The organism is Streptomyces sp. GbtcB7, assembly GCF_019091445.1.
GTDB lineage: Bacteria > Actinomycetota > Actinomycetes > Streptomycetales > Streptomycetaceae > Streptomyces > Streptomyces mirabilis.
The window spans coordinates 56,803-112,719 of sequence record NZ_JAGXJM010000033.1 but is presented as its reverse complement, the minus strand read 5'-3'; the positions used below and the strand labels follow the sequence as shown (position 1 = coordinate 112,719).

Annotated in this window: 51 protein-coding genes and 10 pseudogenes (1 of these 61 only partly in view); 32 read left to right on the top strand and 29 right to left on the bottom strand. The window is 68.1% G+C overall.

What is annotated here, in order from left to right:
• Positions 1-9: 9 nt before the first annotated feature.
• From KVT44_RS41010 to KVT44_RS41000, 3 genes are all read left to right on the top strand, one after another.
• The gene (locus KVT44_RS41010) at positions 10-1,002 is read left to right on the top strand and encodes an ISL3 family transposase (protein ID WP_217572989.1); all 993 of its coding nucleotides are present in this window, start codon (positions 10-12) and stop codon (positions 1,000-1,002) included.
• A gap of 93 nt (positions 1,003-1,095) precedes the next feature.
• Positions 1,096-1,887, top strand: coding sequence for a class I SAM-dependent methyltransferase (locus KVT44_RS41005; RefSeq protein ID WP_217572945.1), 792 nt, complete (start codon positions 1,096-1,098; stop codon positions 1,885-1,887).
• Between the two features lie 384 nt (positions 1,888-2,271).
• Positions 2,272-2,766 (top strand): hypothetical protein, encoded by a 495-nt coding sequence (locus KVT44_RS41000; protein WP_217572944.1) that lies wholly within the window; start codon positions 2,272-2,274, stop codon positions 2,764-2,766.
• 86 nt (positions 2,767-2,852) lie between these two features.
• Here KVT44_RS41000 and KVT44_RS40995 read toward each other — a convergent pair whose 3' ends face one another.
• The 4 genes from KVT44_RS40995 to KVT44_RS40980 form a co-directional block, all read right to left on the bottom strand.
• The gene (locus KVT44_RS40995) at positions 2,853-3,716 is read right to left on the bottom strand and encodes a cyclopropane-fatty-acyl-phospholipid synthase family protein (protein ID WP_217572943.1); all 864 of its coding nucleotides are present in this window, start codon (positions 3,714-3,716) and stop codon (positions 2,853-2,855) included.
• A gap of 98 nt (positions 3,717-3,814) precedes the next feature.
• Positions 3,815-4,645, bottom strand: coding sequence for an oxidoreductase (locus KVT44_RS40990; RefSeq protein WP_217572942.1), 831 nt, complete (start codon positions 4,643-4,645; stop codon positions 3,815-3,817).
• Between the two features lie 14 nt (positions 4,646-4,659).
• Positions 4,660-5,535, bottom strand: coding sequence for an NmrA family NAD(P)-binding protein (locus KVT44_RS40985; protein ID WP_217572941.1), 876 nt, complete (start codon positions 5,533-5,535; stop codon positions 4,660-4,662).
• Positions 5,536-5,687: 152 nt separating this feature from the next.
• Positions 5,688-7,109 carry an MFS transporter gene (locus KVT44_RS40980; RefSeq protein ID WP_217572940.1) on the bottom strand — a complete coding sequence of 474 codons (1,422 nt, stop codon included), beginning with the start codon at positions 7,107-7,109 and terminating at the stop codon, positions 5,688-5,690.
• Positions 7,110-7,218: 109 nt separating this feature from the next.
• On the opposite strand from KVT44_RS40980, the gene KVT44_RS40975 reads away from it, so the two are divergent.
• Positions 7,219-7,845 (top strand): TetR/AcrR family transcriptional regulator, encoded by a 627-nt coding sequence (locus tag KVT44_RS40975; protein ID WP_217572939.1) that lies wholly within the window; start codon positions 7,219-7,221, stop codon positions 7,843-7,845.
• A 37-nt stretch (positions 7,846-7,882) separates the two neighbouring features.
• On the opposite strand, the gene KVT44_RS40970 is transcribed toward KVT44_RS40975, so the two are convergent.
• Complete coding sequence (locus KVT44_RS40970) at positions 7,883-8,524, bottom strand: TetR/AcrR family transcriptional regulator (RefSeq protein WP_217572938.1); 642 nt, start codon at positions 8,522-8,524, stop codon at positions 7,883-7,885.
• A 232-nt stretch (positions 8,525-8,756) separates the two neighbouring features.
• On the opposite strand from KVT44_RS40970, the gene KVT44_RS40965 reads away from it, so the two are divergent.
• The 3 genes from KVT44_RS40965 (at position 8,757) to KVT44_RS40955 (ending at position 12,390) form a co-directional block, all read left to right on the top strand.
• Complete coding sequence (locus KVT44_RS40965; RefSeq protein ID WP_217572937.1) at positions 8,757-10,094, top strand: MFS transporter; 1,338 nt, start codon at positions 8,757-8,759, stop codon at positions 10,092-10,094.
• Positions 10,091-11,656, top strand: a complete 1,566-nt coding sequence (locus KVT44_RS40960) for an MFS transporter (RefSeq protein ID WP_217572935.1) — start codon at positions 10,091-10,093, stop codon at positions 11,654-11,656. Before KVT44_RS40965 ends, KVT44_RS40960 begins: the two co-directional genes overlap by 4 nt.
• A 248-nt stretch (positions 11,657-11,904) precedes the next feature.
• A complete protein-coding gene (locus KVT44_RS40955) occupies positions 11,905-12,390 on the top strand; it encodes a DUF2269 family protein (RefSeq protein ID WP_217572933.1) in 486 nt (161 codons plus the stop codon).
• A gap of 382 nt (positions 12,391-12,772) precedes the next feature.
• On the opposite strand, the gene KVT44_RS40950 is transcribed toward KVT44_RS40955, so the two are convergent.
• The 3 genes from KVT44_RS40950 to KVT44_RS40940 form a co-directional block, all read right to left on the bottom strand.
• Positions 12,773-13,192 carry a hypothetical protein gene (locus tag KVT44_RS40950; RefSeq protein WP_217572931.1) on the bottom strand — a complete coding sequence of 140 codons (420 nt, stop codon included), beginning with the start codon at positions 13,190-13,192 and terminating at the stop codon, positions 12,773-12,775.
• 99 nt (positions 13,193-13,291) lie between these two features.
• Positions 13,292-15,115: an RICIN domain-containing protein gene (locus tag KVT44_RS40945; RefSeq protein ID WP_217572929.1), complete on the bottom strand. Its 1,824-nt coding sequence runs from the start codon at positions 15,113-15,115 to the stop codon at positions 13,292-13,294.
• Positions 15,116-15,158: 43 nt separating this feature from the next.
• Positions 15,159-17,849 carry a cellulosome protein gene (locus KVT44_RS40940; protein ID WP_217572927.1) on the bottom strand — a complete coding sequence of 897 codons (2,691 nt, stop codon included), beginning with the start codon at positions 17,847-17,849 and terminating at the stop codon, positions 15,159-15,161.
• 311 nt (positions 17,850-18,160) lie between these two features.
• On the opposite strand from KVT44_RS40940, the gene KVT44_RS40935 reads away from it, so the two are divergent.
• From KVT44_RS40935 to KVT44_RS40915, 5 genes are all read left to right on the top strand, one after another.
• A complete protein-coding gene (locus KVT44_RS40935) occupies positions 18,161-19,201 on the top strand; it encodes a LacI family DNA-binding transcriptional regulator (RefSeq protein ID WP_099918426.1) in 1,041 nt (346 codons plus the stop codon).
• 117 nt (positions 19,202-19,318) lie between these two features.
• Complete coding sequence (locus KVT44_RS40930; protein ID WP_217572925.1) at positions 19,319-20,560, top strand: extracellular solute-binding protein; 1,242 nt, start codon at positions 19,319-19,321, stop codon at positions 20,558-20,560.
• A gap of 20 nt (positions 20,561-20,580) precedes the next feature.
• Positions 20,581-21,564, top strand: a complete 984-nt coding sequence (locus tag KVT44_RS40925) for a carbohydrate ABC transporter permease (protein WP_217572923.1) — start codon at positions 20,581-20,583, stop codon at positions 21,562-21,564.
• On the top strand, positions 21,561-22,412 hold the full coding sequence (locus KVT44_RS40920; protein WP_217572921.1) for a carbohydrate ABC transporter permease: 852 nt from the start codon (positions 21,561-21,563) through the stop codon (positions 22,410-22,412). The genes KVT44_RS40925 and KVT44_RS40920 overlap by 4 nt, the downstream gene beginning before the upstream one ends.
• Positions 22,413-22,462: 50 nt before the next feature.
• Positions 22,463-24,217, top strand: a complete 1,755-nt coding sequence (locus KVT44_RS40915; protein WP_217572919.1) for an amylo-alpha-1,6-glucosidase — start codon at positions 22,463-22,465, stop codon at positions 24,215-24,217.
• Between the two features lie 58 nt (positions 24,218-24,275).
• Here the strand turns inward: KVT44_RS40915 and KVT44_RS58845 are convergent, their stop codons facing one another.
• Together KVT44_RS58845 and KVT44_RS60745 are read right to left on the bottom strand one after the other, a co-directional pair.
• Positions 24,276-24,515, bottom strand: a complete 240-nt coding sequence (locus KVT44_RS58845) for a terpene synthase family protein (RefSeq protein ID WP_254650589.1) — start codon at positions 24,513-24,515, stop codon at positions 24,276-24,278.
• Between the two features lie 71 nt (positions 24,516-24,586).
• Positions 24,587-24,754: pseudogene (locus tag KVT44_RS60745) on the bottom strand (terpene cyclase); the annotation flags it as partial.
• On the opposite strand from KVT44_RS60745, the gene KVT44_RS60740 reads away from it, so the two are divergent.
• Positions 24,704-25,018 (top strand): hypothetical protein, encoded by a 315-nt coding sequence (locus KVT44_RS60740; protein WP_308314248.1) that lies wholly within the window; start codon positions 24,704-24,706, stop codon positions 25,016-25,018. The pseudogene KVT44_RS60745 and the gene KVT44_RS60740 overlap by 51 nt on opposite strands.
• A 361-nt stretch (positions 25,019-25,379) precedes the next feature.
• Positions 25,380-25,541 (top strand): hypothetical protein, encoded by a 162-nt coding sequence (locus tag KVT44_RS40905; RefSeq protein WP_217572917.1) that lies wholly within the window; start codon positions 25,380-25,382, stop codon positions 25,539-25,541.
• Between the two features lie 48 nt (positions 25,542-25,589).
• Here the strand turns inward: KVT44_RS40905 and KVT44_RS58835 are convergent.
• Positions 25,590-25,844, bottom strand: a pseudogene (locus KVT44_RS58835) (DUF6233 domain-containing protein); the annotation flags it as partial.
• A gap of 194 nt (positions 25,845-26,038) precedes the next feature.
• On the opposite strand from KVT44_RS58835, the pseudogene KVT44_RS40900 reads away from it, so the two are divergent.
• From KVT44_RS40900 to KVT44_RS40880, 5 genes and pseudogenes are all read left to right on the top strand, one after another.
• Positions 26,039-26,344 (top strand): annotated as a pseudogene (locus KVT44_RS40900) (XRE family transcriptional regulator); the annotation flags it as partial.
• Positions 26,345-26,483: 139 nt separating this feature from the next.
• The gene (locus KVT44_RS40895) at positions 26,484-26,990 is read left to right on the top strand and encodes a hypothetical protein (protein ID WP_217572916.1); all 507 of its coding nucleotides are present in this window, start codon (positions 26,484-26,486) and stop codon (positions 26,988-26,990) included.
• 457 nt (positions 26,991-27,447) lie between these two features.
• Positions 27,448-27,678 (top strand): hypothetical protein, encoded by a 231-nt coding sequence (locus KVT44_RS40890; RefSeq protein ID WP_217572914.1) that lies wholly within the window; start codon positions 27,448-27,450, stop codon positions 27,676-27,678.
• Positions 27,679-27,850: 172 nt separating this feature from the next.
• Positions 27,851-28,291, top strand: a complete 441-nt coding sequence (locus KVT44_RS40885; protein ID WP_217572912.1) for a hypothetical protein — start codon at positions 27,851-27,853, stop codon at positions 28,289-28,291.
• 247 nt (positions 28,292-28,538) lie between these two features.
• A pseudogene (locus tag KVT44_RS40880) lies at positions 28,539-28,667 on the top strand (dipeptidase); the annotation flags it as partial.
• A 132-nt stretch (positions 28,668-28,799) separates the two neighbouring features.
• Here KVT44_RS40880 and KVT44_RS40875 read toward each other — a convergent pair.
• A complete protein-coding gene (locus tag KVT44_RS40875; RefSeq protein WP_217572987.1) occupies positions 28,800-29,348 on the bottom strand; it encodes a GNAT family N-acetyltransferase in 549 nt (182 codons plus the stop codon).
• 251 nt (positions 29,349-29,599) lie between these two features.
• Here KVT44_RS40875 and KVT44_RS40870 point away from each other — a divergent pair, with 251 nt between their 5' ends.
• A complete protein-coding gene (locus tag KVT44_RS40870) occupies positions 29,600-29,923 on the top strand; it encodes a RacP protein (RefSeq protein ID WP_254650606.1) in 324 nt (107 codons plus the stop codon).
• An 82-nt stretch (positions 29,924-30,005) separates the two neighbouring features.
• On the top strand, positions 30,006-30,692 hold the full coding sequence (locus KVT44_RS40865; protein ID WP_254650611.1) for a hypothetical protein: 687 nt from the start codon (positions 30,006-30,008) through the stop codon (positions 30,690-30,692).
• 63 nt (positions 30,693-30,755) lie between these two features.
• Here KVT44_RS40865 and KVT44_RS40860 read toward each other — a convergent pair whose 3' ends face one another.
• Both KVT44_RS40860 and KVT44_RS58830 read right to left on the bottom strand, forming a co-directional pair.
• The gene (locus KVT44_RS40860) at positions 30,756-31,148 is read right to left on the bottom strand and encodes a hypothetical protein (RefSeq protein WP_217572907.1); all 393 of its coding nucleotides are present in this window, start codon (positions 31,146-31,148) and stop codon (positions 30,756-30,758) included.
• Positions 31,149-31,206: 58 nt separating this feature from the next.
• Positions 31,207-31,347 (bottom strand): annotated as a pseudogene (locus KVT44_RS58830) (hypothetical protein); the annotation flags it as partial.
• 480 nt (positions 31,348-31,827) lie between these two features.
• Between KVT44_RS58830 and KVT44_RS40855 the strand changes: the two are divergent.
• A complete protein-coding gene (locus KVT44_RS40855; protein ID WP_217572905.1) occupies positions 31,828-32,787 on the top strand; it encodes a LysR family transcriptional regulator in 960 nt (319 codons plus the stop codon).
• A gap of 38 nt (positions 32,788-32,825) precedes the next feature.
• On the opposite strand, the gene KVT44_RS40850 is transcribed toward KVT44_RS40855, so the two are convergent.
• Positions 32,826-34,259, bottom strand: coding sequence for an aminopeptidase P family protein (locus tag KVT44_RS40850; protein WP_217572903.1), 1,434 nt, complete (start codon positions 34,257-34,259; stop codon positions 32,826-32,828).
• 425 nt (positions 34,260-34,684) lie between these two features.
• Here KVT44_RS40850 and KVT44_RS40845 point away from each other — a divergent pair, with 425 nt between their 5' ends.
• Positions 34,685-36,514, top strand: coding sequence for a collagenase (locus KVT44_RS40845; RefSeq protein ID WP_308314245.1), 1,830 nt, complete (start codon positions 34,685-34,687; stop codon positions 36,512-36,514).
• Positions 36,515-36,764: 250 nt separating this feature from the next.
• Here KVT44_RS40845 and KVT44_RS58825 read toward each other — a convergent pair whose 3' ends face one another.
• The 3 genes and pseudogenes from KVT44_RS58825 to KVT44_RS58815 all read right to left on the bottom strand — a co-directional run.
• A complete protein-coding gene (locus tag KVT44_RS58825) occupies positions 36,765-37,031 on the bottom strand; it encodes a transposase (RefSeq protein ID WP_254650588.1) in 267 nt (88 codons plus the stop codon).
• Positions 37,028-37,330: a transposase family protein gene (locus tag KVT44_RS58820; protein ID WP_254650587.1), complete on the bottom strand. Its 303-nt coding sequence runs from the start codon at positions 37,328-37,330 to the stop codon at positions 37,028-37,030. Before KVT44_RS58820 ends, KVT44_RS58825 begins: the two co-directional genes overlap by 4 nt.
• 155 nt (positions 37,331-37,485) lie before the next feature.
• A pseudogene (locus KVT44_RS58815) lies at positions 37,486-37,728 on the bottom strand (transposase family protein); the annotation flags it as partial.
• Between the two features lie 113 nt (positions 37,729-37,841).
• Between KVT44_RS58815 and KVT44_RS40835 the strand changes: the two are divergent.
• On the top strand, positions 37,842-38,501 hold the full coding sequence (locus KVT44_RS40835) for an MSMEG_1061 family FMN-dependent PPOX-type flavoprotein (protein WP_099918412.1): 660 nt from the start codon (positions 37,842-37,844) through the stop codon (positions 38,499-38,501).
• Between the two features lie 124 nt (positions 38,502-38,625).
• On the opposite strand, the gene KVT44_RS40830 is transcribed toward KVT44_RS40835, so the two are convergent.
• The gene (locus KVT44_RS40830) at positions 38,626-40,083 is read right to left on the bottom strand and encodes a PLP-dependent aminotransferase family protein (protein WP_308314244.1); all 1,458 of its coding nucleotides are present in this window, start codon (positions 40,081-40,083) and stop codon (positions 38,626-38,628) included.
• 46 nt (positions 40,084-40,129) lie between these two features.
• Between KVT44_RS40830 and KVT44_RS40825 the strand changes: the two genes are divergently transcribed.
• The 3 genes and pseudogenes from KVT44_RS40825 to KVT44_RS40815 form a co-directional block, all read left to right on the top strand.
• Entirely contained in the window at positions 40,130-41,071 is a 942-nt protein-coding gene (locus tag KVT44_RS40825; RefSeq protein ID WP_217572897.1) for an aldo/keto reductase, read from the top strand.
• Positions 41,072-41,374: 303 nt separating this feature from the next.
• Entirely contained in the window at positions 41,375-41,659 is a 285-nt protein-coding gene (locus KVT44_RS40820) for a hypothetical protein (protein ID WP_217572895.1), read from the top strand.
• A 70-nt stretch (positions 41,660-41,729) separates the two neighbouring features.
• Positions 41,730-42,067 (top strand): annotated as a pseudogene (locus tag KVT44_RS40815) (fructosamine kinase family protein); the annotation flags it as partial.
• 69 nt (positions 42,068-42,136) lie between these two features.
• Here the strand turns inward: KVT44_RS40815 and KVT44_RS40810 are convergent.
• Both KVT44_RS40810 and KVT44_RS40805 read right to left on the bottom strand, forming a co-directional pair.
• Positions 42,137-42,965, bottom strand: a protein-coding gene (locus KVT44_RS40810; RefSeq protein ID WP_217572982.1) for an IS5 family transposase whose coding sequence is annotated in 2 segments (ribosomal slippage) — positions 42,137-42,613 and positions 42,615-42,965 — 828 coding nt in all. Because the reading frame shifts where the segments join, the coding sequence is not laid out codon by codon here.
• 36 nt (positions 42,966-43,001) lie between these two features.
• Entirely contained in the window at positions 43,002-43,586 is a 585-nt protein-coding gene (locus KVT44_RS40805) for a DinB family protein (RefSeq protein ID WP_217572893.1), read from the bottom strand.
• Between the two features lie 5 nt (positions 43,587-43,591).
• Between KVT44_RS40805 and KVT44_RS60250 the strand changes: the two genes are divergently transcribed.
• Positions 43,592-43,720 (top strand): hypothetical protein, encoded by a 129-nt coding sequence (locus KVT44_RS60250; RefSeq protein WP_302832171.1) that lies wholly within the window; start codon positions 43,592-43,594, stop codon positions 43,718-43,720.
• Positions 43,721-43,913: 193 nt separating this feature from the next.
• Here the strand turns inward: KVT44_RS60250 and KVT44_RS40800 are convergent.
• Positions 43,914-44,435: pseudogene (locus KVT44_RS40800) on the bottom strand (hypothetical protein); the annotation flags it as partial.
• Positions 44,436-44,709: 274 nt separating this feature from the next.
• Positions 44,710-45,561 carry a helix-turn-helix transcriptional regulator gene (locus KVT44_RS40795; RefSeq protein ID WP_217572981.1) on the bottom strand — a complete coding sequence of 284 codons (852 nt, stop codon included), beginning with the start codon at positions 45,559-45,561 and terminating at the stop codon, positions 44,710-44,712.
• 170 nt (positions 45,562-45,731) lie between these two features.
• Between KVT44_RS40795 and KVT44_RS40790 the strand changes: the two genes are divergently transcribed.
• On the top strand, positions 45,732-46,601 hold the full coding sequence (locus KVT44_RS40790) for an SDR family NAD(P)-dependent oxidoreductase (protein ID WP_217572892.1): 870 nt from the start codon (positions 45,732-45,734) through the stop codon (positions 46,599-46,601).
• Between the two features lie 154 nt (positions 46,602-46,755).
• On the opposite strand, the pseudogene KVT44_RS58810 reads toward KVT44_RS40790, so the two are convergent.
• Positions 46,756-47,578: pseudogene (locus KVT44_RS58810) on the bottom strand (IS256 family transposase).
• Positions 47,473-48,051 (bottom strand): transposase, encoded by a 579-nt coding sequence (locus KVT44_RS40775; protein ID WP_217572889.1) that lies wholly within the window; start codon positions 48,049-48,051, stop codon positions 47,473-47,475. Before KVT44_RS40775 ends, KVT44_RS58810 begins: the two are co-directional and overlap by 106 nt.
• 822 nt (positions 48,052-48,873) lie before the next feature.
• Here KVT44_RS40775 and KVT44_RS40770 point away from each other — a divergent pair.
• From KVT44_RS40770 to KVT44_RS40760, 3 genes and pseudogenes are all read left to right on the top strand, one after another.
• Complete coding sequence (locus KVT44_RS40770) at positions 48,874-50,472, top strand: diguanylate cyclase (RefSeq protein WP_217572888.1); 1,599 nt, start codon at positions 48,874-48,876, stop codon at positions 50,470-50,472.
• Positions 50,473-51,145: 673 nt separating this feature from the next.
• A pseudogene (locus tag KVT44_RS40765) lies at positions 51,146-52,137 on the top strand (RNA-guided endonuclease InsQ/TnpB family protein).
• A gap of 378 nt (positions 52,138-52,515) precedes the next feature.
• Entirely contained in the window at positions 52,516-53,064 is a 549-nt protein-coding gene (locus KVT44_RS40760; RefSeq protein ID WP_217572887.1) for a putative immunity protein, read from the top strand.
• A 35-nt stretch (positions 53,065-53,099) separates the two neighbouring features.
• On the opposite strand, the gene KVT44_RS40755 is transcribed toward KVT44_RS40760, so the two are convergent.
• From KVT44_RS40755 to KVT44_RS40740, 4 genes are all read right to left on the bottom strand, one after another.
• The gene (locus KVT44_RS40755) at positions 53,100-53,933 is read right to left on the bottom strand and encodes a transposase family protein (protein WP_217572886.1); all 834 of its coding nucleotides are present in this window, start codon (positions 53,931-53,933) and stop codon (positions 53,100-53,102) included.
• Between the two features lie 72 nt (positions 53,934-54,005).
• Positions 54,006-54,524, bottom strand: coding sequence for a hypothetical protein (locus KVT44_RS40750; RefSeq protein WP_308314243.1), 519 nt, complete (start codon positions 54,522-54,524; stop codon positions 54,006-54,008).
• A 4-nt stretch (positions 54,525-54,528) separates the two neighbouring features.
• Positions 54,529-55,260 carry a phosphotransferase gene (locus KVT44_RS40745; protein ID WP_217572884.1) on the bottom strand — a complete coding sequence of 244 codons (732 nt, stop codon included), beginning with the start codon at positions 55,258-55,260 and terminating at the stop codon, positions 54,529-54,531.
• 285 nt (positions 55,261-55,545) lie between these two features.
• A protein-coding gene (locus tag KVT44_RS40740) for an SRPBCC family protein (RefSeq protein ID WP_217572882.1) crosses the window boundary here: on the bottom strand, positions 55,546-55,917 show its 3' portion. The gene runs 93 nt beyond the window's last position; only the last 372 of its 465 coding nucleotides appear in the window; its start codon lies off the right edge, out of view; the stop codon is at positions 55,546-55,548.

The following is a 55,917-nucleotide window of genomic DNA, read 5'->3' as shown; positions in this document are numbered from 1 at the left end:
GATTACGGGCTGCGGCCGGGGCGGCGGTGGCCGATCAGGGCCCGCACGGTCGTCCAGGCGGCCCGCGACTATGCGCTCTCCTGGCCGGTCGTTGCGGCGGCGTTCACCAGTCACGCCCGGGCGGTGCTGCCGGCCCAGCCCGAGCCGGTGCAGGCGCTCGGTATCGACGAGATCCGCCGAGGCCGGCCGAGATGGATCCCCGACGAGGCCACCGGGATCTGGCAGACCGCCGTGGACCGTTGGCACGTCGGCTTCGTCGACCTGTCCGGCAAGCAGGGCCTGCTCGGGCGGGCCGAAGGCCGCACCGCCCAGGCGGTCATCGACTGGCTGGCCGACCGCGACCAAGCCTGGCGCGACGCAGTCCAGTACGTCGCGATCGACATGTGCACGATCTTCAAGTCGGCGATCCGCCGGGTCCTGCCGCAGGCCACCCTGGTCGTGGACCACTTCCACCTGGTGCAGCTGGCGAACCAGACCCTCACCGAGGTCCGCCGCCGGGTCACCGTGACCCACCACGGCCGGCGCGGCCGCAAGGGCAACCGCGAGTGGGAACTGCGCAACCGGCTCACCCGCTCCGCCGCCCGGATGCGCGGCGAGCACGTCGACGCTCTCCTCGACGAGCTGTCCAACCTGCCCAGGGTGATCGGCGCGCCGATCACCGTTGCGTGGAACACCAAGGAAGACCTCCTGGACCTGCTTGCCACCGCCCGGACCCGCCCAGACCGGGAACAGGTCCGCGATCTGCTGTACCGGTTCTACCGCCGATGCGCCGACGCCGACCTTCCCGAACTGCAGCGCCTAGCCACAACCGTCGAGACATGGTGGCCAGAGATCCTTGCGTTCCTGCACACTGGGATCACCAACGTCGGCTCCGAAGGCACCAACCGGGTCATCAAGACCATCGCCCGCGACGCCTACGGCTTCCGCAACCCCGGCAACCAGCGCTTACGCACCCGCTGTGCGACCACCCGTCGAGCGCGTGGACACCTCGATGCCCGCTAATTTCGTTGAGCCCGCACCCTGCAATCGTGTTGGCTAGCGGCACCGAACTGTCAGTACCGCAGGCGTCCGCTTGGCTGTAGCAGGGAGTTAAACGTGCAGGACATTGTTGTCGACCCCGTTGCCCACAATCGGGCAGCCTGGGACAAGTATGTCCAAGAGGGCAACGAGTGGTCGAGGCCGGTGAGTGCTGAGGATGTCGAGCGCGCCCGCACGGGCGACTGGTCGATTGTTCTCATCGGGCGTGAGCCAGTCGACCGCTCCTGGCTGCCGACGGACCTGACCGGCAAGGACGTGTTGTGCCTGGCCTCCGGCGGTGGCCAGCAGGGTCCGATCCTCGCCGCCGCAGGGGCGCGGGTCACCGTATTCGACAACTCACCCCGCCAGCTCGGCCAGGACCAGATGGTGGCGGCGCGCGACGGACTCGAGCTGCGCACCGTCCTAGGCGACATGCGCGACCTCAGCGCCTTCGGCGACGCAACATTCGACGTCGTATTCCATCCGGTCTCTAACCTATTCGTACCAGACTTGGCACCGGTGTGGCGTGAGTGCTTCCGCGTCCTGCGACCGGGCGGAACTCTGCTCGTGGGCTTCCTCAACCCTGATGTGTACTTGTTCGACCACGAGGCGCTCGACGAGCGCGGCGAGCTGATCGTCGTGCACAAGCTGCCCTACAGCGATGTCACGCAGTACTCCGCCGAGGAACGCGCCACGAAGTTCGGCGCGGATGCCGCTCTTGAATACAGCCACACCCTCACCGACCAGATCGGCGGGCAACTCGCCGCGGGGTTCGTCCTCGCCCGGTTCGCGGAAGCGCCGCACCAATCCAACGCATCCGCTCAATACATGTCGAACTATTTTGCGACGCTGGCGGTCAAGCCGGGCTGACCCAGCCGTGGGGTCGGCCGAGACGACCGTGTCTCCGAATGGCCAAGTGGAGCGCTGTGCCAGCCCGACCCCCACTAACTCCGCTGAGCCAGTTTGCGACGTGGACGGTGAAGTCGGCCCCGCGCCGCGGGCCGCGGCGGCCGACCCGGTTCTGAAGCCGGTCGAAGGCCACGCCGCGGAGCCGTCGTTGAGGACGGCGACGAGCTCACCGTCGAGGACGGCGTCCGGCAGGCCGGCGGCAGCGGCCGCGACATCGGAGAATGGGCCGGACAGACCGGTGCCATGCCGGCTCCACACCCGTCGGGTCGCGGTGTGGATCTCGCAGCTCCAGCCCCCACTTCGGTTATGCGCTGTTGAGCTGTCCACGGACTATCGTCCACCGTCATGTCAATGACGGGTTGGCGGGTGCACTTGCCCCACCGAGACCTGGCCTGGCCGCGCGAAGGGACCTCGTTCATACGGGAGTTCAGTGCCCTGATCGCCGGTCTCGATCTGCGACTGGACGACCTGGGCGTGTCCGAGGGCCAGCCCTTCCTGATCAGTCCGGCGGGCCAGTACGACGTGGCGTTGAACCGCTACTTCCCGGTGTGGCCGGCGTCGTCACCGTGGAACACGCAGGCCGCGCATGCCCGGGATCGGCGCACCTTCTTCGACGTCCTGTGGTTCGCGCGAGATCGGTGTGACTGGCGTGAGGCGACCGTGGACGATCGGGCGGCATACGAGTGGTGGCGTCGTCGCGATGACGATGGGCCCCGTGTGGAGGACGCCGGCTGGGACCGGGAGGTCTCCACGGTCACTGCTCGTCGCCCTGTCACTACCTGCGGCGTGGGCATTCGTGGGTGGGACAGCCGGCCCAAGACCGTCCCTCGCACTGAGTAGATCCGTTCGTCCTTGAGCCGGAGACGGCTCAAGGACGAACGGACGATGGCGCGGTAGACATCGATCCAGGTGCGGTCTTCGTGAGATCAGCGGAGACGGCAGATCATCTCGGTCGGAGCAAGGAGACCTTGCTCGATGTTCTGGAGCACCTTTGCGACCTTGGTCGATGCGTCGGTGCCCATCGCCACGCTGATCGGGGACGGAGGCGTGCCCCCGCCCGCAGGGTTGTGCGGCGTGCTGTTCCGGTGGTGCGCACCGCCCGCGTCACGAAGCGACTGGACGGCTTGAGAGCGGTGATCGTGCTCGGCGACGATGTCGAACCCGGCTTTGCGCAGCAGCGACCGGTATTCCTGGGGGCGGGCCAGGAAGCTGTGTTCGGGCTGCGAGGCCCACGGGAGTGGGTAGCTGACGAGGGTGGGATCGCCGAGGAGCATGACGTCGTACACGATGAAGAGGCCGTTGTCGGTCAGGACGCGGCTGATCTCGGTGAACAGGCGGGCCTTGTCCTCGATGTTCATGCCAACGTGCAGCATCCAGGCCCGGTCGAAGCTCGCCTGGGGAAAGGGCAGTGCGGTCACGTCCCCCTGCTGGAAGCGGGCCCGGTCGGCGAGGCCCACACGATCGGTGAGCCGGCGCGCGACGTCGACGTACTCCTCGGTGAGGTCCACGCCGGTGACATCGGCGCCTGCGTGCTGGGCCAGATGGCGGGCCGGACCGCCCAGGCCGCTTCCCACGTCAAGGACACGCAGCCCCGCTCTCAGCTCCAGGTGTTCGGCCAGCTCTCGCGTCGCCGCATGGCCGCCGATATGGAACTCGTCCACGCCATGAAGGTCGTCGGTGGTGAGCGTCGTATGCCCCGGGTAGAGGCGGTCGAGCGCTTCGTCGATCTTCCGGCGCAGGTCGCCTTGCCGGTAATGGCGTGCTACGGCGGACGGCTGCTGTGCGGTCACGGGAACGTCCTTCCGGTCATGGGGGATCGAAGCGCGGGCCAAGGTCCTGAGGGGCTGCGGATCGTGGTGGCGAAGAAGGCGGATTCAGGGGTGTTGTCCTAGTCGTGATCGGTGGCGAGGGCGACGTGCCGCCAGGCGTCCATCTCCTTGCGGAAGGTGTCCAGCTTGGAGTCGAAGGCTTGCAGGGTGTCGGCTCCGAGCGGGAGGCGCAGGGGCGGCTCGGCGACGGCGGCCATCTGGACAATGGCGCGCGCGGCCTTGACCGGGTCGCCGGGCTGGGCGTGGTTCAGGCTCGCGGCGGCCGCACGCATCGCGCCGACGGTGGGCGCGTAGTCGTCGATCGTGTCGGGGCCGGTGTGCAGGCTGGCGGGGTCGAGGAAGTCGGTGCGGAAGAAGCCCGGTTCCACGAGCGTCACGTGGATGCCGAGGGGGGCCAGTTCGGTGTGGAGGGTCTCGGTGAAGCCTTCGACGGCGAACTTCGTGGAGGCGTAGATGCCCCAGCCCGGCGCGGTGGCGAAGCCCACGATGGAGCTGATGTTGATCACGTGGCCGGAGTGCTGGCGCCGCAGTACCGGCAGTACGGCGCGTTGGACGGCGAGCGGGCCGAACACGTTGGTCTCGAACACCGCGCGGACCGCGGCGTCGTCGGACTCTTCGACGGCGGCGAGCAGTCCGGTGCCGGCGTTGTTGACCAGGACGTCGATCCGGCCGAACCGCTCGACCGCCGCGTCGACGGCCGCTTGGATGCTCTGGTGGTCGGTCACGTCCAGCGGCACGGTGAGCAGCGCGTCGCCGACGTCGGGAAACTGCTCGCGGACGGTTTCGGCCTTCCGCGCGGTCGCGACCACCTGGTGGCCGGCGGCGAGGGCGGCACGGGTGATCTCCAGGCCGAAGCCCCGGGACGATCCAGTGATGAACCAAACGCTCATTGTGTACTCCGTGTTCAGGCAGTGGGCAGGTCGAAGGCCGCGCGGTTCTGGGCGACGAAGGTCTCGACGTCGAGGGGATCGCTGCCGCCGATCGTCTTCACCAGGTCGTTGGTGCCGGCGAAGACGCCGTTGCGGTAGTCGACGGCCACGGCGAGCAGGTGCTGGATCAGATGGTCAGGCGCGCCGCGCCCGTGCAGGATGGCGGCGAATTCGTCGAGTTCGATGGGGACGTAGGTGACTTCACGGTCCAGCGCCCGCGACATCTTCTCGGCGATCTCGTAGTGGTTGAGCTCCTCGGCTCCGTACAGCGGGTAGATCTGGCCGGCGTGCGGGGCGGGGTCTTCCAGGATGGCCGCGATCACCTTCGCCTGGTCGCTTTCCGCGATGGGGGCGTGGCGTCCGTCGGCGAACGGCAGGCGCAGTTCGCCGGTTCCGTCCGCCCAGGTGTCGATCAGCCACTGGGCGAAGAAGGTCGGGCGGATGTGGGTGACGGGGACCGGGGCGTGATCCAGGACGCGTTCGGCGACCCAGTGCTGACGTGCCGCGTTGCTGGCGGTGTTGCGGCGGGCGGAGACCTGCGACATGTTCACGATCGCCTGGACGCCGTTCTCCTCCGCCGCCTGGGCCACGTTCGCGGTGGCGTCCATCAGGCCGGGGCGGATCGGATAGGTGAAGTACAGGGCATCGATCCCCTTGGTCGCCTGGGCCAGGGAGTCCAGGTCGAGGACGTCGCCTTCCACAATGTCCGCTCCGAGGGCGGCAAGCCGCTCGGCGCGCCCGTCGAGGCCGCGGACGAGTGCGCGGACGCGGTGCCCGCGCTGGAGCAGGAGTTCGGTGGTGTGGCCGCCGGTTTTGCCGGTGGCCCCGATCACGAGGAGGTTGCGTTCCATGATGGTGATCTCCGTTTCTTGAGAGGGAGCTGGTGGGAACTCCAGCGTCAGTCCTTCGAGCGGGTGTCGCAGGAGATGAGTGCGAGGCGGTGCGAGGCCCGTCGCGGGAGGCCGCGGTTGCCGGCCCGCCTCGAGTGACCATGGCCGTGTGGTCAGGGTGTGTGGCCGGGCCGGAGGGCGAGCAGCGCGGCGGCGGCGGCGATTCCGGCGCCGGCCTGGACGGACCAGGCATGGTCGAACCCGGTGGTCGTGGCCTGGGGGGCGAGGGCGACAAGCAGGGCCACGCCCACGGCGCTGCCGATCTGCCGGCTCATGTTGAGTACGGCGCTGCCGGTGGCGGCGCGTTCGGGCGCGAGGGTGCCGGCGGCGGCGAACAGCGGCGCCTGGGTCAGACCGCCGGCCAGGCCGACCAGGATCAGGCCCGGGAACATGCCGCCCCAGTAGTCAGGGGTGGTGTGCACGGTCGCGATCCAGTAGCCGGCGGCGAGTGCCATGGCCAGCGTGCCGGTCACGGCGGGGGCGGTGCGTCCGAAGCGGCGCTGGATGGGGCCGGCGTTCATCGCGAAGGCGATCGAGGTCAGGGGGGCCGGGGCGATGGAGACGCCGGCGCGCAGCGGGCTGAAGTGCCAGACCTCCTGCATGAACAGGGCGGTGCTGAGCAGGACGATGGCGAAGCCGGCGGAGAACAGGAACAGGGCCACGGTGGCGGCGGTGAACGGCCTGCCGGCGAACAACTGCTTCTCGATCACCGGCGCCTTGGCGCGGAGGGTGCGCTCGACGGTCGCGGCAGCGGCCAGGGCGGCTGCCGCGAACAGGGCCACGGTGCGGATGTCCGTCCAGCCCCACCCCGGCCCCCGGACGGTGGCGAGCACCAGCAGGCTCACGGCCAGCAACAGTGCGAGGGCGGAAGCCGCGTCCGGTACAGCGGCACCCTTGGGCTGACGCACCTCGGGCAGCAGCAGCGCGCCGGCGACGAGGGTGGCGATGCCGACGGGAACGTTGATCAGGAAGATCCACCGCCAGTCGAGGGTGACGAGCAGACCGCCGACGGGCGGGCCCGCCGAGGCCGCGATCGCGCCCACGCCCGCCCACAGGCCGACCACCAGGGTGTGCTGGCGCTTGGGGAAGCTCGGGTAGAGCAGGCCGAGCGAGGTCGGCACGATCATCGCCGCGCCGACGGCCTGGAGAGCCCGGGCGCCGACCAGCACGCCGAGGCTGGGTGCGGCGGCCGCGATGGCGGAAGTGAGGGTGAAGAGTGCCACTCCGGAGAGCAGCATCTTCTTGCGCCCCCAGTGATCCGCGATCCGGCCCGCGGGCACGAGCAGGGCGGCGAAGACGATCGCGTAGGCCGACAGAACCCACGACACGCTCGCGACGCCCGTGCCCGGGAACGACTGCCCGATCCCGTCGAGGGCGACGTTGACGACGAAGAAGTCGAGCTGTGCCATGAAGGCGACGGCCCCCAGCACCGCCATGATGCTCCAGCGGCGCGGGTGACCCGCCTCGGTGGCGGCCGGGGCCGGGCCGGTTCGCGGTGTCGTCGCGACGGCCTGCAGTGAAGCCTGTGTGGACATTCCGTCCGCCTCCCCAGAGGAATGGGCTTGACAGCCCTTTTTGGTCTGCCTCCAGGAGACACCTCGCGGAATGGGTTGTCAAGCCCTTTTTTGCGGTACGATGGCCACCATGACCACCACCAGCGAAGCGCCGGGTCGGAAGCTGACCGCCAAGGGCCTGGCCACACGCGAACGAATCGTCAGGGCGGCCGCCGAGCTGATCTACGAACACGGTGCGCAGAACACCAACAACGAGCAGATCCGGGAGGCCGCCGGGGTCAGCGGCTCGCAGTTGACCCGCCACTTCCCCACCAAGGAGTCCCTGGTGCGCGCGGTGCTCGCCTGGCAGGCCGACAGCATCGTCGCCCGCCACCAGGCGCCCGAGTTGGGTGAACTGGACAGCTTCGCCGCCCTGTACCGGTGGGCCGACATGTACGTCGCATCGCAGGACATGCTGCGCGGCGGCTGCACGTTCGGCTCGCTGGCCGCTGAGGTCGTCAAGACCGAGCCCTCCCATCGGGACGCGGTGGCAGACGGCTTCGAGCGGTGGCAGGAGCTGTTCAAGCGCGGCCTGAGCAAGATGCGCGAGCGCGGCGAGTTGCGGCCGGAGGCCGACCCGGCCGCGCTCGCCCACCTGCTCGCCGCCGCATTCCAGGGAGGAGCACTGCTGGACCAGGCAGCTGGCGAGTCCACACCCCTGCGTGACGCGCTGTACGGGGCCCTGGCCTACATCGAGTCGTTCGCCGCGGAACGCTGACCATACTGCGGAGTGCGGACCCTCGAGCGAGCAGCGTTCAGGGAGTGTCGGAGACGACTGGGCGGGGCGTCCGCTGGGACCGGGACTGCGTCGTGAGCGGGAGTCCTTCGAATGCGTGATCGGCAACGCGCTCCAGCGCGGCTGCGTCGAGCCCGGCCTTGGCCATCACTTCCATGCCGCGGTTGACGGCCATGAGTAGTTGGCTGATTTCGGAGGCGTCCGCCTCGGGTTCGAGGTCGCCATGGCGCTGTGCAGCCTGAACGCACTCGGTCAGTGAGCCCTCGATTCTCCTGAGGGCCTGTCGGACTCGTTCGTCGGCCTGCGGATCGTGGTCGACGCCCTCGATGACGAAGCCGGTCACCATGCAGCCGAGCCGGTCGGGGTCGTCGTGGACGAATCGCGCCGACTTCACGAGATATGCCCGCAGCCGTTCCAGCGCGGTCTCGTCGGGGCCTTCGAGTACGGCCGCCCAGGCAGTCTCAGTGCGGTCGCAGTAGGCCGCCAGCGTCTGCAGGTAGAGCTTGCTCTTGTCGCCGAAGGCGGCGTAGAGGCTGCCGCGGCCCAGCCCGCCGGCCTTGGCGATGTCGTCAACGCTCGTACCGGCGTATCCGGTACGGCGGAACTGTCGCTCGATGGCCTGTACGACCTTGTCCTTGTCGAAACCTGGTGGGCGTCCCATGGGGCCAGTTTACAGGTCACGCGAGCATTCTTGACATACCGTTCCAGAACTTCCTAGGGTTCTTGACAGGGCGGTCCAGAACTCTGCCGCCAGTCACTCACGGCATCCCTCAAAGCCCACGGAACGGATGAGACGCATGTCTTCGCAAGATCAGATGGCCCCTGCGCGAGCGCAGACAGAAGGCGGGGGTACATCGAGAGCACGGCCGGCCCTCATCCTCGCTGTGCTGGCCATGGCGAGTTTCCTCGGCCAACTCGACGTGTGGATCACCAACGTCGGTCTGCCGAACATCGGGCAGGGCTTGGGTTCGACCTCTTTGTCGGACCTGAGCTGGGTGCTCAATGGCTACGCGATCGTCTTCGCGGCCCTTCTCGTCCCTGCGGGGCGGCTCGCCGACCGCTTCGGACGCAAGAGCGGCTTCCTTCTCGGCATGGCCGTCTTCGTAGCGGCGAGTCTCGGGGCGGCCCTGTCCGGCGATGTATGGGTGCTGGTCGTCTTCCGTGCCCTTCAGGCGGTGGGCGCCGCCCTGCTGACCCCCGCCAGCCTCGGCCTGGTGTTGACGAGCGCACCCGCTGACAAGGTGGAGCGGTACGTCAAGCTCTGGTTCACCGCAGGCTCGCTGTCCGGGGTGTGCGGACCGATTTTCGGCGGGCTGCTGGTCCAGATCTCCTGGCGGTGGCTGTTCCTGGTGAACATTCCTGTCGGACTGCTCGCCATCGCGCTGGCCGCCCGGCTCGTGGCCAACGTCAAGCACGAACAGGACGCCCGCATCCCCGACCTGCTCGGCGGCGTCCTGCTGATCGTCGTGGTCGGTGCCCTGGCTCTCGGCGTGGTGAAGGCGCCCGACTGGGGCTGGTCGGACACCCGGGTCATCACGTCCCTGGTTGTGGCAGTGGTCGGGTTGCTGGCGTTTCTGTTCCGCTCGTCACGCCACCAGGTGCCGGTAGTCGACCTTTCTCTCTTCCGTGACCGGATCTTCGCCTCGGCGAACCTCGCCGGCATGCTGCAAGTGGCCGCGTTCGGCAGCCTCCTGCTGTCGACGATCCTCTGGCTGCAGACCCACTGGCACTACTCCGCCATCAAAACCGGGTGCGCCAGTCTTCCCGGCCCGATCGGCTTCGCCCTGGCTGCCACTGCCAGTGAAACCCTCCAGCGCCGGTTCCGGATCCCGGCCGGCGTCATCGCGGCGGCCGGCAGCGCGATCGCCTCCGCCGGCATCCTTCTCTTCGCCGTTCTGCTGCACAACGACCCGAACTACGCCTCCGGAGTCCTCCCGTGCTGGCTGCTCTTCGGGTTCGGCGCCGGCTTGGCGCTCCCGACCGTCGTCTCTTCCGCGACGGTCGGTCTGCGCCCCGAGCAGGCCGCTACCGGCAGCGCGATCGTGACCATGTCGACTCAGATCGGTTCGGTCGTCGGCATCAGCATCCTGGTCGCCATGCTCGGCACCGCCTCCGGTGGAGCCTCCCTGGAGACCTATCGGCACGCATGGCTGGTCACGATGGCTCTCATGGCTGTCGCGGGTGTGGTGTCGCTGGGCGTCTCGCAGAAAAGGGCGGTGGCAGTCCGATGACGGCGTCCGTTCCGGCTCAGGCTTCTTGCGCCACGGCGCCAGGCAGCGGGCGGGCCCGCTGGCTCGGCCTTCTGGTGGTCTGTCTCGGCGTCATGATGGCCTTCGTCGACGTCACCTCCACCATCTCGGCCCTGGGCGACATCCAAAGCGACCTGCACGTCACCGCGAGCACGCTGGTATGGATCACCAGCGCGTACAGCCTCGCTGTCGTGAGCTTCGTGATGTCCGCCGGGACCTTCGGCGACCTCGTAGGGCGTCGACGCGTGTTCAGTCTGGGTGCCGCCGTCTTCCTGGCCGGCAGCGTGGTCGCTGTCTTCGCCGACAGCGCCGGCATGCTCATCACCGCACAGGCCATCGCGGGCCTCGGCGGGTCAGCCGTGTTGCCGACGAGCCTGGCGATTGTCAGTGCCACTTTCACCGACCCGCACGAGCGCACCTCCGCGATCGGCATCTGGGCCGCGTGCTCCGGAGTGGGCCTGGCCATCGGCCCGATCCTCGCCGGAGCCCTGCTCGCACACTTCTCCTGGCACGCCGTCTACATCGCCAACATCGTCATTGCCGGCGCGGCCCTCCTCCTGGCCCCGGTCTTCGTGGCCGAGTCAAGACATCCCACGCGCAAGCCCGATCTTGCGGGCCTTGTCCTGGGCACAGTGATGACGGCCTCTGCTACCTACGCGATCATTCAGGGTGGCGCCACCGGATACACCAAGGTACCGATCATCACCATGTATGTGGTCTTCGCTGTATCTCTGTTCATGTTCGTGCGCGTAGAACTCCGTCACCCCGACCCCATGCTGGACCTGAGGCTCTTTCGGAGCGCTTCCTTCTCGGCCGTCATGGGCGTGGCTGCTGTGAGCGTTTTCGGACTGGTCGGTGTCGCCCTGCTCAGCGTGCTCTACATGGAACGCGTGGGACAGACCAGTCCCCTCGACGTCGGCGTGCGCCTGCTGCCACTGTTCGGAACGTTCCTCCTGGTCACCGTGGTGGCGGCCCGGGTGCTGGTACACCGGGTCGGCTTCACACCGTTGATCACCGCGGGCCTCGTCCTCATCGGAGCCGGGTCTCTCGCACTGCTCGCGACCGATGCCTCGGGAGGTTATGGGGCGATGTGGCCCGGGCTGCTCGTGGCGGGCGTCGGCGCGGGCCTGCTGACGGCGCCTTCGACGGCTGCGGCGGTCAACAGTGTCCCGCCACAGCAGGAGGGCATGGCGGCAGCAGCGGTGAACATGGCTCGTCAGCTGGGAACGGTACTCGGCCCCAGTGTGCTCGGAACTGTCGTCACCAGTCGCTTCCCCCGGAACCTGCATGACCGTCTCGTCGAGGCAGGCATCCCCTCGCCGCAGACGGACAGGATCGTGGAGGGTGCGTCACACGGCGGCGGCGCGACAGACCTCCCCGCATCCCTCGCTCGCGTGGTGGGAACCGCGGTACCGAGGGCGTTCACCGACGCCGTGCACTTGGGCAACGTCATAGGCGGAGTCGTACTGATCGTCATGGCCGTGCCTGCGGCGCTGTTCGTCCGCCACAAGGTTCACAGTCCCCGGACATCCGCCGAAGCGTAAGCGGTACGTCAACGGGACGGTGTGAGGCGCCCCCGGGACTTCTGGCCGAACAACGTCCCCCGGAACAGCCGGTGTTGATGGCTGAGCACAAGCATCAACACCGGCGCCGCCCGCGAACCGAGCACCGGTCAAACGGAGGGCTGGACCCCCAGGCGACGCCGTGATCAACCGTCGGGCCACTTCAAGCCAGACTGAAACCGTGCGCCTGACGCCCCGCGCCGGCGTGCGCGCGAAAAGGAGACACCGCCATGGCCAAACTCCTGCTCAGCATCCACGTGCTGGCGGCGATCCTGCTCATCGGACCGGTCACCATTGCGGCGAGCTTGTTCCCGCGTTTTGCACGCCAGGCACTGGCCGACGGACCCGAGCAGCAGTCGGCCAAGGGATCGGTCCGGCTGCTGCACCGGATCTGCCGGGTCTACTCCGTGGTCGGCATCTCCGTCCCGGCCTTCGGCATCGGCACTGCCCAGGTGATGGGCGTGATGGGCAGCGCCTGGCTCATCGCCTCCGTGGCTCTGACAGCGGTGGCCGCCGTCCTGCTGGGCATCGCGGTGCTTGGCACCCAGGACGACGTGGTCACCCAGCTCGACAAGCCCGAACAGGCGTCGACCGCCGCGGAATCCCTGATCGCCCGGCTGCCCCGCCTGTCGATGATCACCGGCCTGTTTGCCCTCGCCTGGCTGATCGTGGTGGTCCTGATGATCGCCCGCCCCGGCTCGACGACAGGCGCATAACGGCTCAACCACCGCAGTGAACCCCGCGCTCTGCCCATGGCTGTTGACGTGGTCGTGCTGTTCAACAGCGTGCGGGTGCGACCCGGGGCAAACGGAACTGATCGCAGAAGGGGGCGGGGCCTTTCACGCGGGAGAGCCCCCGACATCGGACCATGGGCAGGACCAAACCCTGTCCATAGCTTCGGCTCGCCCACTCAGCCCGGCCGAAGATCAGAGTCGGCAACTGTGGCGGCAAGCATCGGCGCCGTCGCGCCCCGCGGCCTCCGCGACCACGCCTCCGAAGGCACAAGAAGCCTAGGAAGGCGTGGTGCTGACAGGGGGGCGCATTACCGCCGGCGTCGTCCGCGTCGGTGAGACAGCGCGCCGGCCTCCTACTCCAGCTTCAGGCTTCGTCGCTGACCTCCTCGTTCTGCTGGAGCGTCGGGGCTTCGACGGAGCACCCCGCTACCTGGGACGCGAGGGCTCCACGGATGTCCTCAGCTACCTGTCCGGTGACGTCCCGGCACGATTCCGTGCCTGGGCGGATCAGCAGGTCGCTGCCGCCGGATCGCTTCTGCGCGCACTGCACGACGCGACCCGCAACAGCGCTTTGGCGGGGAGCTTTCCCGTCGTCTGCGACCACGACTGTGGGCCGAACAACGTGGTCTTCCGCCAGGTTCAGGTGCGGGTCGATGCGTACGGACTCGATGCCCATGAACGCGGTGAGCTCGTTGACGCCATCCTGGAACGGCGGAGCCGTAATGCCCGTTTCTGGGCCGAGTGGGACCCTCTGCGCGACGGCTTCGGTGAACGGCGTCCTCACCGGCTGGGCCGATACCCTCTGATCTTTGTCGGCTGCTGACAGCGTCCGGTGAGGTGTCGCCCTCTACTCGCCCATTGACGGGGAGTAGAGGGCGGAGGCTCAGGCCTTGCCTTGCAGACGCCAGATCTGGTTCTTCTTGGTGCCGAGGGCGCTCGCGGCATCGCAGGTCCACTGGTGGATCAGGGCCCGCGGCTGGGTGGAGACGTTGGAGACGTCGACGCACTTTCCGCTGTGCACGGCCACGAGTTGGTAGTCGTGGCTGTTGCCGAGTGCGGTGACGGGGGTGAGGGTGAACATCTGGTTGGTCTGGCCGTTGCAGGTGTACTGGTCGACGGCGGCGCCGTCGACCGTGGAGGCGCCTGAGACGTCCAGGCACTTGCCGCTGAGCTCGTTGACGATCGTGTAGGTGTTGGTCCGGCCGGCGACCGGTTTGAGGTCGAGCATCTGCTGGTAGCCGCCCTCGCAGTAGTACTGCTGGTACTGGGTGCCGTTGGCGGTGCTGAGGTCGCTGTCGTCGAGGCACTGACCGCTGTTCTGGCTGACGGCGACCGTGGAGACGGTGGTGTTGGAGGGCGGCAGCAGGGTGACGGTATAGCCGTCCTTGGCGTTCGACCAGGGGATGCTCACCGACGTGGCGTTGTTGCTCACCGTCAGGGTGGTGTCGGAGACGGTCTCCGGGCCGGTCACCGCGGCCCCGTTGTTGTAGGGGACGCGCTGGACGACCGCGCGGACCTTGCCGCTCTCCACGACCGACGTGGTGTTCAGGCCGGTGAGGTTGACGGTGACGGTGCCGGTGTTGCCGTTGCTGCCGAGGAGGATCTTGGCGTTCTTGGCGGTGTTGTCCTTGGTCGCCAGGCCGTCGGTGCCGGTGCCGGGGATCAGGTTGACGATGTTGCCGCTCTGCGAGCCGTAGTAGCGGTACATGAACCACTCGCCGAGCGGCACGTACTGGCCGGCGCTGTTCTTGGTGAGCAGGTTGGCCTCGTAGTCGTGCAGGTTCGTGCCCCCGCCCCAGTTGCCGCGCAGCCCGTCGGCGCCGACCCGTTCCAGGCGGCCGATGAACCAGGCGCCGCCGCCCGGGGACTGCATGGACAGCGTGGCGTACTCGTTGATCTGGTACGGCCGGGAGTTGGTCAGCCCCGCCGCGGTGAGGGTCGAGTTGGCGCGGCCGACATCGGTGACCGGGTCGCCCGGTTCGTCGTGCCAGCTGTAGATGTCCGGGGCGACGTTGTTGGCCTTGACGTAGGACAGGTAGGTCGTCCACCAGGTGTTGGAGGTGTTGGGCTGGCTCGCGGTGCTGGGTCCGACGATCAGCTGGTTGGGGAAGGCGGCCCGTACCTTGGCGTAGAACCGGGACCACATCTGCAGGTACTGACTCTGCGAGGCGCCCCAGAAGTTGCTGCCGTCGGGCTCGTTCCACAGGTCCCACTGGACGGTCATGTTGTTGGCCTTGACGTCACTGATGAGCTGGGTGACGAAATTGTCGAACTGCGTCCAGCTGCCGTTGTCGCCGGGCCAGCCCTGGCTGGTGGTGCCGTCGGCTCCCCACAGGTCGTGCGGGAGCAGGACGAAGGTGCCGCCCAGGGCGACCGTCCGCTTGTACTGGGCGAGGGTGGAATTCCAACGGGTCTGGTAGTCGGCGAGGCTGGTGGCGTAGCCGCCGCTGTTGAGCTGGGCGCCGCCGGCTCGCATGAAGTGCCACTTGATGTCCTTGAAGAAGTGGTCCTGGGGCAGTGAGCCGTCCGGGGTCATTCCATAGATCGTGCCGGAGGCGTGGTACGTAGGGGCGCCTCCGGAGGTGGCGAAATCCACGGTGACGCTCGTGTCGGCGGCATGTGAGGCGGTGGCGGGCAGCAGGCTCGCCGCCAGGGTGGCCAGCAGGACGGCGGCTGTGGAAAGTGGGCGTGGTGAACGCAGGCGCATGTGCGGCTCTTTCGTCGGGGGAGGGAGGAGGGACCGTCGCCCGCTACTTCGCGGCGAGCGGGGTGACGGCGATCCGGTCGATGACCGGCGCGTACGGGGACCGCTGGTCGTACTGGTTGTAGGTGTCGCCGTTGAAGTCGGGCAGTTCCGCCGCGGTGAAGGACAGCCGGTTCGTGCCCTTTTTCAGCGTCACCGGGACGGTCAGTTCCCAGAAGTTGTCGAAGTGGAAGGTCGTCGGGAACAGCACCCTGCGGGCCGGTCCGCCGTTGACCGAGAGGTCGGCGTGCCGGGCGATCGGGTCGGGGTTGTAGTGGGTCGCGGGTGCCTGCTCGCCGTTGGAGTACCGGATGGTCACCGCGTGCCGTCCGGAGTGCCGGGCGGTGACGTCGACGGTGAGGGCGTTGGCCTTTCCGTCGCCTATGTCGGTGACCGCCTTGCCGGCGGAGGCGAAGGTGTAGGCGTCGGTCACCTTGGCGGCGCCGGTCACGGTGCCGTCCTCCGCCTGGTACACCTTGGTCGTCAGGGTGCCGCTGGACGGGGTGACCCGCAGCCGGTCGAGGGCCAGTTCATGTGAGGCGCCGGTGACGGTGATCTTGTTGATGCCGCCGGACAGGAACATCCGGACCCGGTCGGTGCCCTTCTTGCCGCCTCCGACCTGGGGCACGTCGAGCTTCTCGCCGTTGAGGGAGAGACTCGCGCGGCCGCCGCCCAAGTGGTCGACGGACACGGTCGCTTCACCATCGGTGCGGGAGTAGACCCAGAAGGTCGCGGAGTCGCCCTTGGCCAGTGGCACGGCGCCGGCGCCCGAGGTGCCGGCGTAGGTGTAGCCGGGGCGGGATCCGGAGAGGGTGGCGTATTCGGCCTCGTAGACCGCGGGCGCGGTCACATGCCGGTCGCGCAGCGACAGATCCATCTTGTCGATGATGGCGTCGCCCTTGGTGACACCGAGATCCGGATCCTTCGCGGCGAGCGTGATGCGGTGCTTGCCCGCGGTCAGCTTCACCTGGGTGTCGGTGTGACCCCAGACCACCCACTTGTAGCCGAGGGGCAGCCGCAGCTCCTGCGGGCCGGCGCCGTCGACGCGCAGGAAGACGTTGGTCGGGCCCTGTTCCTTCACCAGGTCGTACAGGTTGTAGGAGTTGGCGAAGACGCTCAGGTCGTAGGTGCCGTCCTGCGGGACGTCGACGTCGAAGGCGAGGACGCCGTCGGAGCCGGTGCGCAGGCCGCCCACGTTGTAGGAGCCGGAGGTCGCGAAGCCTCCGACGTTCGTGGGCGTGCCCTCGGGGCCGTTCTTGGAGTAACCGCTGCCGGTGTAGGTGGCGTTCTCCGCCTCGTACGTCCGGCGCCAACTGACGGAGGGCGTGTCCAGTACACCGCCGTTGCCGCCGGGGGAGAGGATCACCTGGTACGCCGACATCTCGTTCATGCCGGTCATGGGCAGGGTGACAGCGCCATCGGCACCGACCTTGAGCTCCTGATCGGCCAGCCGCAGCGGTTGGGCCGAGTCTCCGACCTGGCCGGTCCACGGGATCTCCTGCACGGTGGCGTGCACGGTCGTGCCGAACAGCTTGGGGTCGATGTTCTTGAAGACGACGTCCGCGTCGCCGCCCTTGCCGCCGAAGAGGGCCCTCGACTGCTTCTTGCTCTCGTCGAGCGTGGCGACGCCCTGGAGGGTGTACTGCTGGTTGGGGTGCGGGGCGGTCACCTGCACCGTGCGGCCGGACATCTGACCGTAGGCGTTGAACAGCCACCACTGTCCGTTGCCCTTGTTGGCCTCGACGGCGGAATCGTTGAGGTTGCCGTCGATGTTCCAGTACGCCAGGTCGGCGTCGATCTTGGACTCCTCGATGGCGGAGACCCACTGGACGACCTGGCCGGGCACGGAGAGGTGGTAGTTGTGGCCGTACTCGTTGACGTTGATCGGCAGTGGGCCGACCCCGACGTCCTTCTCCATCTGCCGGTACTTCGCCACGTTCGTGCGGACCGAGGCGGGGCTGGACAGCTCGTGCCAGGTCATCACGTCGGGGACGACGTCGTTGGCCTTGGCGTACTGGAGGAAGCCCTTGACCTGGTTGTAGGGGACGCTGGTGTTGGGTCCGGCGATGCGGGCGTCCGGGGCGAGGCCCTTGATGAGTTGGTAGACCTCCTTCCAGGCCTCGAAGTAGTACCGCGGGTCGTTCAGCCAGGAGACCTTGTTGTAGCTCCATTCGCCTGTGCCGAACATGTTCCCTTCGGGTTCGTTGAAGGGGACGAAGACGACATGGTTCCTGTAGTCACCCATGGTCAGGACCTGCTGGACCTGCTTCTTGATCTTCGCCTCGAAGTCGGCGAGTCGCGCCGGACCGTCGGCACCCGGCCACTCGTACGGGAAGCCGCGGTAGATGTCGGTCATGTAGATGTAGACGTCCTTGCCGCCGGAGTCCACGAACGGCGGCAGCATCTCCAGGGCGTCCGCCCCCGGGTGCTGGGGACCGTCCTGCGCCTTCGTCGACACCGTGCGGATGTGCATGCCCTCGAGGACGTTGCGGCTGGGCACGCCGTCGCCGTAGACGCCGTAGAGCGAGCCGGAGGCGCCGCCGTGGAAGGCGCCGGTGTCATCGGACAGGTCGATCGCGAGCTGCTCCGGCTCGGCCGCTCGGGCCGAGCCGACGGTGGGTGCGGCGAGTAGGGCGGCGAGGGCCGCGACGGTGGTGGCACCGGCGCCGGCTCTTCTTCTGCTGCGTCTGGATCGCACTGAGGTCTCCGTGGGGTGATCCGTGCCGTCCGGGATTCGAACCGGTTCGATGGACATCGAGCCGGGCGGGCCTGGTGTCATGCCGTCAGACTCGGGGTGGCGCAGGGAAGATGTGGTGGCTGCGTCGAACCGGTTCGCCGGAAGCTAGCACCGGTGGAAATGGGCCAGCAATACCTCCGACGCGGACTGGCCGCCGTTTTCCCGAAGTGTGCGCCAAGTATTGACAGGCGACCCGCCCCCTCCTAACTTCCCTTCACGCGAACCGGTTCGACAACTGGCTCGCCATCGAACCGGTTCGAAGAAGGAGTCCCGTGAACATCGGTGAGATCGCCCGGCGGGCCGGTGTCTCGCGGAGCACCGTCTCGTACGCGCTCAGCGGTAAGCGTCCGGTGTCCGACGACACCCGGCAGAAGATCCAGCGGGTCATCGACGAACTGGGCTACCGGCCCAACGCCAGCGCCCGTGCCCTGGCCAACGGCCGGACCAGCACCCTCGGTCTGGTCTTCCCTCCCGCCGGCACCCACTACACCGGCATGCAACTCGACTTCATCGGCAGCGTGGTGGAGGCCGCGGCGGCCTACGACTACGACGTGCTGCTCTCCCCGAGCGGCGCTGACAGTGACCGTTCGTTCCAGCGGCTGCTGGGCGAGCGGCGGGTCGACGGTGCGATCCTGATGGAGATCAGACTCCAGGACGACCGGATCGATCACCTCGTCGCCGAGAACTTCCCGGCCGTCTGTATCGGCCGCACCGCGCAGCCGGACGGCGACTGGTGGGTGGGCCTGGACCACACCGCGCTGGCGGCGGCCTGTGTCGACCACCTCGCCGACCTGGGCCACCGCAGGATCGCCCTCGTGAACCGGCCCGAGCGTATGCTGCGCGCCGGCTACGAGTCGGCTCATCGAGGTCTGGACGGCTTCACCAAGGCTGCGGCCGAGCGAGGGCTCACCGCACGGACGTACAACTGCGGCGACGACGCCCCCTCCGGCCAGGTGTGCGTGGAACAGATCCTGCATGACGACCCGGCCACCACGGCACTGGTCACGCTCAACGAGGCCGCGCTGGGCGGTATTTACCGTGGCCTGGCCGCGGCGGGCCGCCATGTGCCGCGCGACTTCTCCGTCACCGGGGTCGTGGCCGGCCGGTGGGCGGAGACGGTGACCCCGCAGCTCACCGCGGCGGATGTGCCCGCAGAGCAGATGGGACACCTCGCCGTCGAGTTGCTCGTCGAGCGGCTGGACCATCCCGAAGCGGCGCCACGCCACCACCTGCTCGCCCCACCCATCTCGCTGCGCACGAGCACTGGCCCCGCCCACACCCACCCGGATGCCGGGCCCGGCTCGATCGCCTGACCTTCACCCACTTCCCCCCACGTCCACAGCTCCGCTTCTTCACCGGCCGTGCTCGGCCGGCTGCTTCCCGACCCGCAGCTTCGGCATGCCCTTGCCGAAAACACGAAGGAACGCGCCATGAACGGATCCACCGGACGGCGGCTCACCGCCGCGGCCCTGACCGTCGTCGCCCTCACCACAGGCACCACCGCATGCTCGTCCGGGGGCAGTTCGTCCGCGAAAGGGGAGAACGGCGGCACCTACACCCTCTGGGACCCCTACCCGCAGTTCGCCAAGGACTCGGCGTGGGCGAAGCTGCTCGACGGCTGCGGCGCCAAGGCGGGCGTCAAGATCAAGCGGACCGCGTTCGACACCAGCGACCTGGCGAACAAGGCGCTGCTGGCGGCCCAGCAGGACAATTCCCCGGACGTGCTCATCGTCGACAATCCCGTGGTCTCGACCCTGGCGGAGGCGGGGGTGCTGACCACGACGGCCGACAACAAGGTGGACACCTCGAAGGTCGACCCCAACCTCCTCGCGGCAGGCCAGTCGGGCGGGAAGACCTACGGAACACCCATCGGCGCCAACACCCTTGCCCTCTACTACAACAAGAAGGTCCTCAAGGCCGCGGGCGTCGACATCGCTTCGGTCAAGGACTGGCCGTCGCTGACGGCGGCCCTGGAGAAGGCCAAGAAGGCGGGCAAGAAGGGCATCACCTTCTCCGCGATCGGCACGGAGGAGGGCAGCTTCCAGTTCCTGCCGTGGCTCTGGGGCGCGGGCGCGAAGCTCACCCAACTCGACTCCTCCCAGGGCGAGTCGGCGCTGTCCCTCTGGAACGGCTGGCTGAAGAACGGCTACGCGCCCAACTCGGTGCTCAACAACACGCAGACCACCAGCTGGCAGGAGTTCGCCACCGGCGACTACGCCTTCGCCGAGAACGGCACCTGGCAGCTCGCCAACGCCGAGAAGGCCGGATTCGAATACGGCGTGCTCCCGATACCCGGAGCTTCCGGTGGCAACGCCGCGGCCCCGACCGGCGGTGAGTTCGTCACCGTCCCCGTCCAGGGCGACACCGGCCGCTACGCCACCACACGCAAGCTGGTCTCCTGCCTGACCAGCACCGACAACCTCTACGCCACCGACACCACCCTGTCCTACGTGGCCCCCACCAGCGTGGTGCAGGACAAACAGGTGGCATCCGACGCCAGATTGAAGCCGTGGGTCGAGGCGGTCAAGGCGGCCAAGGGACGCACCAGCGACGACCTCGGCACCAAGTACCCCAAGATCTCGGAGCAGATGTGGAAGGCGGTTCAGACAGCCCTCAGCGGGTCCAAGTCCCCGAAGGACGCGCTAACTGCGGCCCAGAACGCCGTCAAGTAACCGGAACACAAGGGTCGTTGATGAACCACACGACACATCTGGCGGACCGTGGACCCCTGCTCGACCGGAACGGGGCGGCCACCGCCGCCCCGTCCCCGGCCCGCACGGCGCCCCGCCGCCGTCTCACCTCCCAGCAGTGGGCCGCCTGGGCCTTCCTCACCCCGGTCACCCTCTACCTCGGCCTCTTCTACGCCTATCCGCTGTACCGCAACCTCGACCTGAGCCTGCGCCACTACACCGTCCGCTCCTTCGTCCAGGGCAACGCACCCTTCACCGGCCTCGCCAACTACCGCACCGTCTTCGACGACCCCACCTTCGCCCCGGCACTCACCCACACTGTGGTGTTCACCGCCGTCTGTCTGTTCTTCCAGTACGCCATCGGCCTGGCCCTCGCGGTCTTCTTCAACCAGCACTTCCGGCTCTCCGCGACCCTGCGCGCCCTGTTCCTCGTACCGTGGCTGCTGCCGCTGATCGTGTCGGCCTCCACCTGGTCGTGGATGCTGAACAGTGACTCGGGTGTGGTCAACGCCGCCCTGCACGCCGTCGGCATCGGTCCGGTCAACTGGCTGACGTCGCCCTCGTGGTCACTGGCCTCGGTGATCATCGCCAACGTCTGGATCGGTATCCCGTTCAACCTGGTCGTGCTGTACAGCGGCCTGCAAGCGATCCCCGGCACCCTGTACGAGGCGGCCGCCCTTGACGGCGCGAACGCCTGGCGGCGCTTCTGGCACATCACCTTCCCGCTGCTGCGCCCGGTCTCCGCCATCACCCTGCTGCTGGGTCTGGTCTACACGCTCAAGGTCTTCGACATCATCTGGATCATGACCAAGGGCGGCCCGGCCGACTCGTCCACCACCTTCGCCACCTGGTCCTACCGGCTCGGCTTCGGCAACCTGCTGCCCGCCTTCGGCCCCGGAGCGGCCGTCGGCAACCTGCTCGTCGTCGCTGCCCTGGCGTTCGGCCTGGTGTATCTCAGGGTCCAGCGAAAGCAGTACGCCCCATGACGACCATCGCGACAGCACTCCGCCCGCGCCGAGCCCGCCGGACCACCTGGTGGAAGACCGCCACCGGCCTCGCCCTCACCGCGATCATGCTGTTCCCGGTCTACTGGATGCTCAACGCGTCCTTCACCCCTGACCAGGACATGCGCAAGAGCCCGCCCGACCTGTTCCCCGTGCACGGCACGCTGGAGGGTTACCGGGCCGTCCTGGACGACCAGTTGCCTTACCTCGGCACCAGCCTCGTCATCGGCCTGGGCACGGTCGTACTGACGGTGGCGCTCGCCGCACCCGCCGGCTACGCACTGGCCAAACTCCGCCCGCGCGGCGGCGGCGTACTCAGCTTCCTCTTCCTGGTCGCCCAGATGATCCCCGGCATCATCATGGCGATGGGCTTCTACGCCATCTACCTCAGCCTCGGACTGCTCCAGTCGGTGCCCGGGCTGATCGTCGCGGACTCCACCCTCGCCGTCCCCTTCGCCGTACTGATCTTCACCGCGTTCATGTCCGGCATCCCCGACGAGCTACTCCAGGCCGCGAAGACGGACGGAGCCGGACCCCTGCGCACCTTCTGGTCGATCGTCCTGCCCATGAGCCGCAACGCCGTCGTCACGGTGTCCCTGTTCGCGTTCCTGTGGTCCTGGTCCGACTTCGTCTTCGCCAGCACTCTCGCGAACGGCGGCGCACACGAACCGATCACCCTCGGCATCTACCACTACATCGGCAACAACAACCAGCAGTGGAACGCGATCATGGCCACCGCCGTCGTGGCCTCGCTGCCCGCGACGGTGATCCTCGTCCTCGCCCAGCGCTACGTCGCCGCCGGCGTGAGTGCCGGAGCGGTGAAGGACTGACCCCGTCCGCTCAGCGCCGGTGACCCTGCTGAAGAAACGAGTACCGCTTGATGACCGCCGCCCGATCCGGCCCGGCCTTCTCCATCCACGACATACCGTTCAGCACGCACGGCTCCTGGTTCGGCATCTCGCCCGTGCTGGGCGAGAAGACGCGTGCCGACGATCTCCACCTCGTGTCCCACCAGAACGGCATGCACGCCGTCCTGCGCCTCGTCCCCGTCGATGCCACGACGGGCGAGCGGGTCGAGACCCGCGTCACGGCGACACCGAGTCAGCTCAGCTGGACCCACGAGAGCGGGCACATCGACCTCGCCTACGAGTCGCCGGACACCGTCCGCCTGCGCGGCAAGGGGGCGGGCCTGCGCATCACGGCAGCGGCGCAGACGCTGACGCCCTTCACGGGCGCGTACTTCTACCGCGACCCGTTGGACGGAGCTCACGTCTTCACCTCGTACGAGACGGGCCGCCGCTACCGGATCACCATACTGTCCGGCATCGTTCGCGAGGTCTCCGGCAGCCAGACCCTGGGCCGCGCCGAACGCGGCCTTACGGTCACCGCGGAGGCCGACGCCATCTGGGAGGCGGCCGTCCAAGAACTCGACAGCGCACGCCGGCCGTATAGCTCATCGAGGACGTTCGACGAGGTCGTGGCCGCGGCGGAGCGGGCCGTCGGCGCCTTCACCGACGCGGTCGCCCCTTGGCGATCGCCCGGCACCCCGGCCGCCGAACTCGCCGCCTACGTACTGTGGTCGGCCACCGTCGACCCGGCGGGCCTCGTCCGCCGGCCCGCCGTGCTGATGTCCAAGCACTGGATGGACAAGGTCTGGAGCTGGGACCACTGCTTCAACGCCCTCGCCCTGGCCCCCGGAGCTCCCGCGCTGGCCTGGAACCAGTTCGTTCTGCCCTTCGACCACCAGGACGAAAGCGGCGCCCTGCCCGACTCCGTGACCCACTCGGAAGTCCTCCGCAACTTCGTCAAACCGCCCATCCACGGCTGGACCCTGGCCCACCTGCGCCGACGGCTTCCCGAACCCTTGAGTTGCGCACAACTCACCGCCGCCTACGACATGTTGCAGCGCTGGACGGACTTCTGGCTCACCGCGCGCCGCGCACCTGGTGCCCTCTTGCCCCACTACCAGCACGGCAACGACAGCGGCTGGGACAACGCCACCACGTTCGACCCCGAGCGCGTGGTCGTCACCGCCGACCTGGCCGCGTTCCTCGCCCTCCAACTGCGCGAACTCGGCGCCCTGGCCACGGAACTCAGCCTCCCTGAAGCGGCCCGTGACTGGTTGCGAGCCGCGGAGGCGACCCAGACCGCGATGCTCGACGAGCTGTGGACGGGGGAGAAGTTCCTCGCTCGGGGCGCCGACAGCGGCGACACCTGGAGCAGCTCCAGCCTGCTCGACCTGATGCCGATCGTGCTGGGCGAGCACCTGCCCGAGAACCTGGGCAAGGCCCTGGCCGTCCGGATCGAGGCACACCTCACCCCATACGGTCTGGCCTCCGAACTGCCCACCTCACCGCACTACCGCCCCGACGGCTACTGGCGCGGCCCGATCTGGGCGCCCGCCACCGTCCTCATCGAGGACGGCCTGCGCCGAGCCGGCCACCACCGCCTGGCGGATGAGATCAGCGCCCGTTTCCGCAGGCTGTGCGAGACCCACGGGTTCGCGGAGAACTTCGACGCCCTGACCGGTACGGGCCTGCGCGACCGCGCATACACATGGACCGCCAGCAGCTATCTCCTCCTCGCCGAAGCCCATGAACTCCGGAACACGGCACCCATGCAGAACGGCAGATGAAAACGGCCATGGGCGAGATCACTCGGGGGTGGCCCTCGGCATCCTGCACCCGCCGCCCTCATGTGCGGGCCGACCGGCCGAACGCGTTCAGCAGCGGCACACTGCCGTGCACGACCTCCTCCAGGGAGTAGACGTCGTTGCACATCAGCGTGATGTCGATGGCGATCTCCCGCATGATCCTCAGCTGCGGGCTGTGGAAGACCGCCGCCGGCAGGCTGAGACCCGCCGCCCGTTCGGCCAGCGACAACGGCAGCGCCGTCCCGGCGACGCCCCTGCGGGCATAGAGGTAGTGCTCCATGTCCACCGGCACCCCCGGCACCGGTTGACCGCTTCGTGGGCGTGGGCGGCGAAGTAGTACTCCCACTCGTGGGCGACCCGCGCCACCCATCCGGGAGCGGCACCGTCCGTGCTGCGGCGCCAGAGGTCGGCGAACGCGGTCGAGCACGGATCGGCGCCGTGGCCGGTGCCGCTGCCGGTGCCCGTGCCGTGGACTACGTCGATCAGGCCCTGGCACACCCGGGCGACTCGGTCGGGCACAAGGCCCAGAGGGCCGTCGAGCTGATCGTCGAAGACGAAGAAGAACGCCACGACATCGGTACACAGATCCAGCCCCCGCCCGGTGGCGTAGGGAAAACCATGGGCGGCGAGCCGAGGCATGTCCCACGAGGTGTACCAGCCCACGGACCGCTCACCACCAACCAGCCCCTGCCGGCAGACCCAGTCAAGGTTGCGGCGGCGGGTGCCCTCCATGTCTGCGCTGACCCGAAGCGGGAAGGGCAGATCGAATTCGATGTCCTGTGACATGACATCCCTCCACACGGCGGCCCGCCCTCTTCCGAACCGGTCATGGCCAGTCTGTCGGCAGAGTGGGCCGTCGCCGCTGGCTACCCATGAAATACCCGCGAGGAGGAACGGCCCCGTGCCGGTAGATCGGGCGGGCGCTGGCCCGCAACAGCGCAGGCGCCGTGGCGAAGCCGGCGTGGCACGGAGTACCGCGAGGCGTGGGAAGCGGTGACCGAGGCGAAGGCCGAGGGGCCGAGGGCGGCCCAAGCCGAGCACCGAGGCCGAGGAATCGGTCGACCTGATTGCCGCCCTGCAGGAGAGCGTCCGCAAGGCCCAGGCCGCACGTGGCGAGAGTGGCGGCGATGCCGACGTCCACGAGATGCCGACGGCCAAGAAGCAGACGGCTAAGAAGAAGATGGCCGGGAACACGGCCGGGAAGGCGCCTGCCAAGAAGGCCGCGAAGAAGTCCGCGGCGGCGAAGAAGCCGGCCCGGCGGCAGCGGGGTGTCCAGGCCGAAGTCCCGTGCAGAGTGGGGGAGTAGAGGCGCGGCGCCGTCTGTGGCGGGGCAGTCGAGGATGCGGAGCTGGGCGCCGGGCTTGCAGTGGGTACGGGCGCGCACGCCTGAGGTGAGGAGTTGGCGTGCTTCGTCGCACGGGACGGGGCGCCGTCGTTTGCCTGCGGGGTAGCAGCCGCTGACGTGCACCTCGATGGGCGGGCGTCCGTTGCCGATGCCGAGTTCGAGGATCCAGTCCGGCTCATGAGGCTGTCTCTTCCGGCCCTGTTCCTGTTCGGTGTCCCACTCTTGAAGGGCGGCGATCTTGGTGTCGATGCGCTGCAGCCACATGGCGTGCCACACCCGCATTCTGCGGAATCAGGTTCGTCAAGCGTCCTCGGCAGAGGCAGCGCACCGACGGAACGGCCGGCTCGGCCTTGTTCCCGCTGTGGAGGCGACCTCCTGCGGCAAAGACCTCTCCGAGGCGCGGTCGCACCGCCCCTTCTCACAGGACCTGGGACAGCTCGATGCCGGCCATGAACTTCCGCAAACGCCGGCGCAAGCAGGCCGCCGCCACCGGCGGGATCACGGTGGAGACAAAGGCCCGCTTCGGCTACACCGCGCCGGTCGGCACGACCGACGACGGCCGCTTCCGGCGACTCACCGTGCACCCCCCGGCGTACGCGCAGCGCCTATTCGACGCCCGCGTTGCGGGCGTCAGCGACCAGGAAATGCGTGGGATCATCGCCGAAGGGTTTAAAGACGTCCATTTCCAGGACGGCGGAGGGCGCGCTATGGGACTTTCGGACGTCGAAATCAATGACATCGACTATGTGGACCTGGACTACTAAGTAGGGAAAAGAATGACTGCTGAATTCACCGGCTGAGCCGAAGCGCGATAGTTGTCACAAAGGCAGGCTTCCTGTCACTGCGACTGGGCGTTGCAGTCGGCTGCTTGAGTGTCGTAGTTGGCCGGTAGCGTCAGGCTTTATGGAAGATGTGAAGATCGTTGTTGAGCGTCGGTACGCTCCGGACCCGATCGACTACGAGCGCCTCGTCTCGCTGGTCGAGTCCACCGGCGAACGCGTTGTGCTCACTGAGGCGGGCGTGCCGGTGACTGTGCTGATCTCGGCGGAGGCTGTGGCTGAGCTGGAGCACTGGGCCCGCGCCGACTACCCCGCGCCCGCACCGATGCCACAGGAACAGGAAGAGGAAGAGGAAGACGCGGACGAGACGACGTGGGACGTCGGCCGGCTTGGAGCCGAGCCGTTGGCTAGCCCGCAGGAGTACGGAACCTACACCCGGTACGTGCGCGCTGATGGCAGGCGCGTGAGCTTCGCTCGGGGCGGGGTGGTGGTGGCGGTGCAGCTGACCGCAGACGAGGCGGCGTGGCTTAAGGACAAAGCCATGCACACGCGCCAGGGATTCATGGACCCCAAGCAGTCAGCGGCGTTCGCAGAATTCCTGGCCCGACAACCCTCGGCCGGCGAGCAGTGACTTTGATACTGGTGACAGAAAGGCTGCTGAACGAGAATTTGTGACAAGCCGCGTGCCTCATCAGTGACACCAGGCTGCCTCGAACGGTCGTTCTCACCGGCTCGTCGAGCCCTGCCAGTGCCAGCTACTGCGTTTCGGCTCACCGGCGTGAGCCGGGACACGATGGGTGGAACCTGGCCACGCGTGTTGGAATCAGGCTGAACGCCGACTTGCGCGAGGTTGGACGCCGGGTCGATGACCTGCGACCATGCTGGCGCGGCCGCCGATATAGCGTTCTTCCGCCGCCGCGTTCCCTGGCGTCCGCAAACCGGCGCTCCACGCCCTGTACGACCGGACCGGCGATGGATACGCCTACCGTGCCGAGCTGTCCGCGTTCGTCGACGAGCCGCTGCTGTCCCCGCACCCCGTCCTGCGCGACGAACTCGACCTGCCCGGCCCCTGGTTCGAGACGATCGGTATGAACCTGTCGGCGATCGCGGCCACCCCCACCGGCCGCACCGCCGTGCGCCAGGAGTGGATCTCGCGCGCCTTCCCCGAGTACACCGGCCACCCGGCACCCCAGATCACACAATGGGCCTGCGCGCACGGCGACTTCCACGCCGCCAACCTCACCACCAGGCCCCACGATCCTCGACTGGGAAAGCTGGGGCACCGCTCCCCGGGGATACGACGCCGCAGGCCATCCTGAACGTTTATCAGATGCCCGCTAAGGGAATTCGCCGCCGTTGAGCTGCCGGGCGGGTGCAGTTGTTGAGGGTGCGTCCGCTCGGGACGCTCGGGTGGCGTCTCGCCTTGGTAAGTCCTGGTGGCGTGCGTTGCTTAAGATACTGGCGCTCTGTACAGCGGGTGGAGGGCATGGGGTGGGACTGGTTGGCTCTTTTGAGGCGGTGGTGCTGGTGGAGCGGCACCTGTTCGCTCTGATCGACAACGATCCGGGGAACGAGGAGCCGTTCGCCCGGATTCCTGGCAACTCCGCGTTCTTGGTCCACCAAGACTCTTTGGTGGTCGCGTCGGATCTCGAAGACCAACTGGCCAGGGTCCGGGTGGAGATCTGGGACGCGGCGCCCGACGGGCCGGCCGGGGACGGATTCCGGGCGATCGGGGAAGTGGCCTCCGTGTCTTTCGAGTCCAGGCGGATCCAGCTGGTCAACCTGATGCGGGAACCGGCCGGGGACGAGTACGCCCTCACCTCGCCCGGACCCTATCGGGTGCGTGTCTGGGCGGGCCCACAGGAAGAGGATGCGCAGGAACTGGAGGCCTACCGGTTCTTCGAACGCTTCGTGATCCAGCTGTCGCTGTGAGGCGCCGAGCGGGGCGCGGCCGCGGGCGACCTCGCCCGCTCGTGCGGGGGTTACTCTACCTTCAGCTTGTCGTTTATCGTCTGGCCTCGAATGTGTTTCACACGTGAGTGGGGTTTGTCCAGATCAGGGCACGTGGGAACGGCCTTCCGCTGATGCTGTGCTCCGTCACAGATATACCGCTCAGCAGGAAGGCCGTGGGGATGAGTCTGTCGTGTGTGAGTGTCCCGCAGGACGCCATCGGGCAACTGTCATGCTCCGAGCCATGGGCGGCGCTGGCTCTGTCAACTACCCCACCGAGTGGTGGCACTGGTCATATGGCGACCGCTACTGGGCGCTGATCAGCAAGGCTGACAGTGCCATCTACGAACCGGCCTGACCAACTCGAACCGCAGATACGTCAGCAGACACTCACGGACGCTCCTTGGAATCGATGATCTAGGGCGAAAATCAACCACGGATTTCGCGTGACGATCGGTGGCCTCGTGGATCCGTGCTGTCGAGCACGAGCTCAACCAGACGGCGTGACCGGGGACCACACGCCGAACCACTGCTCGGCGCCGTAGTCCTCGAACCGCTCCACCTCGGTGAACCCCAGCTTTGCCGCGAGGCGCATCGAGCGCTCGTTGGCGGTCTGGGTGCGCAGCACCACCGGCTTGCCGGGAAGCGCGTCGGCGAACCAGTCGAGCGCCGCTGCGCACGCCTCGGCGCCGTACCCGCGTCCCCACGCCTTTGGCAGGAACAGGTAGCCGAGCTCGGCCTCCCCGACATCCGGACGGACGTGCCCCGGACTCTCCGCGTCGTGCCGATCGAGCTTGACCATGCCGATCATCTCTCCGTCGAGATCGATCACGAAAAAGCCAGGGCGCCGTCCGGATACCTCGGGCACCGTGCGCTCGAGCTCATCACGCGGTCGAGGGCCACCGAGGTAGGTATGCACCTCTGGTGAGGCGAACAACTCGATGAACGCCGCACGGTCCCGGGCCTCGGGCTCGCGGATCACGAGCCGCTCGGTCCTGATCGGGGCAGGCGGCCAGGCGACGGGTCCAAGCTCAGTCATGGCGGGCAACCTACCGCACGCTCGCCGGGCAGGAGCCTCAGATTCTGGAACAAAGATCAACCGCTTCCCGGACCGTCGGACTCGGTCCAATGAGGCAGGTCGACGTCGACGGCGAACTGGCCCGGCTCCTGCGAGGTGAGTAGTCGATGCCCTGCGCTTCCGAGCGCAGATCACCGACTGCCCAGCGGCATGCCGACACCATCCGGTTCGTTCTCTTCGAGGCCCGGCCGGCCAGTCTGGCCTTCAAGTAGCTGGTCAGATCCAGCGAACTATCGCCCAGCCAGGTCCGGTTGGGCCTGGCCTGCCTGCGGGACATCATCACCGAACGCGGCTGGCCGCCCCTGATCTGGTCGCGGGCGAACGGTTACAAGTTCTGCTCCGACCCGGCCGAGCTCCAGGCATACGAGGTCGTGATCATCCGGGAGAAGCTCACCGAGATCCGCCGGTTCATCACCGGCACCGTTGTCCCGCCCGCTGTCCTGCAGCCCAAGGGCCGCTGGATCAGGCACCTGAACACCCAGCTCAGCTCCGTCGAGTCGACGCTGGACGTGATCGCCGAATACATCGACGCATGACCGGCCGGCCCGCCCCTGGAAGGAGAGCCCGTTGCCGAGGCGATGCTGCTATCCCTCCGACACCTGGGACGACGAAAGGGCCATGCTTGAGCCGCTGCTGCCGATCCCGGCCTGCGAGACGAAGACCGGCGGCCGTCCCGAGAAGCACCCACGTCGCGAGATAGTCTTTACCGACCGTGGAGCTCATCGGATGAGCTCTGAACTGCGACGATGCGTCGCGGTCGTGGCCGTGATGCCCTTCGGTAGATTCTTCGAGGCTCGCGAATGCCGAGCTGGCGGTGCGCCGAGGAGGATGAACGTGTCTGGTGAGCGGCTCGACTCGGAGTGGCTGCGAGGCTGGTGCGAACAGACTTCTGCGGAGCTCAGGGCTTTGGTGTCGTCGTTTCTGAAGACGCACGGTTTCCCGCCTGGTGAGAACGCCGTCGCACTCGCAACGGCTGAGAGCCACAAGGCGACGGATGCACTCGTGGATCTGACGCCGATTCCCTCCGACCTGACCACCCTTTACTGGGCGATTTGCGAAGTTTCTATGCCTGATGTCGAGCACGGATACTTCGTCCACCACCCAGCCTGGACAGTTACCGAGCACTTCCGCGAGTACGGATCTGTCCAGATCGACGACGAGCCCCCTGCCATCGTGTTCGCCAGTGATGGCGGTGGCTATCTGTTCGCAGTGGCAGGCAGCGGACGAGTCTGGAGGTCGACTACAGCCTCCTGGTTCGACGATTTCGAGGTCTTCGCATCATCCATCCAAGAGTTCCTTGAATAGATCGGCCGAAGGGCCGCCGGACAGAACCGACCAGGCAGTCCGCCTGAGGACGTGGCTACCGCCTCAGGTTTGATCGCGTTCGAGGAGTTGAACCTCGAGGTCGGTGATGCGCTTGTCCGCGAATCGGAGGTTGGAGCGGGCGCCTTCGAGCCGTTCCTGGAGCTTGCGGTGCTCCTGGGCGAGCTGGCGGACGCGGTGCTTGAGGATGGTGTTCTCGGTGGTCAGATGCTGGACGGACTCGCCGGGAACCATCAGGTCGAAGTCGCATAGCTGTCCCAAGAGTTCACCGATCGGCTGCCGCTGCCGCTGCCGCTGCCGCTGCCGCTGCGCGAAGCCTTCCTTCTGGGTGCGGGTCGGCTCGGCCTCGGCGTTCAGAGCACGCTCCCGCCAGGACGCCTCGATCCGGTCGTGTTCCTGCTGGGCCTGGCGGTCGTGGTGGCTGTGGTGGTCGGCCATGGGCGTTCTGCACGAGGGCCCGTGCGTCGGTGTTCTCGTAGAGGAATGTCGCGGAGATTCCAGCTCGTTCGGCGACGGCCCGGACGGTCAGTCGGCCGCGTTCTCGGCGGAGCTGGCCGAGCGCCTTCTCGACGCGAGCGAGCTTGTCCTGGGTCTGCCGATGGCGGGTGGCGATGGCGGCCGCTGTGGAGGCGGTCATGCGACATCGTCTCCGTGCTGTGCGTGAGCCAGTCTTGGGCTCGGAAGGCGGTGCTCCAGACCTTTCGGAAGTGGGACTGTAAATCTCACCCGCCCACAAGCCGACATCAGCAAGGTCCCCACCCATGACCTCATCAACGACCAACCTGGCCAGCAGTCACGACAAGGACCGTTGCAGTACTAACCCTCCTGCGCAGAAAGTGAATTGCCTGTGATGACGATGCACTCGATGATTCGAACCGGTATGCGGGGAGTCGAGCAGGGTGCGATCTTTTTTGGACAGACAGACAGGTGAAGTCCCTGGCAGCTGGGTTTTCGACCAAGAAGAGTCCATCTCCAGCAGAGGCTTCACGTGCTTGTGTGTCCGTCCGGCGTCGACGTGTCCAGCTTCACCCTCCGCTTACTGACCCCGCCATGAACCACCGCTAGAGTCGCCCGGTGACCGCGGACGGCAGGGGCGTCGAGAAGAGGAGCCCGGACGATGGACCTGGAGCTTCGGCATCTACGGACCTTGTGTGCGATCGCCGACGCCGGGAGTCTGGGGCGGGCCGCGGCACTCCTGAAGTACTCGCAGCCGGCGATGAGCACCCAACTGCGCCGGATCGAGCGGCTCTTCGGTGAGGACTTGTTCGTGCGTACCGCGTCGGGAGTCGAGCCGACCCGGTACGGCCTTGAGGTCCTGACTCAGGCGCGCGACATTCTGGCCCGTGCGGATGCCATCAGGCGCCGTCCGGCGGGGGACGGCGTCAAAGCACCCCGGGTCCTGCGCCTTGCGGCGACCAACTCGCCCGTCCTGTCCGGCATGGTCGTCCGTATACGCAGCCGGAGGCCTGATCTCACGCTGACGGTGAGCAGCGTCTACCCGTCGTCGGAGATAGTCGAGCACTTGGAGAAGGGCGAGCTGGACGCCGCGATCGCCGCGGACTACCCCGGAATGGAGCTGCGGCACTCCGCGGCCGTGGCGCATCGCGAGATCGTCAACGAACCCGCGTTCGTAGCCCTGCCCGCCGGTCACCGGCTCAAGCACCGCATGGAGGTTCCCCTCGCCGAACTCGCCGACGAGGCCTGGTTCCTGACCCCCGACGACGGTGCCGGCTGGCCGGGCGTGTTCTACGCGGCCTGCGCGGCAGCCGGGTTCACGCCCACGGCCGTCCATGAGTACCTCGGTGACCGGCTCCAGCTCCAGGACATGATCGCCGAGGGACTCGGCGTCTCCATCGTGCAGGCTACGACCCGGCCGAACCAGGGCGTGATCGTCAAACCGCTGAGCGGCACACCGCTGTGGACCCGCTATCTGCTCGCATGGCGCCGCGACCATGTCACTGAGGACATCACGGAGACACTGTTCAGCTCCGCGCACGCGTCCTACCGTGACCTCATCACGCGGTCGGCGCACTTCCAGGCGTGGGCGGCGCAGACGTTCCATCTGCCGCGTTCCTAGGGCCAGTTACGGCGGCGACCGCGCCGTGGGACGCAGGGTCAGGCCAGGAGCTCGCCCATCCACGTCTCGATCGCCGACGCGGTGCGCGGCAGCGCCGACGACATGAGGCGGGCGCCGTCCTCCGTGACGACCAGATCGTCCTCGATGCGCACGCCGACGCCGCGCAGCTCCGGCGGCAGCGTCAGGTCGTCCGGCTGGAGATACAGGCCAGGCTCGACGGTCAGGACGTGGCCCGCCTCCAGGACGCCGTCCAGGTACTGCTCGGCACGGGCCGCGGCGCAGTCGTGGACGTCCATGCCCAGCATGTGGCCGCTGCTGCACCACGTGTAGCGGCGGAACAGACCGCTCTCGGGCTCAAGGGCCTCGTCCGGCGTCACCGGGAGCAGGCCCCAGGAGTGCAGCCCCTCGGCGATGACCCGCATCGCAGCGAGGTGGAAGTCACGAAAGCGCGCGCCCGGCCGGACCGCCGCGATACCGGCGTCCTGCGCGGCGAGCACGAGGTCGTAGAGGTCGCGCTGCGCGGCGGTGAAGGTGCCGCTCACCGGAAGGGTGCGCGTGATGTCGGCGGTGTAGAGCGTGTCCGACTCGACGCCGGCGTCGAGCAGCAGCAGGTCACCGGGATGGACCGGACCGTCGTTGGCGATCCAGTGCAGTACGCACGCGTGCGCTCCGGCGGCGGCGATTGTCTCGTAGCCGAGGCCGTTGCCCTCGAGGCGGGCGCGCAGGCCGAAGACGCCCTCGACCCAGCGTTCGCCGCGCGGATGGCGGACGGCCTCGGGCAGTGCGCGCACGACGTCGCTGAATCCGGCCGCCGTGGCGTCCACCGCGATCTGCAGCTGCTCGACCTCCCACTCGTCCTTGACCAGGCGCATCTCGGACAGGAACGAGGCGAATTCGAGGTCGGCCTCTTCGCGGCCGGTGCTGTCGACGAGCGCGTCGATCTCCGGGTCGACGCCGCGCAGCAAGCGGGTCGGCCGCGCGCCGTTCAGCCGGGCGGGCACGTCGTCGAGGCCCTGGGTCGCCACGCCGAGCAGTGAGGAGGCCTCGTCGAGGGTGGCGCGGCGGCCGACCCAGATCTCGCCGTAGCGGCGGTCGCGGTAGAACTCCCCGGTGTCGCGCGGGGATCGTGGGCGGACGTGCAGCACCGCCTCGTGACCGGAGGCGGTCGGTTCGAGGATCAGGACGCTGCCCGGCTCGGTCCCACCCGACAGGTACGAGAACGCGGTGTGCGGCCGGAACCGGTAGTCGCAGTCGTTGCTGCGCACCTTGAGGACGCCTGAGGGAACGACGAGCCGTTCGCCGGGGAAGCGCGCGGACAGCCGGTCGCGCCGCTTGGCCGCCCACGGTGCGATCGACTGCGGGGGCGGATCGGCTCGCGGCGAAGACTCCCAGTTCCCCATGAGGAACTCGGCGAGCGCTGAGGAGACCGGAAGGTCGTGCGAACCGGTGTGGAGCGGCTTCTTCGTCGTCATACCGGGATCGTAGGGAGCAGGGGGCCGCCCCGCCCCATACCGTTTTTCCGCCGTACGCATAACACGAGGCGGAGACCTGCTCGGCGTCCCGCCCTGACCGTCAACTGCCTCTGCGGGCACGGATGTTATGGCTCGCCCCTCCATTGTCGTATCCCTCAGTCCGTTGTCATTGGCCACTGTGAGTGGGACGTTCCCCCCACGCCTCGCCGCTCGTGCTCGAAGCGACCCCCACTCACGAAGGAGCATTGATGCGTCGTCGACCTGCCCTGCCCGGATTCCATCCCGGAAGTCCGTCCAGATCCGCGTCCAGATTCCTGGCCGTCAGCCTGGCGGTCAGCGCCCTGATAGCAGGCCTGCCGGCCGCGCCGGCCCTCGCAGCAGTCGGACCGAAGGCCGCTGCAACGGCTGCTCCCACGCTCACCGTCGTGACCAAGCCCAAGCCGCGTGCGCTGTCGCCGCTCGGCGCGAACACCGCTGCGTCCGATCAAGCAGACGTCCAGAGCGGGCGACTGGCCGCCGCCCATGTCCGGCCGCTCAGCCCGCAGTTGCCGCAGACCTCCTCGACCTCGAAGGCCGTACGGCCTCCCAAAGCCACGAAACACGCGGCAGCCGCGTCGTGCACCCCGGCCGACTTCGGCACCCGTACCGGATCCGAACTGGTCGCGTACATCCAGGACTCGACCACCGACTGCATCAATACGCTGTTCGGCATCACCGGCACGGACGCCCGCAACGTGTTCCGCGAGGCGCAGATGGTGACCGTCGCCAACGCCTTCCAGGACGCGGCGCAGACGTATCCCGGCGACAACTCCACCCACGTGTGGCAGCTCGTGCTGTTCCTGCGCGCCGGCTACTACGTGCAGTACAACGACTCGGCCGATGTCGGCGACTACGGCTCGACCCTGGCTGCGGCCACCGAAGGCGGACTGGACGCGTTCACCGCCAACTGCCACTTCATGGACGTCAGTTCGGAACACGGCAGCGTCCTGGGCGACGTCATCATCCTGACGGACAGCGCCAACGAGCAGGCTCGTTACCTGGACACGTACAAGCGAGTGCTGAACGCCTACGACAGCTCCTACGACGCCTACTGGAGCATGGACACGGCCGTCAACGACGTCTTCACCCCGCTCTTCCGCGGCCACTTCAACCCCGCGTTCATCAGCGCGGTCACCGCCGACCCGAGCATCATCGACACGTTGAACTCGTTCGCCCTGAACCACATGTCGATGCTGAGCGGGACCTGGTACTTCATGGCCTCCAACGCCGGAACCGAGACGGCGCGCTTCCTCGACACGGCCGGGCTCCAGGACAAGGTGCGGCCGATGGTGAAAGGCCTGCTCGGTGCCTCCTCGGTCACCGGCCCGACCGCTCCGCTGTGGGTCGGCGCCGCCGAGATGACTTCCGCGCACGACGCGGCCCAATGCTCGTACTACGACACCTGCGACCTGACGTCCAAGCTCACCGTGGCGGCACTCCCCATCACCTACAAGTGCGATGACGGGCACACTTTCCTGGCCCAGTCCCTGACCGACTCGGCGCTCGCCGAGGCCTGCAAGAGCGTGCAGGGACAGGACGCCTACTTCCACGGCATTGTCAAGGACAGCGGCCCGGTCGCCGACGACCGCAACACCAACATCCAGATCGTCGTCTTCGCGAGCCCCAGGGAGTACCAGACGTACTCAGGCTGGATCTTCGGCAACAGCACCAACAACGGCGGCGAATACCTGGAGGGCAACCCCGCCGACCCCAACAACCAGGCCCGCTTCGTCGCCTACGTGAAGAGCGTGGGCGACGGCTTCCCGGCGGACATCTGGAACCTGAACCACGAGTACACCCACTACCTCGACGGCCGCTACGACACGTACGGCGACTTCTCCGCGGGCCAGACGGTCCCGGACATCTGGTGGATCGAGGGCTTCGCCGAGTACGTCTCGTACAGTTACCGGGGCGTGCCCGACACCGAGGCGCTCTCCGATGCCGGGAAGCACACCTACGCCCTGAGCACCCTGTGGCAGAGCACGTACGCCAACTCCGACCTGACCCGCACCTACCCGTGGGGCTACCTGGCCGTCCGCTACATGATTGAGAACCACCCGGACGACGTGCAGGCCATGCTCACCAAGTTCCGCACCGGCGACTACGCCGGAGCCTATGCGGTCTACAACACCGGCATCGGCACCCGTTACGACGCGGACTTCGCCGCCTGGCTCGACACTTGCGCGGCCGGCGTCTGCCGGGGGAGCAGCAGCTGACCGAGCGCTGACGGCTGAGCCGGCCGCCTGCCCTTGCCTCTGCCCCTGCCTCTCCCTGTCACCCCGCAGCCTGACAAGGCGGCGGGGTGACACGCGTGCCCGACGTACCACTCGCGCCACACCTCCAAGACGGAACCCATGCCGTTGCTCGAACGCTGCATTGGGCGCTCGAGGACGGCCAGGACAGTTACGTGCTGACCCGCGATTGATCTTGGGGCGTGTTGGTCTGCGGGTTCGGCAGGCGGGTGCTTCAGCAGGCCGTGGTGCGGACGTGTACCAGCTCGGTGCTCGGGTTGTGCCGGGTGGGTCGTTCGGAGGCGCGGTCGGAGACCAGGGCGGCGATGACGAGGTGGGTTTCGCCGTAGGTTTCTCGGCGGCCGGTGTATCGCTGGAGCGGGCGCCACTGGCGGACTTCGGCGTTGGCGTGCTCGACGCAGATCCGGCGCGAGGACTGGTGTCGTTTCATCTCGCGCCGGCCGTAGCGTTCGGTGACCGGCCCCTCGTTCGGGGACTTCATGTCCTTCGTTTCCTGGGTGGGGCGCTGACCTGGTCGGGGAACTCGTTGGCCAGGCCGTGGTAGCCGTCGTCGACCTCGGCTCTCACGCCGGGGTGCTGTTGGAACTGCTCGGCGATGCCCTCGATGCGCACGGAGGTCTGGTCGTGCAACCGGCCGGGGCGCTGGGTCCCGGACCACAGGGTGCGGCCCTGGCCGTCGCTGATCGTGGTGGTCTTGACGGTGTTCTGCCTGCGCTTGCCGGAGACGAAGGCCCGTCGGCTGGGACGGCCCGCGTGTGGGCGGCGGACATGTGTCTCCATCCCGTCGATCCGCAAGGTGACGTCCTCGGCCGCGGCGTAGGGAACACGTCCTCCAGGGTCCGCAACCGGATGCCGGGCTGGTCGGGGACGGCGAACCCACGGTCTGCCGGCAGCGGGTGGACCTCCCGCATGGCCCGGCCGATCGTGGAGGATCCCACCTCGTAGAGCACGCCCAACGCCTCATGGGTGAGCCCGGTCCGCAGATGGACCAGTGTCACCAGGAGCCGGTCGATGAAGACCAGTTCGTATTTCGGCCCGGCCCCCGCCTCCCGCCGACGGTCGCCCTCACGTCGCCCGTGACGCCCGGACTCGCAGCGCGCTACCCAGCGCGGGGCGAGTTCCGCGGCCAACTCGCCCAGATGCTGGCGCGACAGCCCATAGAAGGCAGGACGGGACATGGTCGCTCGGGCCTGTTTGATCGTCACACACCAGACATCTCGCGCGGCCGTCTCTATGTACCCGTCCCCACCGGCCAAGATCGATCGCAGGTCGGCTCGTTAGGGTCGGAGGCATGACGACACCCCTTGCCGGCAGTGCCTTCGACTCGCTCCGCCTCGACGCCGTGCCCGACCAGGAGGCGTTGCGCCGGGCGTACGCGCTCCCCGGCGACGCGGCCGTGCGCAAACAGATGACCGAACTCACCGAGCACACCCGGCGGTTGATCGCTTGCTCATCGCTGGTCCTGGTCGCCAGCGCGGACGCCGAGGGCAACTGCGACGTCTCGCCGCGCGGCGGCCCCGCCGGGTTCGTCGCCGTCCTGGACGCACGGACGGTGGCGATTCCGGACGCGACCGGCAACAAGCGGCTGGACACCCTGCAGAACGTCATCGCCACCGGACGGGCCGGGCTGCTGTTCGTCATTCCCGGGCGGACCACCACCCTGCGGGTGAACGGCCGGGCTGTCGTCTCCACCCGCCCGGAGCTGCTGTCGCAGCTGACCGCCGTGGGCAAGCCGCCGGCCAGTGCGCTGGTGCTGGGGATCGAGGAGGTCTACCCGCACTGTCCCAAGTCGCTGCTGCGCAGCGGGGCCTGGAAGCCGGAGCAGTGGCTGCCGGCCGATGCCCAGCCGACCTCGGCGGAGGTGACGCTGGCCCAACTGCGGATGCCGGAGCTGACGATCGCCGACATCGAGCAGGCGGAGGCGGACTCGCTGAAGTACCGGTACGAGTAGCGGGCCGATCTGCGAGTGAACACCAGCCAGCCGAACCCCAGGCCAGCCAGCACGCACCAAGATCAATCGCCGGTCAGCCCGTTACCGCGGCGATGGCGGTGATGACGACGGCGGCCTCCCCGCGTCATCGATCGTCATGACTCAGCTGCGCTGTACGCGTTGGTGGCGAGGCCGTCTGTGAACGCAACGCTTCGCGCAGGAGCGCGACGGCCGGGGGGATCTCCGTGTCGCTGATGTTGCCGTACCCGAGGACGAGCGCGGGTTCCGCCGACCGAGGCGCGCGATAGTCGTCGAGGTCCGCCAGGCGTAGCCCGGCGGCAGCCGCCGCCTGGACCGCCCCGCGGGTGTCGGTGCCGTCCGGTAGGTGGAGCAGGATGTGCAGCCCGGCGGCGGTGCCGGCGACCCGGCCCTCCGGCACCTGGGCGCCGAGCGTCCGGACCAGCAGGTCGCGGCGGGATCGGAACCGCCGCCGCGCCGCGCGCAGGTGGGCGTCGTACCACCCGCGGTCGATGAAAGTGGCGAGCGCGAGTTGGTCCAGCACCGGTGGCGCGGCGGCGACGAGGTTCGCTTCCCGGAGCACCGGGGTCATCGCGACAGGCGCGACCAGCCAGCCCAGGCCGAGGGCCGGCGACAGCGTCTTGCTCACCGAGCCGAGGAGGAAGATCCGGCTCGGATCCATCCCCTGCATGACGGCGACCGGGTGGTGGTCGTAGCGGAACTCGGCGTCGTAGTCGTCTTCGATGACGAAACAGTCCACCTCGCGGGCCCAGCGCACCAGACGTGCCCGGCGTGCCGCGGACAGCACCGTGCCGGTGGGAAACTGATGTGCCGCACCGACGACGACGGCGCGGGCCGGCGTACGCGCGAGGTCGTCGACGTGGAGGCCGTCGTGGTCCACGGGCACCGGGTGCACGCGTAGGCCGGTGCTCGTTGCGGCGTCCCGCAACCGCCCCCAACCGGGGTGTTCCACGGCCAGGTCGGCAATCCCCTCGGCGCGCAGCGCCCGGCACGTGCGTACCAGACCGTCGGTGACGCCCGCGCACACGGACACGGACACGGCGTGCGCGTCCGCGCCGCGCGAGCGCCGCAGATACTGCGCGACGGTGGTACGCAGCACCGCGTGCCCGGCGGGGTCGGGCAGGCCGAGGTCATAGTGGACGGCCGAGCCCGTGACCGCCCGGACGGCGTCCGCCCAGCGGCGGCGGGGAAACGCCCGCAGGTCGGGCAGGCCGGGTGCGAGGTCGTACCGGATCGGTGGCCGTGCTGGTGCGCGCTGCGCGCGAGGCCGCGGCGGCGCGGTGTCCGGTGACCACGAGACACGCGTGGCGGAACCCACGCGGGCGGAGAGGTAACCCTCCGCGATGAGCCGCCCGTACGCCTCCGTCACGACCCAACGGGAGCAGCCGAGTTCCTCGGCGAGCGCTCGGCTCGGTGGCACGGCGGCGCCCTCCGCCAGCCGGCCGTCCCGGATCGCGGTGCGCAGCGCGTGAGCCAGGCGATCGTGCAGGCGGCGGCGCCCGCTATCCGGAGGACCGACATCCAGCAGCGTCGCCCACGCGAGATTGGTCTGGGAAACAGCCACAAGATTGGAGCGTACCGCCGATCCGAATCCGCCTAGCGTGAGGGACATGATGGAGAACCTGGCTCTTGGGGCCATGCTGTTCGGCACGGCTCAGGACGAGCGCCGATCGTTCGAGCTCCTGGACCGCTTCGTGGACGCCGGAGGCGTCTGGATCGACACCGCCAACTGCTACGCGTTCTGGGACGACCCGACCGGCTTCGGCGGGCAGAGCGAGACCTTGCTCGGGCGCTGGCTGGCAAGCCGCCCGGGCGTCCGTGACCGCGTCAGGATCAGCACCAAGGTGGGCTGCGAGCCGACCGTGGCCGGACGATTCCCGGAGACGGCCGAGGGCCTCTCGGCCGGGGTCGTCAAGAGCGGGATCGAGGGCAGTCTCCGACGACTGGGTACGGACCACGTCGAGCTGTACTGGGCCCACAAGCCCGATCCGGCCACACCGCTGGAAGAGACGGTCGCCGCCTTCGACGAGCTCGTGTCCGCGGGTACGGTCGGCCGCCTCGGCTGCTCCAACTACCCCGTCTGGCAGATCGAACGGGCACGGCAGATCGCGCGGGCCCACGGCGGTGCCGGCTTCACCGCGGTGCAGCAGCACCACACGTACCTGCAACCGCGCCCCGCGACCCGGCCCACCGTGGTGCACCGGTTCGGTGCGGTCACCGACGAGGTGCTCCACTACCTGGAGCACCACCCGGACATGGCTCTGTGGGCGTACACGCCGCTGCTGAGCGGCCGCTACACCCGCGCGGACAAGCCTCTGCCCGCGGAGTACGACCATCCCGGCACCGCCCGCCGCCTCGCGGTGCTCGACAAGATCGCCGCCGAGACCGGCACGAACCGCAACCGGGTGGTGTTGGCGTGGCTGACCGGAGGGAACCCGGCTGCCACGCCGATCGTCGGCGTCAGCACGGTCGAGCAGCTGGACGAGGCCGTCGCGGGGGTGTCACTGGAGTTGACCGCCGATCAGCGCGAACGCCTGGACTCCGCGGAGTGATCAACGAGACGAGTTGATGCGAAGAGCTGTTGTGACGGCTTGATGCGAGGAGTTGTTGTGACGGCTCTGGTGACTGGTGGGCGTGCTACCGAGAGTGCCTTGCTGGAGTCCCGGCTTTCGTGGACGTTTCCGCGCCCGGGGACGTTCTCGACGAACACGTTGCGGTGGGCGCACTCGATCCGCGGCACGGGGGGGAGGGCCCCGTTCCCGGATGCCCACGCCTCGGCGATCCATGAGAGCGACATCGCGGACATCGCTGTGCCGCACATGACCGAGCTGGGCCATGAGTGCAAGGCGTGTTGGTTGAGCGGTCCGGAATCGGTGACGCGGCGGGAGCAGGTCGAGTGCATCTCCGAATCCATCGGCCGCAAGGTCGTCCTGGAGGAGACAACCGCCGAGGAGTACCTGGACGCACTCGGCCGCCGGGGCGACGCGGAGGTGGTCGACACTCTGGTCAGGCATCTGGTCGAGGCCGATGGCCGCCCGGCTCCGGTGCTCACCATGTACCAGGACCTGACAAGCACCGAGGGCCGGACGGCTTCCGGTGTTGCCAGGAGAGCGACGATGGTGACGGCCTGCTGGCAGTGAGGCAGTTGCGGGTCGCGGTCGGCTCCTACGGGTCTCGTTACGCGGTCTGGCGGCAAACGTCTGCATGGGACTGCCCGACCTCGCGGGCCCCGCCGAGCCGCCCGCCCGGCTGCACGGTGACCTCTGGAACGGCAACGTCTTGTAGGGCGCCGACGCCACGTCCGGCTGATCGGCCCGGCCGCGCACGGCGGCCACCGCGAGACCGACCTGGCGATGCTCGCCCTCTTCGGCTGCCCCTACCTGGACCACGTCCTCGACGGCTACCAGCGGGCGGCTCCCTTCGCCGACGGCTGGACGAACCGCGTCGGACTGCACCAGCTCTTCCCTCCGCTGGTGCACGCCGTGCTCTTCGGCCGTGGCCACGCGGAAAAGGGCCTGAAAACGGCTCGGGCGGTGTTCACGCGGTGAGCGCGGGCACCGCCCGGAGCGACGTCAAGGGCGAGGAAAGCGAAGGGACTCATACATTTAGAGGGTGTCTCACGTGGCAAGTTTCGCGAGCTTCTTGTAGCAGGTCAGGGCGGCGGCCAGGCCGAGGAAGGCGAGGAAGTGCGAGCCCTTTCGTTCGTATCGGACGGTGAGGCGGCGGTAGCCGAAGAGCCAGGCGATCGACCGCTCGATCTTCCAGCGGTGCCGACCGAGGCGTTCGCCGGACTCGATGCCGGGCCGCGCGATGCGCGCGACGAGCCCGCGCTCGCGCAGCCAGGCCAGGTGTTCGGCGGAGAAGTACGCGTTGTCCGCGCGGAGTTTGACGGGTCGGCGCCGCCGTGGTCCCCGGCGGGACCGGACGGCGGGTATGCCGCGGATGAGCGGTTTGAGGGCGAGGCGGTCGTGCATGTTCGCGCCGGACACGGCGACGGCGAGCGGGATGCCCTGGGCATCGGACAGCACGTGCAGCTTGCTGCCCTTCTTGCCGCGATCGACCGGGTTCGGCCCGGTCAGCGATCCCCCCTTTTTTGGCGCGAACGGAGGCCGCGTCGACGATCGCCGAGGTCCAGTCCACCTCGCCCCGGGGCCCGAGTTCGTCCAGCACCGCCCAGTGCAGCCGACGCCACAGGCCGGCCTCGGTCCATACCGTGAAGCGGCGATGCGCGGTGGCGGGCGACGTGCCGAACGTCGGCGGCAGATGCCGCCAGGCACAGCCGCTGGTCAGCGCGTACACCACTGCCGGGAACACGGCCCGCTCGTCACACGGAACGGTCCCACCACCTTGCGGACGAGCAGCGAACGACGGCAGCAACGGGGCGGCCAGCTCCCAGAGTTCATCAGGAACCAGACGCTTCGATAGATCAGCACCCACGACCGGCATCATGCCGCACGAACATCAAGTCACGTGAGACAACCTCTAAGCCTTGATTGGTGCGGCCGACCTGGCGGCCTGCTCGATCTTCGCGCAGTAGGCTGCACGGGCTTCCTCGTCGATCTGCTTCTCGTGTTCGGCGCGCAACCCGGTCCGGCCGTCGAGGCCCTCGCGCAGGATATCGGCGTGCCCGGCATGCCGGATGGACTCGCCGAGGACATGGACCATGACGGCGAACAGGTTCGTGTCGGCATAAGGCTCCGGCCACCACGGCACGTGGCCGGGGGCGTCGAGGGGAAGCTCGTTGATCGTCGCGTCCGAGTGTTCCCACGTGCGCCGGTAGAACCCGATGATCTGATCGCGGGTCTCGTCCTCGGTCGCCCACAGGTCGCTGCCGTCGGAGTCCTGCCACCGGGGCAGCGGTTCCGGGGAAGGGCGGTCGAAGACCTCGCCGAAGTACCTGGCCTCGACGGTGGCCACGTGTTTGACCAGGCCGAGGAGGTTGGTCCCGGTCGCTGTCAAAGGTCTGCGGGCGTCGTATTCGGACAAGCCGTCGAGTTTCCAGAGCAGCGCCTCGCGGTCCCGCCGCAGTCTCCCGTGCAGGTTGTCCTTCGCGAATTCATCGATCATGCGGCATGAGCCTGCCATGGGCTGCTCGTGGTCTCAAGATCCCGTACGTGGTCCGCATCGACTGGCAGAGCCGAGGCCTGGCCACGGCCGCCGCCCTGACCTGCTACAAGAAGCTCGCGAAACTTGCCACGTGAGACAACCTCTTAAGCCGCTTTCACGGCGGAGGAGAAGGAAGCCCTTTCATGGCCTCGCCTCAGAGAATGTTATCAGTCGGCTCGGGACAAGTCCTGTGCGTTTTACGGGTGATGACCGTCGGCGCACACACGAAAACTGGGAGGCGCCGCGCGGGCGCCTCCCAGTCGAAGCCGACGGCGAGGAAAGCGAAAGAAGGTCCGTGAGTTCGTCGTCCAGGTCCCGCCCGAGGTGCAGTACGGTCACCCGGTCGCCCGCCGAGGCGATCAGCTCGTCCTGCGCCGCGAGCGTCTCCTCGTAGGTGTGCTGGTAGCGGCCGTACGTGGGGAGGCTGAGCAGGTCCAGCACCCCGTGTGCCAGCTGCGTCAGCACGTTCTCGCGCGACGTGTCGTCGCGGAGCGCCTTCGTCACACACCGCATCCAGAACTCTTCGGTGTCCGGCACGTTCGCTGGGAAGTCGATGAAGTACGAGTTGCGCCGGACGTGGTCGCCCACCATCTCGCTCACGGTGCGCAGCGTCCGCTTGGCGGTGCGCACGACCGCGGCCTCGGACAGCCCCGACAGCCGCTCCAGCAGTTCCGCCGAGAGTTTGAAGCCCACGGATGCCAGCGCCACGTCGAACTGCCGTGCGGCGGTGGCTCCTTCCCCGGCGGAGCCCTTGGGGGAGGAGAGGCGGTGGGTGTGCCGGATGACCAGCGATTCGAGACTGTGCGCCATTGGGGGATGATCGCAGAGGTGTGCGAGCCGGCGCACAGGAGTATTTTTGTACGCGCTCCGACGCCGTGATCACCCCGGCCACGGCGTGATCGTCTTCCCTGCGTCCGGCAGCTACGGGACAGTCCTCACGACCTCGTGCGCGGTTGGTCGTGGCGCGTCGAGGCCTGTGGCGCTGACGGTGTTCACGCTCGAAGGCCAGGGGAGAGGGTGACGGTCTGCTGGTGTGAGAGCAGTCCGGCGACGGCTTGGACGCTCGTCGACGCCGCGCGTGGCGTCACTGGGTGTCGGTGGCGAATTGGTCGGTGCCCAGCACGGTGAGCAGGGCGAGCTTCTCGTGGCTTTCCGTGCCCGGGGTGGCGGTGAATATGAGAAGCGACTGGCCCTGGTCCGGCTCCAGCAGGAGTTGGCAGTAGAGGTCCAGCCGTCCGACCTGGGGATGGACGAACCGTTTGGTCTCGCTCCAGCGCAGGCCCACCTCGTGGCGCTCCCACAACCGGGCGAACTCGTCGCTGGTGCGCAGCAGGAGGTCCGCCAGGTCCGCCGCGGCGGAGCCGGGCCCGTCCCGGGTGACGGCCGCGCGCAGCAGCGCGGCATTGGTCCGGCTGTTGTCGTCGTGCTGCTCGGGGTGGTAGCGCTCACGGGCGGCCGGATCGGTGAACCATCGGTACGTCGCGCTGCGGGCGTTGCCGGTGTACTCGGTCTGGTCGCCGAGCAGTGCCACCGCGGACGGCGTCTGCAGCAACGTCTCGCCCAGCGGGCCCATGACCTGCGCGGTGGTGCCGGCCAAGCCGTCCATGACCCGCATCAGGCCGGGGCTCACATGCTGAAGCCGCAGGTCACGGCGGGCAGTGCGGTAGCCGGCGAGCAGGAACAGGTGATCGCGTTCGTCCGGGGTCAGCCGCAGGCCGCGGGCGATGGCCGCGACCATCTGCTCCGACGGCTGCGGCCCGTCGCCGCGTTCCAGCCGGGCGAAGTAGTCGGCGGACATGGTGCACAGCTCCGCCACCTCCTCGCGGCGCAGGCCAGGAGCGCGTCGGCGTTGCCCACGGCGCAACCCGACGTCCTCCGGTTGCAGCGCCGTACGACGGGTGCGCAGGAAGGCACCCAGGGACGAGCGGTCGAACATATGGTCCATGATCCCCATCCTTGGCCATCCGGCGCGGCTCAGCCACGACCTGCCATTCAGTGGTTGCCCGTGTCCTTCCAGCGCCCGTGGTGCGGCGAGTTCACTGGCGATGCGATCACCGGTCGCCGCAGACCCACAACCGCCAACCACGAACCACGGAGCCAAGTCCCATGACCAGCATGAACAGTTGGACAGCGAACGACCTCCCGGACCTGACCGGCCGTACGGTGGTGATCACCGGTGCCGGCCGTGGCCTCGGCCTGATCACTGCGCGCGAACTCGCCCGTGCCGGTGCCCATGCCGTGCTGGGGGTACGCGACCCCGGCAAGACCCGCCACGCCGTCGCCGACCTGCCCGGCACCTTCGACATCCGACCGCTCGACGTGTCGGACCTGACCTCGGTGCGAGCCTTCGCCGACGCCTGGTCCGGCGACATCGACATCCTCATCAACAACGCAGGCGTGATGGACATCCCCGCCGCGCGCACCGCCGACGGCCTCGATCTGCAGACCACCACCAACTACACCGGCCCCTTCCTGCTGACCACCCTGCTGCTCGACCACATCACCGACCGCGTGGTGCACATCACCAGCGAACTGCACAAGCAGGGCAAGATCGACCTGGACGACCTCGACTGGCGGACGCGCAAGCACAACGGGATGCGCGCCTACGAGGCGTCGAAGCTCGCCGTCGTCCTGTTCTCGCTGGAGCTGCAGCGCCGACTGACCGCCGCCGACAGCCCGGTGCGCTCGGTGCTCGCCAGTCCGGGCATCGCCCGCACCACACTGGCAGCCCACTCCCGGTCGAACGTCATCAACCGGCTCACGTTTCTCACCAACGCCCCGGAGCGCGGAGCGCTGTCGCTGCTCTATGCCGCCACCCAGGACGTCCCCGGCAACTCCTACGTCGGGCCGGACGGCCTCGGCGGCTTCCGGGGCTCCCCGGCGGTCCGCCGACAAGGCAAGGCCGGCCTCGACCCGGCCATGGCCGGCCGGCTGTGGGACGTGACCGCCGACCTCGTCGGGCCGGTCGCCCGATGAGCTACCCGGAGGGTTACCTGAAGGCTTGCCTTGAGGCCGCCAACCACGCCGAGATCTACGTACCGCACGGCTACCCGGAACAGACCGTCGACCTCGGTGAGATCCGGAGGGAGTGTCTGGATCTTTGTGTGAGGCCTGGTGTGGATGATTCCTGTCATTGGTTGGTGACGCGGTCGCCGTAGTAGCTGGCGAGGCTGTTGATGGCCTGCTTCTCGGCGGGTGTCTTGCCGGTGACGTTGGCCCGGTTCTTGATCGGGTTGCGGATGACCAGGTAGAGCACCTTCAATGCCGCGTCGTCGGGGAAGTGGCCGCGTCGCCGCGTTGCTTGCCGGAAGCGGGAGTTGAAGGACTCGATCATGTTGGTGGTGTAGACGACGCGGCGGATCGGGGCCGGGAAGCGCATGAAGACGAACGTGTTCCCAGTTGCGGCGCCAGGTGTCGATCACCGCCGGGTAGCGCTGGCCCCACTCGTCTTCGAAGCGGACGAAGCGCTGCTCGGCCTCGTCGGCGGTCTTGGCTGTGTAGACCTCGCGAAGCTGACGGGCGATGGCGGCCCAGTGCTGCTTGGCCGAGTAGCGCAGGCTGGTGCGCACGAGGTGGACCACGCAGAGCTGGACGTCGGTCTGGGGCCACACGTCGTTGATCGACTCCGGCAGCCCCTTGAGGCCGTCGCAGCAGGTGACCAGGACGTCCCCAACGCCGCGGTTGCTTAGTTCGGTCAGCCAGGTCATCCACTGCTTGGCGCCCTCGCCGCCGGTGCCGACCCACATCCCGAGCACGTCGCGGTCCCCATCGAGGTCGATGCCGACCGCGATGTAGACCGGCTTGTTCGCGACCGCGCCGTCGCGGATCTTGATGTAGATGCAGTCGATCAGCAGCACCGCGTAGACGCGGTCCAGCGGCCGGGTGCGCCAGGCGGCCAGGTCCTGGGCGACCTGGGCAGTGGCGCGGGAGACCAGGTCGCGGGAGACCTCCACGTCGTAGACCTCCGCGAGGTGGGCCGGGTCTCCCCGGTGGTCAGGCCCTTCGCGTACAGGGAGACGATGGTCTCGGTGAAGCCCTCGACGCGGCGGGCGTGCTTGGGCACGATCTGTGGCGTGAACGATCCCGCGCGGTAGTGGGGGATGTCGATGGTCACCGGCCCCACCTGGGAGAGCACGGTCTTGTGGCTGGTGCCGTTGCGGTGGTTGCCCGACCCCGCGTCGGCCGGGTCTCCTTTCTCGTAGCCCAGGTGCTCGGCCATCTCGGCCTCCAGCGCACCCTCCAGGACCAGCTTCACCAGCCCGGTGAGCAGACCGCTCTCGCCCACGAACTGGAGCCCGTCCCGTCGGGCCCGTTCCACCAACTCCTCGGCCAAATCCCGGTTCTTCTCAGCGATCCGCGCCAACTCCGCCCCCGTCCGCACCTGGTGCTCGCTTTCAACGGGGCCCGGTTCGTCCTTGCTGCCCATCTGTGATCCTTCCTGGCAGAGAACCCATCTCATGCCAACTCGGGTCACACCAGGCCAGACACGCAAACTTCAGGACAGTCCCCCATGTAGTGCACCCACGAGTAGGACGCGGAGAAGCCTGGCCTGTCTGGGGAGGCGAAAGGGGCGGCCACCCGCGCGGGCTTCGTGTCCTCCCCCGGCTGCTCGCCGTCGAGTCAGGACGAGGCCACAAGGCAACGTTTCCGCAGCGAGGCCCAGGCCACTGTCCGTCTGAATCATCCCCATGCGGTTGCCATGTACAACGTCAAGTCCCGTTAGAGCGAAACCTGCGCGTCTTCCTTACCAGAGGCGGGGCGTCGGCGCACAACTGGCGTCGTTATTTCAGGTGACGCCTCAAGCCACCGCGAGGGCTTGGGCGCCAGATGCTCATAGCCTCTTATCGCACTCGAGTATTTCCGGAAGCGTGCGTCTGCTTTTCTGGGCTCGATCACCGAAAAGGGGGGCGTGATGCTGGCGTTGGTCGGTCGAGACGGTTTGCTTCACGCCGCCCGCATCGGCAGGCTTTATGTGGCGGGCGTGGGCAAGGCCTTGGGTGTGGGCCTTGCGGTTGCCGCCGCCGTCGGCGGGGGTCTGACAGCGTCCGTGCTCCCGGCCGGCGTAGGAGTGCCGGCTGCGCACGGAGTAGCCGCCCTTTCTCTCCTTGCGCGGGCCCGGACAACCGCCGAAAGGGTGCGTCTTCGCCTGAGGCTGTTCGCTGTTTCGGCCGCAGCAGGCGGCCTTCACCACTTCGTCGTAAGTCAGCCCTCGTCGGCGACAGGGCACTCTGCTGGTGTCCTCCGTTCCATGGTTCAGGGCCTGGGGGCCGCCGGGATCGCCGTGTGTCTGGGGCTGGGTGTGGCCGGACTGGTGATGGCAGCAGCGGACAGCGGCACGAACCTGATGTGGTTACGGCGGGTCCTGGACGGATGGATGATCGCAGGGTCGCTGCTCACTCTGTGCTGGGTGCTTCTGCTGCATCGCGCCGATCAAGGCGGTGACGTGACGGCATCGGTGCTGGGTCTCGCACGTGTGGTGACGGACATCCTTGTCTTGGGTCTCGTGGTCGCCCTCTGCTTCTGCGTTGAACCCGGGAAGCGCACAGCGACCACTGTGGCGACTGTGGCCCTTGTTGTCCTGGCTGTCGGCGACATGCTGCGCATCCTCTTGCCGGTGCCGGGCACCTGGTACGGGGTCCCTCTGGCGGCGACCTGCTCGATGACAGGGTTGCTCCTGGTCGCTGCCGTGCCGTGGATGCCGGGGGGTGTCAGCGTCGTGGGGGTCGGTGAGCGGGTGCTGCCTGTCGTCGGGGTGGTGGCAGGCTTTGTGCCTGTGGTCGTCTGCCTGCTCGCCATGGGGGCGCACGTGTTGGCCGGTGGCCGCACCGATGCGGTGATGATGGCCCTGGCAGGTACGGTGCTTCTCGGGTTCGGTGTCCGGCAAGGCATCGTTCAGGCCGACCACCTGCGTATCACGCGAGAGGTCGTCGCCCGTGAGGCCCATTACCGCACCCTGGTCGACGGCTTGTCCGACGTGATCACCGTCCTCAGTCTGGACGGCCGTGTGCTCTACGTCAGTCCGGCCGCCCGTCACGTTTTCGGCCACAGGCCGGAGGATCTCGTAGGCGCTCGTTTGCCCCTGTATACCCACCCGGACGACGCGACGCCGCTGATGCAAGCCGTTGAGAGGCTGCGGCAGGAAGCCGAGCCAGGCGACCGCGGCCCGGGCCGCCACGTGTTCTGCCGCGTCCGGGCCGCTGACGGGGGATGGCGCCATGTCGAGTCGACGATCAGCCTCCACCCTGAGGGACTGATCTTCAGCAGCCGCGATGTGACCGAGCGGGTCGCACTGCAGGCGCAGCTCGAACGCCGTGCCTTCCACGACGCGTTGACCGGCCTGCCCAACCGTGCGTTGTTCACCGACCGAGTCGCCCACGCACTACGGAAGGGGACCGTCGGCACGACTCCGCCGGCAGTGCTGTTCCTGGACCTGGACGGCTCCAAGGCCGTCAACGATTCGGCCGGACACGCCATGGGCGATGCCCTGCTCATTCAGGCTGCCCGTCGGCTCCAGGCATCCGTGCGGGCTGGCGACACCGTCGCCCGCCCCGGCGGCGATGAGTTCACCGCACTCCTGGAAGGAGAGGCAGGGGCATGCCCTCCTCCAGCCAGAGAAGTAGCTGAACGGATTTTGTCCGCCCTGACCAAGCCGTATCGCATCGGCAGCACTGACGCGGTGGTCTCGGCTTCCATCGGCATCGCGGTCGCCATGCCAGGCATCACACCCGAGGACCTTCTGGATCACGCCGACCAGGCCATGTACGAGGCCAAAAGCGCGGGTAAGGGCCGCATCCGCATGCACCACCCGGCGTCACAGGACGTCTGCAGCGGCATGCTGAACCACTGACGACGCGACGCACGTGCATCCACTCTGATCCCCTTCACCATCAGTCATGTATTCCGGTACGCCCCGTTTCATATGGAGTCGGCGGTAGGCCCCGGGGCGGTTCAGCAAAGCCTGGCAGGTAGGTGGACGGGGTGCACTCGACATGCTGGCTGCACGCTGCCCCCGTGGCGAAGCAAGTCGTCGTCCTCGCTGCGCGGGCGCAGCGAGAAGCCGAACTCCCGAGGCTCGGGGGTCCGTTCAAGCAGGAGCTCGGCTGTTCCGCAGGCGGGATGCCGCTGCGCACCCACGCACAAGTGCCGTTACGTACGAATGCTTCCGCGGCCGCAAGTGTCTGGCGCGTGGAAGCCTTCCGGACCCGGCTACTCGACGTCCGCCGCGTTGATCTCCGGGGCGGGTGCGTGGAGGGTGTTACTCACTGATCTTGATCTGCGTGCCGGAAGGCACTTCGCCGTCGAGGTACAGCGAGTCCTCGGTCGGCACCAGGTTGCCTCCTACTGGCCAAATCCACTTGGGGCAGCAGCACTTGGTGCAGGTCCGTCAGACGAGCGTCCGTGAACAACCTTGTGCGACCTTGGTCACGAAGACCAAGTGAACGTGCATCATGAAAGCACAGGGCTGGCCAGTTCTGATCTTCTGTATCTCGCCCATAACCCAAGTATGTATCGTGGCCGCCATGCAGCTTCGGTACAGCTTCCGCCTGTACCCGGACATCGGTCAGCGCACCGCCCTGGCCCAGGCGTTCGGGTGTGCCCGCGTCGTGTTCAACGACGCGGGCACACCCGTGAGGACGCCAGTCGATCCGGTTCACCGCCAATGCCCGCTGGTCGATCACCGGTAGCGGGCGGCTGAACCTGCCGAAGATCGGTGCGGTGAAGGTGAAGTGGTCCAGGGCCCTGCCCACTGCCCCCTACCTCCGGCACCGTGATCAAAGACGCGGCCGGACGGTACTTCGCGTCCTTCGTCATCGACACGGACCCGGCCGACGATGCCCACCGGATGCCCGACAGCGACCAGACGGTCGGCATCGACCTGGGCCTGACCCACTTCGCCGTCCTGTCCGACGGCACGAAGGTCGACTCCCCGCGGTTCCTACGCCGTGCGGAGAAGAAACTCAAGCGCGCCCAGCGGGACCTGTCCCGCAAACAGAAAGGCTCGAAGGACCGGGAGAAGGCCCGCCTGAAGGCCGCCCGCGCCCATGCGCAAGTGGAAGATGCGCGCCGCGAGTTCCACCACCAGCTCTCCACGAAGCTGATCCGCGAGAACCAAGCGATCGGTGTGGAGGACCTGGCGGTCAAGGGACTGGCGCGCACCAGGCTGGCCAAGAGCGTGCAGGACGCGGGCTGGGCACGGTTCGTGGCCATGCTGGAGTACAAGGCGGTCAGGTACGGGCGCGCCCTGGTGAAGATCGGCAGGTTCGAGCCGACCTCCCAGACCTGTTCCGCCTGCGGCGTCAAGGACGGCCCCAAACCTCTCCACGTCAGGGAGTGGACCTGCCCCGCGTGCGGCACGGTCCATGACCGGGACCACAATGCCGCGAGGAACGTGAAAACGGCCGCCGGACTGGCGGTCGCAGCCTGTGGAGCGCAGGCAAGACCAGGACTCGTCCTGGCACAGCGCGACGAAGCAGGAAGCCATGGATTCTCCCCCGAACCCCGTGCCGCGTAGCGGCACAGCAACGGACGAGAAGGCCAGAATTCTCGGGCTTCAGCCCGAGGAGCAAGTCAACAGACGCCTGCAGCCACCGCATCGGGAGGAAGCGGCTCGAGACCTGGCTCCGCAATCGCCAGGTTGCCAGGCCTGACCGGGTCCCCGCGACGGCCGACCAGGCCGCCGGACGACGGTACACGAGTTCGTCTGTCAGCGGTCGGCTGCTCGTCTTCCGTTCGCTGTGGCCGGGCGGCCTTCTACGAGCCGGTGAATGCTCGCGTCCCGAGCCGGTTCAGCGGTTCGGCGATCCGGTCAGCTTGGGAGCCAGTCGGCATATGAAGCCCGGAGCCGTCCCTACCAACTAGCGGTCCGGCGCAATCGTGGAAGATGGAACCCATGACAGGGGACGCGAGCGAGATCGTTCTGAGCAAGCAGGACCTTCGTGAGATCGCCGCGTTCGCTGCGGCCTGTGCTGAGGCGGCGCTTGAGGTATTCGAGGCCGATCAGCCGGACAACTCGCGGCCTCGAGACGCGATCAGTGCCGCGTGGGAGTTCGCCCGGGGCGGCGAACGCGGGAAGTCTCTGCGCGACACGGCATCGGCGGCCCTCAAAGCGGCCAAGGGCGCGGATACTGCGGCTGCCCGAGAGGCAGCGTGGGCTGCGATGTCTGCGGCAGGCGCCGCCTACCTGCATCCGTTGGCCAAGGCCACCCAGGTCAAGCACATCCTCGGAGCTGGCGCTTACGCGGCCAGAGCGGCCGAACTCGTCGACGGCGACGATCGGAGCGTTGGTGCCGAAAGTATCGAGCAGACGGTGCATCGTGCGACACCAGTCGTCATTGACGTGCTCAAACGCTTCCCGGCGGCGCCGAGTGGCGGCGGACGGGTTGGTGAGTTGATCCGCATGCTGGACGCTGACCTTCGTTCACTCACCATCGCTGAGTGACTTTCAGCGTCCAGGCGGAGCGGGCCTCACATCCGTCAGCGGTTGACTTCGAGGTTCGTCAGGACAAGCAGGGCGCGCAGGAGGCGGGTCGCGTGGGCGGGGTCGGTGCGGAGCTTGGTGAGGGGCCGCCAGTTTTTGAGGTGGCCGAAGCCGTGCTCGACCGGTGCGCGCCCGACGGCGAGGACGCGGTTGGCTTCCTTCTGGCCTGGGGTGAGTTTGTGGGTGCGGCTGGCGTGAAAGCCGGTGACGATCACGGGGTCGAGTACGTCGTTGTCCAGGCCGCGGAAGCCGAGGTCCGCGAGGGCGCCTAGGCCGGCGGCGCGCAGGTGGGCCAGGATGTGGTCGTGGCGGGCGGCGGTGATGTCGTGGGTGCGGCCGGGCCGGGCAGCGGATATCCAGATCAGGCGGCCCTGCTCGTCTGTCAGCGCAAGGAAGTGGAGGCCGTGACGGCGATGCTTGCCGGAGTAGTTGCGGCGGTCGTCCTTTCCGGTGCGGCGCTGGGTGGGGATGAGGGTGCCATCGTTCAGGACCACCTCCCCGCCTTGCTTGGCGACCTTCTTCAGGGCGTGGTACAGACGTGGGGCCTGCGCGGCGAGCAGGGTGATCAGCTCGTCGCGCCAGCGGCGGACGGTGGATTCGGACACGTTGTTACCGTCGGCTATGTCGGCCAGGCGCTGGTCGTGGCGCAGCACGGCCAGGACGATCACCGCGATCCGTCCGGGCGGCAGGATCCGCCACCGGGACCGTATCGCCTTCAGGTGGCGCCGCAGCAGATCGGCGAGGTGGTTGACAGTGCGCGTGGACAGCGGCAGACGGCACTGGTAGACAAGCGGGCAGGGTTCCTCGGCGCGCTTTTGGGCATTCGTCACACAATTCCAACGGCCGCCGGGGGTACCCCGGTTACGCCCGTGCCGAGCCACTCCGAGTGGCGGTGTTCCTGGTCACAGGCGGGTGGTGAACCGGCCGTCGGGCAGCTTCCGCAGCCAGCCGCGATCGACGAGTCTGACCAGCCTCCCGCGCAGCGGTTCCAGTTTGGCCCGAACGCTGACGTCGACGCCCAACATCTCGCCGACCTGCCGGGCCATGACCGATCCGGCGGCCTGCCGCACGGCGGCAACGATGCGCTGGTAGTCGGGCGGGAGCATGGTCTCCTCAACGTCCGGCGTACGGTGCGGAATCAGCATCACCGCGCAACCGCCGCCCACCTGCCCAGGTCCAAGGCCGGCCGACTCTCGTTCGTTGGCGAGCTGCTCGCTCACCCGCTCAAAGACCCGTTCGGCGACGGCGAGTTCGTCCCGCTCGGCCCGCACCTCCGCCAGCTGCTTGGCCAGCTGTTCTTCGAGTTCGTCCAGTTCCGCGCGCCGCGCGGTGATCCGCGGGATCCAGCATGCGCCGGATCGTAGGAGGCCGTCCGACCGCCACGGGCAGGAACCGGTGAACCGACCGCGGCCGTTGCCCACGCGCTCACTGCACTGAGCGTTCCAATGCATCTCGATGATCGGAAACCCACTGATAGGCCGACTGAACTTGCCTCACTGCCCCTGCGTCACGGAGCCGGGCCATGGCGAGGTCACCCGCATCGGCCTGGGTCTCGATGCCCCGCCAGCACCGATCCTGCCACCACAAGATCGTGGACACGAGACGTTGCCGGTCAGGCAACTCGTAGCTGTCAACGATCAGCCTCATCCGTCGGGCTGCCTTCTCGACGTCGGTGACCGAAGGGCCCAGACCGAGGTACTGCCAGCAGACATGAGCGATGTCGTGGATCCGCGCGCCCGGTGCCGCAAGGTCCCAGTCGATGAATGCCACTGGCCGAATCTCGCCACCGCACAGCTGATAGACCGTGTTCTTGGGCGACAGGTCGCTGTGACACACGACCTCTTGATCTCCGGCCAGCGGGGTGCCGGCCGTCAGGTCATGGAACTCACGCACGAGCCGGGCGACCGTCACCAAACTCTCGTCCGATGACACAGCAGCAGGTTGTCGCGGCTCCCATGCCACGTGGCCATCGAGGTAACTGAGGACTTCACGGCCCTCGTCGTCCACACCGAGATACCGCGGAGCACCACCCCAGCCACTGGCTTCAAGCAACCTCAGCAGATCACCCACGAACTTCGCCGAAGCTGGACGACGCACCGTGTCCCCGACACGAACGACCGCATTGACGAAACCTCCGGGCAAGAACGACTCAGGCATCCATCCACCCTGCCTGATCACTACCTCTAACGCTCATAACTTGTCCCGACGCTTGATCCGCCCCAAGACACCCCGCCAGATGATTTACTCCGCAGACTCCCGCCCACGACCAGCGCGAGTACCCCGACAGACGAGCACACCAGCCCTTTGACCTGCGACGTCAAGTTGGCGGGGGCTCGCTGTGCCGCCTCGGACGAACAGCCCGCGGATTCCGTGAGACACCAACTGGCTGCCGCCAAGGGCCCCGGGTCCGGCGTCGGGCAGGAGAGCCGACATGTGCCGACGTCAGGATCCGGCAGCGGACACATGGCGAGCCAACTCGGTGGCCAGGCGTCGCATGACCGTGCGGTTGGCGCGTCGTATCGTGGCCCGAACGACGGGTCCCAGCAGACGGTCGGCGAGCGGGACGCGCGCCCAGGCGTACGTGAACGACACGTGACTCCCGCCGGTCCGCAGCGGTTCGATGGTGTAGGTGCCCTGGGCCAGGCGTCGGCCGGCCGCGCTGACGTTCCGTTCGACGATGCGCCGCGGCGGGTCGGCCTCGACGACCTCGATGGTGACGTCGGTCTTCACGCCGCCCAGCGCGGCTGTGACCGTGGCGCACGATCCGATGCCCCGGCCGGGGCCGCTGTAGCGCCATCCGGTCAGGTAGTGGTT

What these genes read in the sequence shown, in the direction of transcription:
- KVT44_RS40975 (WP_217572939.1), top strand. Translation starts at nt 7,219, where the DNA reads ATGACCACCACCAGCGAAGCGCCGGGTCGGAAGCTGACCGCCAAGGGC.
- KVT44_RS40945 (WP_217572929.1), bottom strand. Translation starts at nt 15,115, where the DNA reads ATGCGCCTGCGTTCACCACGCCCACTTTCCACAGCCGCCGTCCTGCTG.
- KVT44_RS40920 (WP_217572921.1), top strand. Translation starts at nt 21,561, where the DNA reads ATGACGACCATCGCGACAGCACTCCGCCCGCGCCGAGCCCGCCGGACC.
- KVT44_RS40805 (WP_217572893.1), bottom strand. Translation starts at nt 43,586, where the DNA reads ATGATCGATGAATTCGCGAAGGACAACCTGCACGGGAGACTGCGGCGG.
- KVT44_RS58825 (WP_254650588.1), bottom strand. Translation starts at nt 37,031, where the DNA reads ATGAAGTCCCCGAACGAGGGGCCGGTCACCGAACGCTACGGCCGGCGC.
- KVT44_RS58845 (WP_254650589.1), bottom strand. Translation starts at nt 24,515, where the DNA reads ATGGAGCACTACCTCTATGCCCGCAGGGGCGTCGCCGGGACGGCGCTG.
- KVT44_RS40990 (WP_217572942.1), bottom strand. Translation starts at nt 4,645, where the DNA reads ATGAGCGTTTGGTTCATCACTGGATCGTCCCGGGGCTTCGGCCTGGAG.
- KVT44_RS40930 (WP_217572925.1), top strand. Translation starts at nt 19,319, where the DNA reads ATGAACGGATCCACCGGACGGCGGCTCACCGCCGCGGCCCTGACCGTC.
- KVT44_RS40955 (WP_217572933.1), top strand. Translation starts at nt 11,905, where the DNA reads ATGGCCAAACTCCTGCTCAGCATCCACGTGCTGGCGGCGATCCTGCTC.
- KVT44_RS40835 (WP_099918412.1), top strand. Translation starts at nt 37,842, where the DNA reads ATGACGACACCCCTTGCCGGCAGTGCCTTCGACTCGCTCCGCCTCGAC.
- KVT44_RS40850 (WP_217572903.1), bottom strand. Translation starts at nt 34,259, where the DNA reads ATGACGACGAAGAAGCCGCTCCACACCGGTTCGCACGACCTTCCGGTC.
- KVT44_RS40960 (WP_217572935.1), top strand. Translation starts at nt 10,091, where the DNA reads ATGACGGCGTCCGTTCCGGCTCAGGCTTCTTGCGCCACGGCGCCAGGC.
- KVT44_RS40925 (WP_217572923.1), top strand. Translation starts at nt 20,581, where the DNA reads ATGAACCACACGACACATCTGGCGGACCGTGGACCCCTGCTCGACCGG.
- KVT44_RS40970 (WP_217572938.1), bottom strand. Translation starts at nt 8,524, where the DNA reads ATGGGACGCCCACCAGGTTTCGACAAGGACAAGGTCGTACAGGCCATC.
- KVT44_RS40825 (WP_217572897.1), top strand. Translation starts at nt 40,130, where the DNA reads ATGATGGAGAACCTGGCTCTTGGGGCCATGCTGTTCGGCACGGCTCAG.
- KVT44_RS40745 (WP_217572884.1), bottom strand. Translation starts at nt 55,260, where the DNA reads ATGCCTGAGTCGTTCTTGCCCGGAGGTTTCGTCAATGCGGTCGTTCGT.
- KVT44_RS40915 (WP_217572919.1), top strand. Translation starts at nt 22,463, where the DNA reads ATGACCGCCGCCCGATCCGGCCCGGCCTTCTCCATCCACGACATACCG.
- KVT44_RS40875 (WP_217572987.1), bottom strand. Translation starts at nt 29,348, where the DNA reads ATGACTGAGCTTGGACCCGTCGCCTGGCCGCCTGCCCCGATCAGGACC.
- KVT44_RS40980 (WP_217572940.1), bottom strand. Translation starts at nt 7,109, where the DNA reads ATGTCCACACAGGCTTCACTGCAGGCCGTCGCGACGACACCGCGAACC.
- KVT44_RS41000 (WP_217572944.1), top strand. Translation starts at nt 2,272, where the DNA reads ATGTCAATGACGGGTTGGCGGGTGCACTTGCCCCACCGAGACCTGGCC.
- KVT44_RS40775 (WP_217572889.1), bottom strand. Translation starts at nt 48,051, where the DNA reads ATGGGCAGCAAGGACGAACCGGGCCCCGTTGAAAGCGAGCACCAGGTG.
- KVT44_RS40895 (WP_217572916.1), top strand. Translation starts at nt 26,484, where the DNA reads ATGGAAGATGTGAAGATCGTTGTTGAGCGTCGGTACGCTCCGGACCCG.
- KVT44_RS40985 (WP_217572941.1), bottom strand. Translation starts at nt 5,535, where the DNA reads ATGGAACGCAACCTCCTCGTGATCGGGGCCACCGGCAAAACCGGCGGC.
- KVT44_RS60250 (WP_302832171.1), top strand. Translation starts at nt 43,592, where the DNA reads ATGAGCCTGCCATGGGCTGCTCGTGGTCTCAAGATCCCGTACGTGGTC.
- KVT44_RS40770 (WP_217572888.1), top strand. Translation starts at nt 48,874, where the DNA reads ATGGTTCAGGGCCTGGGGGCCGCCGGGATCGCCGTGTGTCTGGGGCTG.
- KVT44_RS40865 (WP_254650611.1), top strand. Translation starts at nt 30,006, where the DNA reads ATGCTTGAGCCGCTGCTGCCGATCCCGGCCTGCGAGACGAAGACCGGC.
- KVT44_RS40890 (WP_217572914.1), top strand. Translation starts at nt 27,448, where the DNA reads ATGAACCTGTCGGCGATCGCGGCCACCCCCACCGGCCGCACCGCCGTG.
- KVT44_RS40855 (WP_217572905.1), top strand. Translation starts at nt 31,828, where the DNA reads ATGGACCTGGAGCTTCGGCATCTACGGACCTTGTGTGCGATCGCCGAC.
- KVT44_RS58820 (WP_254650587.1), bottom strand. Translation starts at nt 37,330, where the DNA reads ATGGAGACACATGTCCGCCGCCCACACGCGGGCCGTCCCAGCCGACGG.
- KVT44_RS40790 (WP_217572892.1), top strand. Translation starts at nt 45,732, where the DNA reads ATGACCAGCATGAACAGTTGGACAGCGAACGACCTCCCGGACCTGACC.
- KVT44_RS40905 (WP_217572917.1), top strand. Translation starts at nt 25,380, where the DNA reads ATGCCGACGGCCAAGAAGCAGACGGCTAAGAAGAAGATGGCCGGGAAC.
- KVT44_RS40860 (WP_217572907.1), bottom strand. Translation starts at nt 31,148, where the DNA reads ATGGCCGACCACCACAGCCACCACGACCGCCAGGCCCAGCAGGAACAC.
- KVT44_RS40795 (WP_217572981.1), bottom strand. Translation starts at nt 45,561, where the DNA reads ATGTTCGACCGCTCGTCCCTGGGTGCCTTCCTGCGCACCCGTCGTACG.
- KVT44_RS40760 (WP_217572887.1), top strand. Translation starts at nt 52,516, where the DNA reads ATGACAGGGGACGCGAGCGAGATCGTTCTGAGCAAGCAGGACCTTCGT.
- KVT44_RS40965 (WP_217572937.1), top strand. Translation starts at nt 8,757, where the DNA reads ATGGCGAGTTTCCTCGGCCAACTCGACGTGTGGATCACCAACGTCGGT.